At 56.6% G+C, this 45778-nt stretch carries 44 protein-coding genes, 1 tRNA gene and 3 pseudogenes; 32 read left to right on the forward strand and 16 right to left on the reverse strand.

Annotation, left to right across the window (positions count from 1 at the left end; translation table 11 throughout):
• Positions 1 to 357: 357 nt before the first annotated feature.
• Entirely contained in the window at positions 358 to 1548 is a 1191-nt protein-coding gene (locus HA41_RS12105; RefSeq protein ID WP_094120999.1) for a NupC/NupG family nucleoside CNT transporter, read from the reverse strand.
• Positions 1549 to 1918: 370 nt separating this feature from the next.
• Here HA41_RS12105 and HA41_RS12110 point away from each other — a divergent pair, with 370 nt between their 5' ends.
• Entirely contained in the window at positions 1919 to 3160 is a 1242-nt protein-coding gene (locus tag HA41_RS12110; RefSeq protein WP_089561698.1) for an Nramp family divalent metal transporter, read from the forward strand.
• Between the two features lie 46 nt (positions 3161 to 3206).
• Here the strand turns inward: HA41_RS12110 and HA41_RS12115 are convergent, their stop codons facing one another.
• Together HA41_RS12115 and mgrA are read right to left on the reverse strand one after the other, a co-directional pair.
• Positions 3207 to 3587, reverse strand: a complete 381-nt coding sequence (locus tag HA41_RS12115) for a DUF2502 domain-containing protein (RefSeq protein WP_094121000.1) — start codon at positions 3585 to 3587, stop codon at positions 3207 to 3209.
• 169 nt (positions 3588 to 3756) lie between these two features.
• Entirely contained in the window at positions 3757 to 4746 is a 990-nt protein-coding gene (mgrA, locus tag HA41_RS12120) for an L-glyceraldehyde 3-phosphate reductase (protein WP_094121001.1), read from the reverse strand.
• 219 nt (positions 4747 to 4965) lie between these two features.
• Here mgrA and ipdC point away from each other — a divergent pair, with 219 nt between their 5' ends.
• Positions 4966 to 6618 carry an indolepyruvate decarboxylase gene (gene ipdC, locus HA41_RS12125; RefSeq protein WP_094121002.1) on the forward strand — a complete coding sequence of 551 codons (1653 nt, stop codon included), beginning with the start codon at positions 4966 to 4968 and terminating at the stop codon, positions 6616 to 6618.
• 160 nt (positions 6619 to 6778) lie between these two features.
• A complete protein-coding gene (glk, locus tag HA41_RS12130) occupies positions 6779 to 7744 on the forward strand; it encodes a glucokinase (protein WP_094121003.1) in 966 nt (321 codons plus the stop codon).
• Positions 7745 to 7821: 77 nt separating this feature from the next.
• On the opposite strand, the gene HA41_RS12135 is transcribed toward glk, so the two are convergent.
• Together HA41_RS12135 and HA41_RS12140 are read right to left on the reverse strand one after the other, a co-directional pair.
• The gene (locus tag HA41_RS12135; RefSeq protein WP_094121004.1) at positions 7822 to 8550 is read right to left on the reverse strand and encodes a LytR/AlgR family response regulator transcription factor; all 729 of its coding nucleotides are present in this window, start codon (positions 8548 to 8550) and stop codon (positions 7822 to 7824) included.
• Positions 8547 to 10217, reverse strand: a complete 1671-nt coding sequence (locus HA41_RS12140; protein ID WP_094121005.1) for a sensor histidine kinase — start codon at positions 10215 to 10217, stop codon at positions 8547 to 8549. Before HA41_RS12140 ends, HA41_RS12135 begins: the two co-directional genes overlap by 4 nt.
• A 278-nt stretch (positions 10218 to 10495) precedes the next feature.
• On the opposite strand from HA41_RS12140, the gene HA41_RS12150 reads away from it, so the two are divergent.
• Entirely contained in the window at positions 10496 to 11020 is a 525-nt protein-coding gene (locus HA41_RS12150) for a GNAT family N-acetyltransferase (RefSeq protein WP_094121007.1), read from the forward strand.
• A 117-nt stretch (positions 11021 to 11137) separates the two neighbouring features.
• Entirely contained in the window at positions 11138 to 12373 is a 1236-nt protein-coding gene (gene alaC / locus HA41_RS12155) for an alanine transaminase (protein WP_094121008.1), read from the forward strand.
• A 51-nt stretch (positions 12374 to 12424) separates the two neighbouring features.
• Here alaC and ypdK read toward each other — a convergent pair whose 3' ends face one another.
• From ypdK to HA41_RS12165, 3 genes are all read right to left on the reverse strand, one after another.
• Positions 12425 to 12499, reverse strand: a complete 75-nt coding sequence (gene ypdK, locus HA41_RS20735) for a membrane protein YpdK (RefSeq protein WP_099257831.1) — start codon at positions 12497 to 12499, stop codon at positions 12425 to 12427.
• 202 nt (positions 12500 to 12701) lie between these two features.
• Entirely contained in the window at positions 12702 to 13730 is a 1029-nt protein-coding gene (locus HA41_RS12160) for an HlyD family secretion protein (RefSeq protein WP_094121009.1), read from the reverse strand.
• 2 nt (positions 13731 to 13732) lie between these two features.
• Positions 13733 to 15331, reverse strand: a complete 1599-nt coding sequence (locus tag HA41_RS12165; RefSeq protein WP_094121010.1) for an MFS transporter — start codon at positions 15329 to 15331, stop codon at positions 13733 to 13735.
• 152 nt (positions 15332 to 15483) lie between these two features.
• Between HA41_RS12165 and HA41_RS12170 the strand changes: the two genes are divergently transcribed.
• The 5 genes from HA41_RS12170 to HA41_RS12190 all read left to right on the forward strand — a co-directional run bounded on the left by HA41_RS12170 (position 15484) and on the right by HA41_RS12190 (position 19455).
• On the forward strand, positions 15484 to 16269 hold the full coding sequence (locus tag HA41_RS12170) for an IclR family transcriptional regulator (protein ID WP_094121011.1): 786 nt from the start codon (positions 15484 to 15486) through the stop codon (positions 16267 to 16269).
• Between the two features lie 7 nt (positions 16270 to 16276).
• A complete protein-coding gene (locus tag HA41_RS12175; protein WP_094121012.1) occupies positions 16277 to 16729 on the forward strand; it encodes a universal stress protein in 453 nt (150 codons plus the stop codon).
• Between the two features lie 9 nt (positions 16730 to 16738).
• Positions 16739 to 17542, forward strand: a complete 804-nt coding sequence (locus HA41_RS12180) for a hypothetical protein (protein ID WP_094121013.1) — start codon at positions 16739 to 16741, stop codon at positions 17540 to 17542.
• Positions 17543 to 17796: 254 nt separating this feature from the next.
• Positions 17797 to 18078, forward strand: coding sequence for a lipoprotein (locus HA41_RS12185; RefSeq protein ID WP_094121014.1), 282 nt, complete (start codon positions 17797 to 17799; stop codon positions 18076 to 18078).
• 525 nt (positions 18079 to 18603) lie between these two features.
• A complete protein-coding gene (locus HA41_RS12190; RefSeq protein WP_094121015.1) occupies positions 18604 to 19455 on the forward strand; it encodes an SMP-30/gluconolactonase/LRE family protein in 852 nt (283 codons plus the stop codon).
• 34 nt (positions 19456 to 19489) lie between these two features.
• Here the strand turns inward: HA41_RS12190 and HA41_RS12195 are convergent, their stop codons facing one another.
• The gene (locus HA41_RS12195) at positions 19490 to 20710 is read right to left on the reverse strand and encodes an L-lactate MFS transporter (RefSeq protein WP_094121016.1); all 1221 of its coding nucleotides are present in this window, start codon (positions 20708 to 20710) and stop codon (positions 19490 to 19492) included.
• 264 nt (positions 20711 to 20974) lie between these two features.
• Here HA41_RS12195 and HA41_RS12200 point away from each other — a divergent pair, with 264 nt between their 5' ends.
• The gene (locus tag HA41_RS12200) at positions 20975 to 21211 is read left to right on the forward strand and encodes a hypothetical protein (protein WP_031375888.1); all 237 of its coding nucleotides are present in this window, start codon (positions 20975 to 20977) and stop codon (positions 21209 to 21211) included.
• A gap of 36 nt (positions 21212 to 21247) precedes the next feature.
• On the opposite strand, the gene HA41_RS12205 is transcribed toward HA41_RS12200, so the two are convergent.
• The gene (locus HA41_RS12205; protein WP_094121017.1) at positions 21248 to 22147 is read right to left on the reverse strand and encodes a DMT family transporter; all 900 of its coding nucleotides are present in this window, start codon (positions 22145 to 22147) and stop codon (positions 21248 to 21250) included.
• A 179-nt stretch (positions 22148 to 22326) separates the two neighbouring features.
• On the opposite strand from HA41_RS12205, the pseudogene HA41_RS12210 reads away from it, so the two are divergent.
• Positions 22327 to 23210, forward strand: a pseudogene (locus tag HA41_RS12210) (AraC family transcriptional regulator).
• Between the two features lie 186 nt (positions 23211 to 23396).
• Here HA41_RS12210 and HA41_RS21005 read toward each other — a convergent pair.
• The 3 genes from HA41_RS21005 to HA41_RS12220 all read right to left on the reverse strand — a co-directional run bounded on the left by HA41_RS21005 (position 23397) and on the right by HA41_RS12220 (position 24884).
• Positions 23397 to 23558 (reverse strand): hypothetical protein, encoded by a 162-nt coding sequence (locus HA41_RS21005; protein ID WP_158086622.1) that lies wholly within the window; start codon positions 23556 to 23558, stop codon positions 23397 to 23399.
• A gap of 246 nt (positions 23559 to 23804) precedes the next feature.
• Positions 23805 to 23879, reverse strand: a tRNA-Arg gene (locus HA41_RS12215).
• A gap of 75 nt (positions 23880 to 23954) precedes the next feature.
• A complete protein-coding gene (locus HA41_RS12220) occupies positions 23955 to 24884 on the reverse strand; it encodes a formate/nitrite transporter family protein (RefSeq protein ID WP_094121018.1) in 930 nt (309 codons plus the stop codon).
• A gap of 242 nt (positions 24885 to 25126) precedes the next feature.
• Here HA41_RS12220 and ccmA point away from each other — a divergent pair, with 242 nt between their 5' ends.
• From ccmA to mlaA, 10 genes are all read left to right on the forward strand, one after another.
• The gene (gene ccmA / locus HA41_RS12225; protein ID WP_094121019.1) at positions 25127 to 25744 is read left to right on the forward strand and encodes a cytochrome c biogenesis heme-transporting ATPase CcmA; all 618 of its coding nucleotides are present in this window, start codon (positions 25127 to 25129) and stop codon (positions 25742 to 25744) included.
• A complete protein-coding gene (gene ccmB, locus HA41_RS12230) occupies positions 25744 to 26403 on the forward strand; it encodes a heme exporter protein CcmB (RefSeq protein WP_094121020.1) in 660 nt (219 codons plus the stop codon). Before ccmA ends, ccmB begins: the two co-directional genes overlap by 1 nt.
• 57 nt (positions 26404 to 26460) lie before the next feature.
• Positions 26461 to 27201, forward strand: coding sequence for a heme ABC transporter permease (locus HA41_RS12235; protein ID WP_094121021.1), 741 nt, complete (start codon positions 26461 to 26463; stop codon positions 27199 to 27201).
• On the forward strand, positions 27198 to 27431 hold the full coding sequence (ccmD, locus tag HA41_RS12240) for a heme exporter protein CcmD (RefSeq protein WP_094121022.1): 234 nt from the start codon (positions 27198 to 27200) through the stop codon (positions 27429 to 27431). Before HA41_RS12235 ends, ccmD begins: the two co-directional genes overlap by 4 nt.
• Positions 27428 to 27913 (forward strand): cytochrome c maturation protein CcmE, encoded by a 486-nt coding sequence (gene ccmE / locus HA41_RS12245; RefSeq protein WP_094121023.1) that lies wholly within the window; start codon positions 27428 to 27430, stop codon positions 27911 to 27913. Before ccmD ends, ccmE begins: the two co-directional genes overlap by 4 nt.
• Entirely contained in the window at positions 27910 to 29868 is a 1959-nt protein-coding gene (locus HA41_RS12250) for a heme lyase CcmF/NrfE family subunit (protein WP_094121024.1), read from the forward strand. The genes ccmE and HA41_RS12250 overlap by 4 nt, the downstream gene beginning before the upstream one ends.
• The gene (locus HA41_RS12255; protein ID WP_094121025.1) at positions 29865 to 30422 is read left to right on the forward strand and encodes a DsbE family thiol:disulfide interchange protein; all 558 of its coding nucleotides are present in this window, start codon (positions 29865 to 29867) and stop codon (positions 30420 to 30422) included. The genes HA41_RS12250 and HA41_RS12255 overlap by 4 nt, the downstream gene beginning before the upstream one ends.
• Entirely contained in the window at positions 30419 to 30874 is a 456-nt protein-coding gene (locus HA41_RS12260; RefSeq protein WP_094121026.1) for a cytochrome c-type biogenesis protein, read from the forward strand. Before HA41_RS12255 ends, HA41_RS12260 begins: the two co-directional genes overlap by 4 nt.
• Entirely contained in the window at positions 30874 to 32085 is a 1212-nt protein-coding gene (gene ccmI / locus HA41_RS12265; protein WP_094121027.1) for a c-type cytochrome biogenesis protein CcmI, read from the forward strand. Before HA41_RS12260 ends, ccmI begins: the two co-directional genes overlap by 1 nt.
• A gap of 145 nt (positions 32086 to 32230) precedes the next feature.
• Positions 32231 to 32995, forward strand: a complete 765-nt coding sequence (gene mlaA / locus HA41_RS12270; RefSeq protein ID WP_094121028.1) for a phospholipid-binding lipoprotein MlaA — start codon at positions 32231 to 32233, stop codon at positions 32993 to 32995.
• Positions 32996 to 33068: 73 nt separating this feature from the next.
• Here mlaA and fadL read toward each other — a convergent pair whose 3' ends face one another.
• Positions 33069 to 34352 (reverse strand): long-chain fatty acid transporter FadL, encoded by a 1284-nt coding sequence (fadL, locus tag HA41_RS12275; protein ID WP_094121029.1) that lies wholly within the window; start codon positions 34350 to 34352, stop codon positions 33069 to 33071.
• Positions 34353 to 34710: 358 nt separating this feature from the next.
• On the opposite strand from fadL, the gene HA41_RS12280 reads away from it, so the two are divergent.
• The 4 genes and pseudogenes from HA41_RS12280 (at position 34711) to sixA (ending at position 39281) form a co-directional block, all read left to right on the forward strand.
• The gene (locus tag HA41_RS12280; RefSeq protein WP_094121030.1) at positions 34711 to 35007 is read left to right on the forward strand and encodes a YfcZ/YiiS family protein; all 297 of its coding nucleotides are present in this window, start codon (positions 34711 to 34713) and stop codon (positions 35005 to 35007) included.
• 162 nt (positions 35008 to 35169) lie between these two features.
• Positions 35170 to 36480 carry an acetyl-CoA C-acyltransferase FadI gene (fadI, locus tag HA41_RS12285; RefSeq protein ID WP_094121031.1) on the forward strand — a complete coding sequence of 437 codons (1311 nt, stop codon included), beginning with the start codon at positions 35170 to 35172 and terminating at the stop codon, positions 36478 to 36480.
• Positions 36480 to 38575: pseudogene (gene fadJ / locus HA41_RS12290) on the forward strand (fatty acid oxidation complex subunit alpha FadJ). The gene fadI and the pseudogene fadJ overlap by 1 nt, the downstream one beginning before the upstream one ends.
• A gap of 238 nt (positions 38576 to 38813) precedes the next feature.
• On the forward strand, positions 38814 to 39281 hold the full coding sequence (gene sixA / locus HA41_RS12295; RefSeq protein WP_094121032.1) for a phosphohistidine phosphatase SixA: 468 nt from the start codon (positions 38814 to 38816) through the stop codon (positions 39279 to 39281).
• A gap of 31 nt (positions 39282 to 39312) precedes the next feature.
• Here the strand turns inward: sixA and smrB are convergent, their stop codons facing one another.
• The gene (smrB, locus tag HA41_RS12300) at positions 39313 to 39861 is read right to left on the reverse strand and encodes an endonuclease SmrB (protein WP_094121033.1); all 549 of its coding nucleotides are present in this window, start codon (positions 39859 to 39861) and stop codon (positions 39313 to 39315) included.
• A 160-nt stretch (positions 39862 to 40021) separates the two neighbouring features.
• Between smrB and prmB the strand changes: the two genes are divergently transcribed.
• Genes prmB through HA41_RS12330 form a run of 6 tightly spaced genes read left to right on the forward strand, consistent with a single transcriptional unit; the run spans position 40022 to position 44605 of the window.
• Positions 40022 to 40954, forward strand: a complete 933-nt coding sequence (prmB, locus tag HA41_RS12305; RefSeq protein ID WP_094121034.1) for a 50S ribosomal protein L3 N(5)-glutamine methyltransferase — start codon at positions 40022 to 40024, stop codon at positions 40952 to 40954.
• Between the two features lie 45 nt (positions 40955 to 40999).
• Positions 41000 to 42085 carry a chorismate synthase gene (gene aroC, locus HA41_RS12310; protein ID WP_094121035.1) on the forward strand — a complete coding sequence of 362 codons (1086 nt, stop codon included), beginning with the start codon at positions 41000 to 41002 and terminating at the stop codon, positions 42083 to 42085.
• A gap of 4 nt (positions 42086 to 42089) precedes the next feature.
• Positions 42090 to 42914 (forward strand): penicillin-insensitive murein endopeptidase, encoded by an 825-nt coding sequence (gene mepA / locus HA41_RS12315; RefSeq protein WP_094121036.1) that lies wholly within the window; start codon positions 42090 to 42092, stop codon positions 42912 to 42914.
• Between the two features lie 8 nt (positions 42915 to 42922).
• Positions 42923 to 43726: a sulfite exporter TauE/SafE family protein gene (locus HA41_RS12320; RefSeq protein WP_094121037.1), complete on the forward strand. Its 804-nt coding sequence runs from the start codon at positions 42923 to 42925 to the stop codon at positions 43724 to 43726.
• Between the two features lie 16 nt (positions 43727 to 43742).
• Complete coding sequence (locus tag HA41_RS12325; RefSeq protein ID WP_094121038.1) at positions 43743 to 44288, forward strand: elongation factor P hydroxylase; 546 nt, start codon at positions 43743 to 43745, stop codon at positions 44286 to 44288.
• Positions 44289 to 44320: 32 nt separating this feature from the next.
• On the forward strand, positions 44321 to 44605 hold the full coding sequence (locus tag HA41_RS12330; RefSeq protein ID WP_010257960.1) for a YfcL family protein: 285 nt from the start codon (positions 44321 to 44323) through the stop codon (positions 44603 to 44605).
• Between the two features lie 34 nt (positions 44606 to 44639).
• Here HA41_RS12330 and mnmC1 read toward each other — a convergent pair.
• Positions 44640 to 45778 (reverse strand): annotated as a pseudogene (mnmC1, locus tag HA41_RS12335) (FAD-dependent 5-carboxymethylaminomethyl-2-thiouridine(34) oxidoreductase MnmC1); the annotation flags it as partial.

A 45778-nucleotide genomic window follows, 5' to 3' on the forward strand; every position in this document is an offset into this window, starting at 1 on the left:
AGGTCAGCGGTTCGATCCCGCTTATCTCCACCATTTTCTTCTGACACGTCGCTGTCAACATCCTTTCTGAAGTTGATTTTTCGCTTAACGGCGCTAACAGGCTATCTCTGCCGTTCATCATCCGATCAGCCTGTACCTGACCCTCTACTCTCATCATTCCGTGCCTGTTACGCTCAAGAGCCGTGCGCTGCTGCGACTTCTTTATACTGTGTACCCGCACGCTACTGTGTCGATTCAGGCGTGGCTGGCGGACACCAGCACGTGACTAAGCTGTGACGACAGAAGCAGACCGTGGGGAGAGTGAGAAGCAGACAGGAGGGGCAGAAGAGAAGGGCGAGACCGGCTCGCCCTTTTATATCAGAATGCCAGCACCAGACCGGCGATCGCGGCAGAAAGCACGCTGACCAGCGTTGAGCCGTACAGCAGTTTCAGACCAAAGCGGGAAACCACATTGCCTTGCTCTTCGTTCAGGCCTTTGATCGCGCCCGCTACGATGCCGATAGAGGAGAAGTTAGCAAACGACACCAGGAACACCGACAGGATGCCTTCGGCGTGCGGTGACAGCTGACCGGCGATTTTCTGCAGATCCATCATCGCCACGAACTCATTTGATACCAGCTTGGTGGCCATAATACTGCCAACCTGCAATGCTTCACCTGCCGGCACGCCCATCACCCAGGCAAACGGATAGAAGACATAGCCCAACACGCCCTGGAAGGTGATACCGAAGATTACGTCAAACAGCGCATTCAGACCCGAAATCAGCGCGATAAAACCGATCAGCATCGCGGCCACAATGATGGCAACGCGGAAACCGGCCAGAATGTATTCGCCCAGCATTTCAAAGAAGCTCTGGCCTTTATGCAGATCCTGCAGTTGCAGATCTTCTTCACTGTCGACGCGGTAAGGGTTAATCAGTGACAGCACGATAAAGGTACTGAACATGTTCAGCACCAGCGCCGCGACCACATATTTGGGCTGCAGCATGGTCATGTAAGCGCCGACTATCGACATAGAGACCGTCGACATCGCGGTTGCCGCCATGGTGTACATCCGGCGCTGTGACATCTGACCCAGGATATCTTTATAGGCGATGAAGTTTTCTGACTGTCCCAGTATCAGAGAACTCACGGCGTTAAAGGATTCCAGCTTGCCCATGCCGTTGACTTTCGACAGCACGGTACCGATGCCACGGATCACCCACGGCAGGATGCGGAAGTGCTGCAGGATACCGATCAGCGCAGAGATAAAGACGATCGGGCACAGCACGTTGAGGAAGAAGAAGGCGAGGCCTTTATCATTCATATTACCGAAGACAAAGTTGGTTCCTTCCGCCGCATATTTCAGCAGATGGTCGAACACACCGGCGAAGCCTTTGACGAACCCCAGTCCCGCTTCTGAGTTCAGGAAGAACCAGGCGAGCACAATTTCAATCACCAGAAGCTGTATAATGTAGCGAATGCGAATACTTTTACGATCGTGGCTGACCAGTAACGCCAGCACACCGACCACCACCAGTGCTAAAAAAAACTGCAAAACATGGGACATGGTTGCTCCAAATTTGAGGAGGGTTGTATTTTGCTGCGTATTCTATGTAACGCGTTACTTAAAAACGAGATCTGTACCACAATATAAGTATTCGCTATCACCTTATCTTCCAGAAAACTCTTAGCGATCACGTCTCGTTTACAAAATTTTCACAGTAGATAACCACAAAATTATTGTCTATATTTTGCACCGGGCGTATTGTGACATCGTTGCTCACATTTTTAGCACCCACTTCCTTTACTGTAAGATATAGCAATGGCTATACTTTATAGCAGCATCTATTTCATCAATAACAAAAACCGAATTTCACTTGCTCTTGCTTCCTCCTAAGCTTGCCGGGGTAGGCAAATGTTCAGACAGGGTACCGGATATGTTTGAAAGTCGTACCGCCGAGCGCGCCGCTCGCGGAGTAAGAAAAGTCAAACTCGCACTGTTGGGACCCGCGTTTATTGCCGCTATCGGCTATATCGATCCGGGCAACTTTGCGACCAATATTCAGGCTGGCGCGGCGTACGGCTATAAATTGCTGTGGGTGGTGGTATGGGCCAACATCATGGCGATGCTGATCCAGCTAATGTCGGCCAAACTGGGCATCGCCACCGGTAAAAACCTTGCTGAACATATTCGTGACCGTTTTCCCCGGCCGGCGGTGTGGTTCTACTGGGTGCAGGCAGAAATTATCGCCATGGCGACCGATCTGGCGGAATTTATCGGCGCGGCTCTGGGATTCAAGCTGCTGCTGGGCATCTCATTAATGCAGGGCGCGGTGCTGACCGGTATCGCCACCTTCCTGATTCTGATGTTGCAGAGTCGCGGGCAGAAGCCGCTGGAATTAGTGATTGGCGGGCTGCTGCTGTTTGTCGCCGCCGCCTATATCGTTGAGCTGTTCTTCTCACAGCCTAAAGTAAGTGAACTGGTGATCGGTATGGCGCTGCCGTCGTTACCGACCTCCGATGCGGTGTTCCTCGCGGCTGGCGTGCTGGGCGCAACTATCATGCCGCACGTCATCTATCTGCACTCTGCGCTGACGCAGGGGAAAAGCAGTGACAGCAAAGGGCAGCGTTACTCGTCGACCAAACTGGATGTGGCGATTGCCATGACTATTGCCGGATTCGTTAACCTGGCGATGATGGCCACGGCGGCGGCAGCTTTCCACTTTAGCGGTCACAGTAAGATCGCCGAGCTCGACCAGGCTTATCTGACGCTACAACCGTTACTGGGTGAGGCCGCGGCAATCGTGTTTGGCCTGAGTCTGGTGGCCGCCGGTTTATCCTCAACGGTGGTGGGGACGCTGGCGGGACAGGTGGTGATGCAGGGCTTTATTCGTTTCCATATTCCGCTCTGGGTACGCCGTACGGTTACCATGCTGCCCTCCTTTATTGTCATCTGGGCGGGCTGGGACCCCACGCGCATTCTGGTGATGAGTCAGGTGCTGCTCAGCTTTGGTATTGCGCTGGCATTAATTCCGCTGCTGGCGTTCACCGGCAACCGGGAACTGATGGGCGATGAGATGGTTAACTCGCGTCTGATGCAGCTGACCGGCTGGGTGATTGTCGCGCTGGTGATTACGCTGAATATCTATCTGCTGGTGGGACAGGCACTGGGGCTGTAGCGGCGTCAGGCAAACAAAAACGCCCGGTTATGCCGGGCGTTTTACATTAATGGTGATCGTGTCCATGATGGTCGCGGCCATGGTGATCGTGACGGTCATGACGGTCGTGATGGTCGCGGCGATACTGATGTTCCCAGCGGCGATCCCGGTCACGCTGATGCCAGCGACGTTCACGCTCCCACTCCTGATGACGACGCCATTCCTCATGACGCCACCAGCGGCGGTCATTCCATGAGTAACGGTCGTTCCACCAGCGCGGTTCACGCCAGCGGCCGCCATCCCAGTAGTAACCCCGGCGATCGCGATCGCCGAGGTGCAAGGTCACGCCGGGGGCCAGAGTAATAGAGGCACTGGAAGCCTGTGCCGTGTGCATTGCCAGCGGTGACAGCATTGTTAGCAAGGCGGCAAACAAAAGGGCTCTTTTCATTTTTATCTCCTCATCAACAGTCTGATGCTGTTGCGGCGCAGCGATGATGCCTGCGTATTGCTGTTGTTACCGCTTCATTGTGTCGGAAGATTGTGAGGAAATTGGGGAGAAAAGGGGGATTGAGACAATTCTGGCGCAGAAAAGCCCGGCCTGCGCCGGGCAAGTAACATTAAAGCAGGGCGGACTCAATCGCGGCTAACTCCGCCTCATTAAACTGACGATTGGCGAGCATGGTTACCGCATCATCGATCTGGGCGGTTTTACTTGCCCCAATCAACACCGAAGTTACCCGCTCATCGCGCAACACCCAGGCCAGCGCCATCTGTGCCAGCTTCTGACCACGCTGCAGGGCAATCTCGTTCAGCTTGCGGACTTTTTCCATCTTCTCATCGGTCAGCTGATTCTCGCTGAGGAATTTACTGCCGCTTGCCACCCGCGAATCCTCGGGAATGCCCTGCAGGTAGCGATCGGTCAGCACACCGCCCGCCAGTGGTGAAAACGCGATGCAGCCGACGCCCGCTTCACCCAGCGTCTGGATCAGACCCTGCTCCGGCGTGCGTTCGAACATCGAATAGCGCGGCTGGTGGATCAGGCATGGCGTACCGAGATCGCGCAGAATGGCAATCGCCTCTGCGGCGCGATCGGCCGGATAGTTCGAAATGGCGGCGTATAACGCTTTACCCTGCCGCACCACCTGATCCAGCGCGCGCATTGTCTCTTCCAGCGGCGTCTCCGGGTCCGGGCGATGATGATAAAAAATATCGACGTAATCCAGCCCCATGCGTTTCAGACTCTGGTCGAGGCTGGAAATCAGATATTTACGCGATCCCCAGTCACCATAGGGACCGTCCCACATGGTATATCCCGCTTTGGTCGAGATAATCAGTTCGTCGCGATGGGCCCGGAAATCTTCCCGCAGAATACGGCCAAAATTCTCTTCCGCTGAGCCCGGCGGTGGACCGTAGTTATTGGCTAAGTCGAAATGAGTGATGCCGTGGTCAAAGGCATGACGCAGCAAAGTGCGGCTATTGTCTACCCGGGTGCTGTCGCCGAAGTTATGCCACAGCCCAAGTGAGATAGCGGGAAGTTTAATGCCACTGCGGCCGCTACGGCGGTATTCCATCTGCTGATATCGGTCGGGACGGGGGAAAGACGACATTCAACGCTCCTGGGTCAAAAATGGGGATTTGTGCCAAAAGGATAGCAGTGTATACGGTTACACTCAGTGACAACGGGCCGCAGATCGCATAATTACAGCGTAATCCGCCGCCGTAACGGCGGCTTGCCAGGCGTTGTGGCTGGTCTCATCGCCACTTTACTCGCCAATTTTGCAGCTTGTCAGATACTTAACCGGACTCTCCCTTAAAAGGAATGCGCTATGTCCGTTTTTACTGTTGGTGACTACCTGCTGGCTCGTCTGCAGGAGATTGGCGTGCAGCATCTGTTCGGCGTACCGGGTGACTACAATCTGCAATTTCTGGATCGGGTCATCGATCACCCGGTTATCCACTGGGTAGGGTGTGCCAATGAACTCAACGCCGCCTATGCCGCAGACGGTTATGCCCGCTGTCGCGGCGCAGCGGCACTGCTGACGACGTTTGGCGTCGGTGAACTGAGTGCTATCAACGGCATTGCCGGCAGTTACGCCGAACATCTGCCGGTGATCCACATTGTTGGCGCACCAGCCAGCCACGCCCAGCAGCAGGGCGACTGTGTGCATCATTCACTGGGTGATGGTGACTTTCGTCATTTTATCCGGATGGCGGAAGAGGTAAGTGCCGCGACTGCCCTGTTAACGGCGGAAAATGCCACGACAGAGATCGATCGGGTGATTGTCAGCGCGCTTCAGATGCGCCAGCCCGGCTATCTGTCGCTGGCGGTGGATGTGGCCGCCTGCGAGGCTGAGCCGCCGGTGCAGCCATTGAACCTAGCTAACGACTCATCAGACGCGGCGCGGGACGCCTTCCGGCAGGCCGCAGAGCCGTTGCTGGCATCGGCACAGCGGGTTTCGTTACTGGCGGACTTTCTGGCGTTACGCTGGCAGCAGCAGTCAGCGCTGGCCGCACTGCGACAGCAGCGAGCGATTCCCTGCGCCAGTTTACTGATGGGAAAAGGCGTGCTGGATGAGCAGCAGCCAGGCTTTGTCGGCACCTACGCGGGTGAGGGCAGCGCCGGTCAGGTCCGGCAACAGATTGAGCAGGTTGATGTGACGATCTGTGTCGGCGTGCGCTTTACCGACACCATTACCGCTGGCTTTACCCAGCAGTTTGCCGCTGAGAAACTGATCGATCTGCAACCGCACAGTGCCAGCGTCGGCGGGAAAACGTTTTCACCGCTATCAATGGCCGACGCGCTCAGCGAACTTAATGGCCTGTTCGCACGTTATGGTCAGCAGTGGCAGACCGGACCGGAAGCGCCCGCCGCCGCGCCGGTTGAGGAGGCGGCAATCATCAGCCAGCAGGCTTTCTGGCAGGCGATGCAGGATTTTCTGCAGCCGGGTGATGTGATTCTGGCTGAGCAGGGCACCGCGGCGTTTGGTGCCGCCGCGTTGCGCTTGCCAGCGCAGGCACAGTTACTGGTTCAGCCATTATGGGGATCAATCGGCTATACTCTACCGGCAGCGTTTGGCGCGCAGACCGCCGATCCCGATCGTCGGGTGATCCTGATTATCGGCGACGGTTCGGCCCAGCTTACCATTCAGGAATTAGGCTCAATGCTGCGCGACCAGCAGCATCCGATCATTTTTCTGCTGAATAATGAAGGGTATACCGTTGAGCGAGCTATTCATGGCGCAACACAACGTTACAATGATATCGCCCAGTGGAACTGGACGGCGCTGCCGCAAGCCCTTAGCCTGCACGGCCAGGTGCAGAGCTGGCGGATCAGTGAAACGGTCCAGTTACAGGAGGTGATGGCGCGGCTGGCACGACCACGCTTTCTTACGCTGGTTGAAGTGGTGATGCAGAAAGAGGATTTGCCACCGCTGCTGAGAAAAGTTACCGCTTGCCTGAATCAACGTAATGGCGGATAGATTCAGATAGTTGCCGCTGTGCAGGTCAGGCCATCGCGGTTAGGCTGTAGCGCACCTGAGTAAGACGCTCACCAATTGCACCGGTGAGCGTTGTTGTTTTATGGGCAGGATTTTATAGTGTCCTCCAACTCTTTAAGACCCCAAGCGGAGCAACAGAAGAATGACAACCTATGCCTTGGTCGGCGATGTCGGCGGCACCAACGCCCGTCTCGCCCTGTGTGAGGTGGAAAGCGGCAGCATCTCCCAGGCCAAAACATTCTCAACATCAGAGTACGACAGCCTCGAAGCCGTCATCCGCCATTATCTTGATGAACAACAGCAGGATATTAAAGATGGCTGTATTGCCATCGCCTGCCCGATTACCGATGACTGGGTTGAAATGACCAACCACGACTGGGCATTTTCGACGCGCCAGCTGAAAGAGAACATCGGTTTTGAACACCTGGAAATCATTAACGACTTCACTGCGGTATCAATGGCGATCCCGATGCTGACTGCCGATAACGTGATTCAGTTCGGTGGTGGCGAGCCGGTAAAAGATAAGCCTATCGCGATTTATGGCGCCGGTACTGGCCTCGGCGTCAGCCACCTGGTCCATGTCGACAAGCGCTGGGTGAGCCTGCCGGGCGAGGGCGGTCATGTCGATTTCGCCGCCAACAGCGAAGAAGAAGATCAGATCCTGGAAGTGCTGCGTGAAGAACTGGGCCATGTTTCGGCGGAACGCGTGCTCTCGGGTGCCGGTCTGGTTAATCTCTATCGCGCTATCGTTAAAGTCGACAATCGCGTACCGGAAAACCTGAAGCCGAAAGATGTCAGTGAACGTGCGCTGAATGATAGCTGCATCGACTGCCGTCGCGCGCTTTCGCTGTTCTGCGTCATCATGGGACGCTTCGGCGGCAACCTGGCGCTAAACCTCGGCACCTTTGGCGGCGTGTATATCGCCGGCGGTATCGTGCCGCGCTTCCTTGAGTTCTTTAAAGCGTCAGGTTTCCGGGCGGCTTTTGAAGACAAAGGCCGTTTCCGTGACTACGTTGCCAGCATCCCGGTTTACATGATTACCCACGATCAGCCCGGCCTGCTGGGTGCCGGTGCGCACCTGCGTCAGACGCTGGGCCGCGAACTCTGATCCGCCGTTAGTCTGCATTACCGCTTTCCGATCCGGTTGTCCGCCGGGTCGGAAAGCGCGCTCACGCCATTCCCCTGTTACAACCGCATCAGCTGACGAAACAGCTTTACTTTGCTGCGGCTGACCGGCACCTGAAACTCAAGATCGCGCAACTTCAGCAAATAGGTGTTGTTAAACCACGGCTCGATTTCTCGAATTTTACTCAGATTGACACAGTACGAGCGGTGGCAGCGGAAAAACTGCTGCTCTGGCAAGCGTGAACAGAACTCCGTAATATTCATCGACATCACGTAGGCTTCCCGCCGGGTATAAACAAACGTCAGCTTCTCATGCGCCTCTACGTAGTAAATATCGTTGACGTCAGTAACGATGATGCGTTCGTCTTTCAGCAGATTCACCGTCTGCGGCACCGCAGCAACGGCGGGATTGCTCACCGCCTGCTGAGTCTGCCCGGCAGCTTCAAGTTTATTAAGCATGGTGACGATGCGTGACTCATGATAAGGCTTGAGAATGTAGTCGAACGCTTCCAGCTCAAATGCCTCGACCGCATGTTCTTTCCACGCAGTAATGAACACAATCAACGGCTTGTGGGCAAACTGACTGATATTCTTCGCCAGCAGCATTCCATCCAGCGACGGAATATTGATGTCGAGAAAAATCACGTCGACCCGATGCTGCTGCAGATATTTCAGCACGTCGAGACCGTCATCAAAGCAGGCTTCAATCTGAATATTGCTGTGCTGCTGGATCATCCAGCTCAGCTCCTGCTGGGCTAAAAATTCGTCTTCAACAATGATCGCTTTCATATCAGGTTCTCCGCCAGTCGCTGGCCATTTTTACTCAGCATAAAGGCGATCTCGGTACCGGGCTGATGCCGCACGATTGACAATCCCTGACCCGATAACAGTTTGACCCGATGATGGACATTCAGCAGGCCGATTTTATTGCCGGGCATCTCATGACGGGCCACACGTGCCATCACCTCATCGCTGATACCCTGGCCGGTATCGCGTACCGCGATCCGCACCCGATCGCCCAGATCCCGAACGCTCAGCGTCACCACGCCTTTGCCTTTACAGGGCTGAATGCCGTGGACGATGGCGTTCTCCACCAGTGGCTGAATCAGCAGGCTCGGCAGCAGGAAATGCAGATCTTCATCAACGTCATAAATCATCGTCAGTTTGTCACCAAAGCGTGCCTGTTCAATGGCGATATAATCCTTCACCTGCCACAGCTCCTTACGGATATCGATCAGCTCATCGTCATTCAGTTCGAGGTTATAGCGCAGGTAGCGTGACAGATTGATCACCAGCTGGCGGGCGGTATCGGGATTGAGGCGGATGGAAGAGGAGATGGCGTTCAGGGCATTAAACAGAAAATGAGGATTTATTTTACTTTGCAGCGCGCGCAGTTCCGCTTTATTGGCCATCTCACGCAGCTGCTCAGCGCGTGAAACTTCAAGCTGGGTTGAGATAATCTGTGAAAGCCCAATCGCCATCTCTTTCAGCGAACCGGTTATGCGGTGGGCCCGACGGTAATAAATTTTCAGCGTGCCGGTCACTTTCCCTTTTTCCCACAGCGGAATGACGATCATTGAGTGAATATCTTTGGTGCGGTGCGCTTCGTCATTGTTTCTGATAATGATTTTACCGCTTGAAATCGCCTGAGCGGTGGTCGGGCTGATGTCGTCATCACCCTGCTGATAGTTCTGCTCACCGTAGCCAACATAGGCCAGAATCTGCTTTTTGTTGGTCATCGCCACCGCGTCAGCTTTGATCTCGCTGCGGATAATGTCACAGATATTGCGCAGCGACTCGCTGTTCACCTGGCGGAACAACGGCAGGGTTTTATTGGCGATCTCCAGCGCCAGCTTGGCCTGGCGGGCAGCGATGGCCTCTTTTTCGCCTTCAACGCTCTGCACCAGCAGCACAATCAGGCCAATGCTGGAAGCACCGAGAATCATGGGCAGCGCAATTTCCGACACGATGGCCAGCCCGAGTGAGGTCGGGCGCGCCCAGAGGATAATCAGCAGCATAGTCAGGCTCTCGCACAGCATCCCGCCGAGGATACCGACCCGCCAGCGCTGCTCTTTCACGACCCGCCGGTTAATGCCGCCCGCCACAAAACCGGCGATGATGCTGGTGATCAGACAGGGCACGGAGGTCACGCCGTGGATATCAATTAAAAAGCGGTGCAGACCGGCAATCACACCGGTCGCGATGCCGACCCACGGCCCAAACAGAATGCCGCCCGCCATCACGGCGATCACCCGCACATTCAGCAGCGAGCCATCGACGTCAACCCCGGACCAGGTGCTGAATAACGCAAACAGCGAAAAGATGGCAGTGACAACCGCCTTTTCATAGCCGGTGTGTTCATCTTTTTGCAGCAGCTGGCGAAACAGACGGGTGCGCGTCAGGAAGAAAAGGCAGATCAGCATCAGTGCAGCGCGGTCAAATACGGCCAGTAACATCGTAAAATGGGAGGACACAGGCGACTCATCGGAAAAGGAAAGTGGGCCTATGATAAAAAATGTGATCGTGATGCGCCAGCATCCCGGCTCACCGCCATGCCTGATGATGTCTCAGATCAACTCTGGCAAGCCAATCGCAAAAAGCGGAAAGCCTGAGTGCTACAAAGGGGAACCCTTTTTCCGTCTGTCCGGACTGGTCGTGGCCAGGGCGTTTTGTTATGTTGCGCGATGAAGCGAGCCAGAGACTGTCGACAGATCGCGCCCATCGGGAGCAGAAAATGCAATTAGTCACCGCCAGATTAACCCTGAGTAAACTCCAGCCAGAGGACTGGCAACTGTTTCGCGCCGTCCATCAGGACCGTGACACCATGACCTGGGTCAGCGAAATTCCTGACGAAGCGGACATCCGGCAGCGCTTTAACCAGCGGCTGGCCCCCTGGCAGGCCAGTAGTTTTCACATGCTCTGTCTGGTGGCCCGCCGCAATGACAGCGGGGAGCCGATTGGCCTGTTTGGCTGCAGCCCGGAGTGGGAGCCGTATCGTCAGGCGGAGGTGGGGTACATGCTGCTTCATCGCCACTGCGGCCAGGGTTTTGGCAGCGAGGCGCTGGCGGCGCTGTGCCAGTTTTTATTTGAGGCCGATTTCCATAAGCTCAAAGCGATGGTGATTGAAGGCAATCAGGCGTCACGGCGTATTCTGGAAAAAAATGGCTTTCAGCTCGAAGGGACGCTACGGGATAATTATCTGCTGAACGGCTGCTGGGTAAACGATTGGCTGCTGGGACGGCTGAATCCGCAACAATAAAAATATTTTCCGCCGCCCTCGACAAAGTTGTTATTGCCACGTTATGTTCTTGAGAGGTCACCGCAGTGGCCAGCGTCGCTCGGACGGTCCGGGCGCTAACGTACTCCAGAGGACATCATGGCTGATAACAGCACACCCCGTCGTTTCTCACGTATCGAACGTCTTCCCCCTTACGTTTTCAACATCACCGCTGAACTGAAGATGGCTGCGCGTCGGCGTGGCGAAGATATCATCGACTTTTCAATGGGCAATCCGGATGGGGCGACGCCACCGCACATCGTTGAGAAGTTGTGCCAGGTCGCACAGCGTGACGATACCCACGGTTATTCGACTTCGCGCGGCATTCCTCGCCTGCGCCGGGCGATTTCACGCTGGTACGCCGAGCGTTACCAGGTGGAGATCGATCCGGAATCAGAGGCCATTGTCACCATCGGCTCGAAAGAGGGGCTGGCGCACCTGATGCTGGCGACGCTGGATCACGGTGATACCGTGCTGGTGCCGAATCCCAGCTACCCGATCCACATTTACGGCGCCGTGATTGCCGGCGCGCAAGTCCGTTCGGTACCGCTGGTGGCGGGTGTCGACTTCTTCAATGAGCTGGAACGCGCCATCCGCGAAAGTTATCCCAAGCCGAAAATGATGATCCTCGGCTTCCCCTCTAACCCGACCGCGCAGTGCGTCGAGCTGGACTTCTTTGAGCGCGTCATTGCGCTGGCGAAACAGTACAACGTGCTGGTCATCCACGATCTGGCCTATGCCGACATCGTTTACGATGGCTGGAAAGCGCCGTCGATTATGCAGGTGCCCGGTGCGCGTGATGTCGCCGTTGAATTTTTTACCCTGTCAAAAAGCTACAACATGGCGGGCTGGCGCATTGGCTTTATGGTGGGTAATAAAGAACTGGTCGCTGCGCTGGCCCGTATCAAGAGTTACCACGACTACGGCACGTTTACCCCACTGCAGGTGGCGGCGATTGCCGCACTGGAAGGCGATCAGCAGTGCGTACGCGATATCGCTGAGCAGTATAAACGCCGCCGTAATGTGCTGGTCAAAGGGCTGCATGAAGCGGGCTGGATGGTCGACAATCCCAAAGCGTCAATGTACGTCTGGGCGAAAATCCCTGACCATTACGCCCATCTGGGCTCGCTGGAGTTTGCCAAACATATGCTGCAGGAAGCCAAAGTGTGCGTCTCGCCGGGCATCGGTTTTGGTGACTACGGAGATACGCATGTACGGTTTGCGCTGATTGAAAACAGCGATCGGATTCGTCAGGCGGTGCGGGGGATTAAAGCGATGTTCCGTGCCGATGGCGTGTTGCCGGGCAGCGTAAAAAGTCTGGAAGAAGAGATTTGACAGCCAACTGGGGCGACAAATCTGTCGCCCCCTGGCGGCACTGTCACGCCATTACTTCAGCAGCAGAACAAAGGTTCCGAACCAAAGTAACGCGAAAAAAGATATTCCCATCAAGGCATATTTCACAAAGCAACTCCTCTGAGCGGTTACGATGATGGCGATCCCAGGCCAGTGCAACGCGAACAGATGTGGAAAAAAGATCGCCGCCGGGAATAACGGTCTGCTTTTTTCCGGGTCGAACTGAATAATTCAGAACAGGATCGGGCGCTAATTTACGCGTAATCCCGCCTAAATGAAATAGGTCCGTTCTGAGATATTCCTCACAAATTTACTGCACTTCGATTTCCGGGATCGCCGACATGCCTACACGCAATTGCGCCAGATGAGGTTGATTACTTTCCAGCACAATTTTCACCGGCAGACGCTGAACGACTTTAGTGTAGTTGCCTGTCGCGTTATCGGGGGCGATCGCCGAAAAAGTTGCGCCGGTAGCGGGGGCGATGCTATCCACGTGACCGGTAAAGGTCTCACCGGGTAAGGCGTCGATATGGATACGCACCCGCTGTCCTGGTCGCACGTCGCTTAGCTGCGTCTCAAGAAAGTTGGCGGTGATATAGGTCTGCTGCAGCGGCACCACGGCCAGCAGACGCGTCCCGGCTGAAACGTAGGCGCCGGTGCGCACCGAACGCTGACCCACCATACCCGCCACCGGTGCCACGATCCGGGTGTAGGAGAGATTCAGCACGGCCTGATCGACACTGGCCTTCGCCGCTGCCACATCAGCTTCCGCCGAGCGCACTGCCGCCTGCAATACGCCGACCTGTTTAACGGCAGAGGCCAGCGCGGCCTGACTCTGGCGAACGGCAGCCAGCGCCGAGCGCTGGGTAGAGCTGGCTTTCTGCTGATCGTCAGCGGCAACGGTGCCGCTTTTATACAGGCGATTGTAGCGATCGGCACTCTGGCCAGCGTATTGCGCTGAAGCCTGGCTGGCGGCCACGCTGGCTTTTTGTTGCTCAATCACTGACTGCTGCTGCTCCAGTTGCGCCTGACTACTCAGCAGTTTCGCCTCGCTAACCTGCAGGTCGGCTCTGGCGCTCTCCAGCGCCACGCGATAGTCACGATCGTCGAGCGTGGCCAGCAGCTCACCCGCTTTAACCTGCTGATTATCCTGCACCCGCACCGCGTTGATATAGCCTGACACCTTCGGTGCCACCAGCGTGTAATCGGCGTTGACGTACGCATCGTCGGTACGGTGATCGTGACGGGTCATCAACGTCCAGATGGCCCACGCGATTGCCAGTAACACCAGCAGTAGCAGACTCAGCAGCACCGTTTTTCTCATTATTAAACTACGCATATTCAGTTATTCCGGGATGGGGGTTGGATCAGCGTCTGGGGCGGCCAGACGCGTTCAGGCAGGATGGCCGTCAGTAAAAGCAGGCATGCAGCAAAGCCGGTCAGCATCAGCCAGCTGTCACTCAGGCTCAGTACCGTCGCCTGATGTTTCACCAGCGTGGCGAAACCGCTGATATTTTCACTGGCGCTGATGCTGCCATCCGGCAACAACGGCTGACTGCTGCTGGCCTCGCTGCTGCCGGACGCGGTCATCAGCCACGGACGACTGGCCGCCTGATTAATTAAAATGCTGGAGTGAAACTGCTCGCGGTGGCTGAGAAACACCTCAACCAGCGTCGAGGCGGCAATGCTGGAGAAGCCACGCACGGTGTTAAACATCGCCGAGGCGAACGGGCCTTCTGGCGGCGCGACCACGCTGGTGGCGCTCATCAGAATCGGTAAGATCACCATCGGCTGTCCAAACGCCTGCAAAATCTGCAGCAGCCAGAAGTTTTGCCGCGCCCAGTCGCTGGTAAGCTGCATCCCCAGTAAACAGGATGTCACCAGCAGGCCAGCACCGGCCGCCAGCATCCAGCGGCAGTCGATCCAGCGGATGTTCAGCAACGCCGCGATCAGCGGCGCGATCAGCAGCTGCGGCAGGCCAACCGTCAGCGCCAGCGGCGCAAACTGCAGGGTTCGGAAGCCCTCAACCTGAGCAAAGTAGGCGGAAGGCAGCGCCGAGCCTGACAGTGAAAGCGTCAGGACGCAGGCCAGCGCCAGTAATCCGTGCGTCAGATTATGGCGTTTCAGCATCTGCAACTTAAACAGCGGCAGCGGATGAAACCACTCGTTGATCAGGAACACCAGCAGCAGCGGCAGAGCGGCCAGTAGCATCCCGGCAATCAGCGGCGAATTAAGCCAGTCGAGGCGTTCGCCCTGGGTCAGCACCAGAATCAGCAGCGCGATAGCGCTGCAGCCGGTGACCATGCCAAACAGATCGATCTGCTGAAAGCGTTCGGCGCGCAGCGGGTCCTGCGGCAGCCCCCACCCTGTCAGCAGCATGGCGATCAGCATACCGGGCACAATCTGCCAGAACACCATCATCCAGCTGACGTGATCGGTCCACAGTGACGCCAGTGAGGCGGCCATGTTCGGACCAAAGGTGGCGGTCAGGGCATAGCCGGCAAGGCCAAACAGCTTAAACGGCGGCGGTAAAAAGCGCAGGGCGACGGTCATCAGCATGGGCGGCAGGGCACCGCCAAACAGACCCTGCAGCACCCGCAGACCGATAAACAGTGTCGGATCTGGCATCAGCGGCAGCAGTATCCCGGTCAGCATAAAGCCCGCTGAAACGCCAAGCGTAAAGCGCCGTAGTGATAGCGTGACGGCAAACCACGGCGCGATCATCATCGCCGCCACTTCCGCCGCCTGATAACCAGAGATAATCCAGCTACCCTGATCGTAGCTAATGCCCATCGCGGCGCGGATGTCAGCCAGCGCAAGATCGCTGACGCGATCGTTCAGCCCGGAAGTCAGTGCGGCAATCAATACGCCGACTAATCCCAGCGCCAGACGCAGCGTAAAGGGGTGAGGTGCCGGCACGGTGGCTGGCTTAGCATTCATAGCAGGTCGTCTCGTTATTTTTTTGATGCAGTGTATTGCGATGTGATACAGGCTGCAATATTACATCCCGGTATGGTGTATTGCAATGTGGTACAGGCTGTAAAAAGTGCGGCGATCGCGCTACAGTAAGACAGCTTAAAAAGGACGACGCTATGGCACATCAACCCTCCAGCCGTGAGGATGAAAAAACGGGCGGTATTCAGGTCATCGCCCGTGCGGCAAAAATTCTGAATGCGCTGGGCGAGCAGCCAGGCGGCATGAGCCTGGGCGAGATTGCCCAGGCGGTCGATCTGCCACGCTCTACCGTGCAGCGGATTGTTGCCGCGCTCGACAGTGCAGAACTGGTCCGCAGCAGCGGTGCGGGCGGACTGCGGCTGGGACCGGCATTGCTGAAGCTGATCTCCAGCGTGCATACCGATGTGGTGGATTTGGTCCGGCCGCTGCTGGAAAAGCTCTCTGCCGACACCAATGAAACCGTCTCGCTGGCGCGCGCCAGCGGCACCCAGCTGGCTATCGTTCACTGTGTGGTCGCCTCTCGCGAACTGCGGGTGGTCCCGCATATGGGCCTCAATCTGCCGCTTTACAGCACCTCCGGTGGACGGGCGTTGCTGGCACTGGAGTGTGACAAAGATGTCCGGGTGATTGTTGGCGAAGCCTGGCGGGAGCTAACCGAGATGACAGTGAAAACCCTGCCGCAGCTGCTGCAATTGATCAATGAAGTTCGGGAAACCGGCATCGCGGTGGATCGCGGGGAAACGCTGGAAGGCATCTCAACCATGGCGTTTGCTCTCGATACCCTGTTTGGCCGCTTCTCGGTCTCTTTACTGGTGCCCTCGGCACGCTTTCACCGAAACGAAGAACGTTATCGTGATGAAATGCTGAAGTGCAAAGAGGCGCTGGTGCGTGAAATCGGCAAAATCGCCGCTGCAGAAGGATAAGCATTTGATGAAAACCTTATTAATGGCCATTGATCATTCGCCGGTTACGGAAAAAGTGGTTGCCCTGACGATTGAAGAAGCACTGGCACACCGCGCGGAAGTGGTGGTGCTGTGCTGCGTTGATCCCGCTTACTCCTCCTGTAATCAACCGATGGAAATTGATGCCGGTGAAGATCCGGCCGATTTTGTTGCGGCGCAGGATGAGCAGAATACCGCCGAACTGGTGGTGCGCCACGCGCTGGCACCGCTACTGCGGGCCGGCATCAATGCGCGCGGTATGATCCTGGCCGGTGAAGCGGCGGATACGATCATTGCGCAATCGCTTCAGCTCAAGGCCAGCATGATTATCATGGGCCGCCGTCATCTCTCTTCTTTTAACCGACTGTTAAAAGGATCGGTCAGCGCTTCGGTGATTGAGCGTGCTCACTGTCCGGTGCTGGTTGATGTACGTAAGGATTAATGCCGTAGCATGACCTCTCTGTCTGTTATTACGCTGGCAGCCTTTGCGCTGCTGGCGCTGATTATTATTGTGCTGATTAAAACCACCCGATTGCGCTTGTGGCAGGGGCTGATGATTTTTCTGCTGCCGCTGATCGTGGCTAATCTGCTGTGGTTTAGCTGGGTCGTGCCGCAGCAGGAGCAGGCCCGACAGCGTGAGCAGGCGATCGGTTATCTGGTACAGACGCCCGGTTATCGGGTGTTGCAGACTCAGGAACCGGCGCTGTGGCAGCTGCTGACTCAGGAACTGACGCGTCGGGTCCGCGCCGGTGAACCGGTTGAACAGGCCACCGGTGAATTGCGTGGCTGGCTTATTAACGTGGTGAATCAGCGGCTGATGCGGGGAACGGATGCGGCGGTGGTGAACTACATTCGCGTGTCGGTGGAGGAGATGCAGGCGCTCAATGCCCGGGACCCCGGTCTGTGCTTCCGTTTTCTCTATCCGCAGGTCAGTGGCGGCGTCAATTTAGTGAAAACGCTCACGCCTTCGCTTAACCAGAAAGAGGCAGAGGCGATGGAGCAGTTGTTACTCAACAGCACGCATCCGCAGCAGCCAATGGACAGCACACTGGCGCAGCGCGATCTGAAACAGGTGGTTGCAGAGCTTTACCCGCGCTGGGGCGATAAGCTGCAACAGCTAAACATGCCAGCAGACACCGCCGTGGATCGTTCGTCGATGTGCGCCATGTCAATCGATCTCTACAGCGCTATTCTCGCATTACCTGACAAGCGCGCGGCTAACCTGTTACGTAGAATGATTGCTGTTTCCGGTTAGCGACGGACATAAAAAAGCCCGCTTAGCGCGGGCCGAAAGGTCAGGATCATTTTATTGTTCTGGCTATTACCTGGTGTGGTGCAGTCTTCGTTTTGTCTGAAAGCATCTTGTCATACCCTTTCCGATAGTGATAGCCGTTTAATCGTATTGTATTAATCGGTGAAAACTTGTTAAGTTTTGGATTTTCGCGCATTAATCCTATGGATGCGCGGCGTGCTGCGTCATACACTGCGCAGCAATGTGAGGATAAATAAATGAAAAAACAGTTTATTGGCGCGCTGGCGCTACTTTTGTTGAGCGGTTGTACTGCCAGCAAACCCGGGGCATTTGAACGTATCGATGAAGACCCCAGCTCAAATACCGTCCAGTACCGATTTGATCCGGTAAAAGTCAATCGTGATGCGCTGGATACTGATCTGGCTAATTACTGCAGTAAGAAAGGATTCGACAAAGTAGAGGCGTTGCCGGTTGAGGACAGTCATATTCCAGGACTGAAGAAAGCCTGGTTCCAGTGTAATTATGCGATTAAAAGTTAAATAAAAGGGGCGGGATAATTATCCCGCCCTTACTCTTTCTATTTTTTATATTATGCTGTGTGACGTCTTTGCCCGTTAGCGGTGATGATGTCCGCCATGATACCCCCCGTGATAGCCTCCATGATAGCCACCACCCCCTCCGCGGTGCCAGCCATTGTCGTGCCGTGGTCCGATAATACAACCGCTTAATAATGTTATCAGCGCAACCACCGAAGCGACTTTAATTAATTTTGTCATAGGAAAGCTCTCCTCTTTTCCACTAACGACGACATTACGCCTGAAAAGTGGAGTGAAGATGCAGGCTTTGTAGAGTTATTTAAGAAGATATTGCCGGATATTTCATTTTGCTGAATTTTATGGCGAGGAGAACAAAGGAAATAAGAAAGGGCTGAATAGCGATTATTCTCAGCGAGAATAGTCTTAAAAGCAAGCGAAAATAATTCTCATTTAAAATGAATTATAGCTACATTATTAGCAGGACTTTTCACCAGGAGAGAAACATGGCGTATGAGGTAAAAAAATGTACTGACGTTGCAGGCTGAGCTGGGCGAATGTCCGCTCTGGTCAACCGCGGAGCAGGTGCTGTGGTGCGTCGATATTCTGGCACCGGCGATTCACCGTTTTGATCCGGCCAGCGGCGAACTGCAAACCTTTCCTCAGCCGGAAGAGGTGGGATGTATTGGCTTACGCGAGCAGGGCGGGCTGATTGCTGCCTTGCGGAGCGGCGTCTGGTTGCTGGACGCGCAGGGCAAACCGGAAAAAAAGGTGGCGGACAATCCGGGTGAAGCCGTACGCAGCCGTTTTAATGATGGCCGTGTCGATCCCTGGGGAAACTTCTGGTGTGGCAGCCTGTGGGAGCCGCAGGACAAAAATGGCGGTCTGTTATGTCGGGTCACGCCTGAGCTGAAGCTGGACGTTAAAGCGCGGGATATCAAAATCTCCAACGGCGTGGCGTTCTCTCCCGATCGTCGCTGGATGTACCACAGCGACACGCCCAACGAAGTGCTCTATCGCTATCCGTTAGACAGCCAGGGCGAACCGGGTGAACGCAGCGTTTTCCGTCGTTTTGACCCTGCCGGTGGATTACCGGATGGCGCGGCGGTGGACAGTGAAGGATATTACTGGTCAGCGCAGTTTGATGGCGGGCGCGTCGTGCGGATCGATCCGCAGAGCAGCGAGATTGTCGATGAGATCCTGCTGCCGGTGAAATGGCCTACCATGGTGGCCTTTGGCGGGGCCGATTTGAAAACGCTGTTTATCACCAGCTCGCGCGAAGATCGCAGCGATGAAGAGCTGGCGCGCTACCCTGAGTCCGGAGATATTCTTGCGGTTAAGGTCGACGTGGCGGGTATAGCAGAGCCGCGTTTCCGCGGCTGAGCAGTCAGGGCCGCATTATCGCGGCCCGTAAAGATTAATGGCGTTGCAACACCGGCTTACCGGCCACCGGCTGATGCGGCAAACGGATGGTCAGTGACAGCAACAGGGAGATCACCAGCAGGGTCATAATCAGACTGAAAGTGACGGTAAAGCCGCCAAACAAGGAAGCGACCAGTGAACCCATCACGCTACCAATACCAAAGCCGAGATAGAGCAGACCGTAATTTTTAGTCAGGTTGTTAAGGCCGAAAAAGTCACTGACCAGCGAGGGGAACACGGTGATGGTACCGCCGAAGCTGAAGGCGATGCAGGCTAACGACAGGAAGAAAGTGGTTTCATTCATATGGGTAAACAGCAGCACACTCATTCCCGCCAGTGAAACCACCTGCGCCAGCGAAATCACCCGAATACGCATCATCTTATCCGAGAGCACACCCAGCACCAGGCGGCCGCTGAGGTTAGCAATGGCGATGACCGTCACCGCGTTAGCAGCAGTCTGCGTGGAGAGATGCACCAGTCCTTCGCCGATATCCTTGGCGACACCAATCACATATAAACCGCTCATGCAGGCCGTCAGGAACATCAGCGCCAGCATCCAGTATTGTGGCAGACGTACTGATTGCGCCAGCGTATAATCGCGCGACTGTTGCTGGCTGGTGCTGGCCCCGCTTTGCAGTGGCGCATCACGCATCAGCAGTGCCCCCGCTACGATCATCGACATCGCCAGCAGACCCCAGATGATAAAAGTCTGTTCCAGACCAAACCGACTAAGCAGTGCGCCGCAGATAAATTTAAAGCCAAGGCTACCAAGACCGTAAGCCCCAATCGCACAGGCAGAAATCATCCCTTTACGTTCCGGGAACCACTTCACACAGTTTGAGAGCGTCATCAGGTATCCGGCACCATCTGCCAGACCCACCAACAGGCCGGCGCTGAGATAGAGCATCATCAGGTTATCGGCATGGGCGGTCAGCCAGAAGCCTGAGGCCATCAGCACGCCTGCGCCGATAGTTACGCGGCGAACGCCAAAACGTTCCTGTAGTTTTCCCGCCAGCGACGAGGCGATGGCCAGACCTAAACTCAACAGGCCAAACGAGAAGGCGACCTGGCTGATTGACGCATCCAGTTTCTGCGAAAGCTGACCATTGAATAAACTCCATGTGTAAACCGATCCCAGCGCGAACTGGGTAATGACCGTTCCGATCAGTGTGAGCCAGCGGGTACGCTGATGAGTCGCCTGTTGAGCCTGGTTCATGATTTTCTCTCCCGTCCGGGAATGCTGAAATTAGGCTCAGAATAGAGCAGCCTTACGCGCGCACAGGGAATAACGGCATGAACGGAAGCGGGCACGGCATGAAATGCCACTAACCGGGTATGAACGGCAGCGGGAGTAAGTAACCAAAGCGGCAGCTTAATGATTAAGCGTAATTAGCCGTAAGATAATGTTTCAGGCAGGCCATTTTGTCAGCAGCTTTGCAGATTTTTTGCCAGGCTAAGGGTTCACTTATCAGGAGGAAATATGAAAGACCGGACATATGAATCCATTACCAGTGAGGATGAGGTGTGCTGCATCATCGGTCAGGCAGTGATTGAATTGAGTGCGGAACAACAGCCTGTGACCAAATCGACGTTAGCGCTTAAATTATTGTCGATGGCCGATCGTGATAGCGACGATGAGCGTGTTCTGCTCTACTGGATTGCCCGTAAGGCAATTAATCAACCACAAAAACTTATTCAACAGCAGCAATGGGCATGATGCTCATCCGGACGCGGGCCGCAACCCGCCTCCACGTCAGGCGATAGCGCGGCGACGGCTTGCCGGCCAGCGGGCAAACATCACCAGATTGCCCAGCAAAATCATGACAAGGCCAGGGATGGCGCTGACATGCCACTCGTAGCCTTCATAGCGGGTAGATAACGCCAGCGCAACCAGCGGAAACAGTACCGTTGTGTAGGCGGCGCGGCTCGATCCGATGCGACCCACCAGCGTAAAATAAGCCCAAAAGCCCAGTACCGAACCAGCGATGGCCAGATAGCACAGCGCAGCCAGCCATTGTCCATTCCAGGTCGGCTGAAGCGAAACGCCCTGCAGCAGCGAAACCCCCGCCATCAGCAGCGCGCCATATAACATACCGTAGCTGTTAGTAGTCAGGACATCGCGTTGCCGCCGTTGATGGCGCTGGCTAATCATATTACCGAACGAAAAGCCCAGCGTGCCGAGCGCGCTTAGCCCGATTCCCCACAATAATTCACTGGACGCCTCCGTATAACGCAGGTCGTGCCAGAACAGCGCCACAATACCCGCCATACCCAGCACTATCGCCGGAATCAGACGTGGAGAAGGACGCTGGCCGAAAAAAATCCAGCTGTTGATAGCGTTATACATCACCGCCATCGAAAAAATCACCGACTCCAGGCCGCTGCTGATGTAACCGGAAGCGTAGTAGAAGCAGACAAAGTTAAAGCCAAACACGCAGCCACCCTGCAGCAGGCAAAACAGATGATCCTGCAGAGTTAAGTGATGCAGCCGTTTCAGCGCTTTAAGCAGCAACAGCATCACCAGTGAGGCCAGTAAAAAGCGCCAGAAGACGGCCACGGTCACGGCGGTAATACCTGCCGATTGTTGCGCATAGATGGCAATCCAGGTGGTGCCCCAGATCAGAACAACAGAGAGATACAAAAACAGGTTCATGGTCGCGTTCCTTACCCTAAAGTTGCCAGTGTGCAGCCAGTACGCTGTCGCGTCTTGCATCGGGCTGCGGGAGATTTGCAAAATCTTGCGCATTTTTGAGTACCCGTTGCGATGTAGCCTGTTCTCTCTGCCGTCGGAGCCGTAAACTGGCTCTCTGTTTCACTGACGCTGACCTTATGATGCGCACTTACCAGACGTTTGAAACCCTGCAACGCCACAAAGCGCAACTACGCGATAGGGTGCAGCTGCACAGCGGTCTGCAACTGGCGGCCTGGTTCAACAGTGGCGATCGCGTGACAACGCTCAGCGATCACCACACGCTGAGTCTCTATATCGAAGGTGGCTACGATACCTGGCATAAAACTGCCCACGCTGGCGTAATGGCGGGGCGCCGGATCGTTTCTGTCTGATGCCCGCGGGCATTGAATCGACGTGGGATCTGCGTGCCGATTTGGCCTTTGTGCATCTTTATTGCAGCGAAGCGCAACTGCGGCATCTGGCTGAACAGGTCTGGGATCGCAGTCCGGCACAGTTAAATCTGCATGAAAAGATCTTCTCAGCCGACCCGCGGATTACCCAGCTCTATCGCCACTTTTTGCTGAGCTGCGACTGGCAACAGCCTGCCAGCCAGCTGACGCTCAGCAGCGCATCCACCTTATTGCTGACCCATCTGTTGCAGCAATATAGCGAAGTACAGTGGCAGCTCCCTCAGGTGCGCGGCGGTCTGGCACCCGTGGTATTGCGACGGGTGCTCGATTTTATCGATGCGCATCTTGATCAGCCGTTAACGCTGGCCGATCTGGCGTGCGAAGCGGCACTGAGTGAGTTTCATTTTGCCCGCATGTTTCGTCACACCGTGGGCGAAGCGCCGCACCAGTTCGTCATGCGTCGCCGTATGCTGCGAGCGCAGTTATTACTGGCGCAGCCGTCCCTGACGCTGACCGAGATTGCTCTGCACTGCGGTTTTCACTCTTCCAGCCACTTCAGCCACCGTTTCCGTCAGGTACACGGCGTGACGCCATCAGCTTTTCGTCAGGCGAAGCGCCCATCGCGGATTGAATAGCGGCATTTACCGCAGAAGAAACGGTTAACTGCAAGCTGCGATAACCTTGTATCGTTCTCAGCGTCAGGGGTGCGGCGTCTGAAGGTTGTCAGACAATAAAAAACCTCGCCGGAGCGAGGTCGTTTTACCGGGCAGGCCGTCACTGAATAGTAAACTGCCAGGAGCCCATCGGTTTGCGAACCAGCATCATGGTTTTTCCACACCATCAATCACCACATAATACTGTTCATTGAGTTTGAGGCCTCTGGGAAACGATTCATTCCCTTCATAGCGCACCGTAATTTTATTGCCGAATACCTCTGCATCAGCCTGCTGACCAAACTGGGGCAGAGTAATTTTCTTTTTCACGCCTGGGGTCCTCGTTTTGATCGGTTGAGTGAACGGCAGACTGCTACGGTTTGATACTGTTGCTGCCGGTGGAAGTCATTACGATACGCCAACTATTATGGCATCTCTAATGTGTGCCCGGGCTCGTCAGTCTGTGAAAGTAAGAGGAGATATCGCTGTGGCTGGAAAATTTACCGGGCTGTGCGCAACAGAAGGGCGTTTATGGGCTTTTTTATTGGCGTTCAGTGAGGGAATAAAAGGGCGTGCTGGTGTCCCCTGCAGGAATCGAACCTGCAACTAGCCCTTAGGAGGGGCTCGTTATATCCATTTAACTAAGAGGACGACGGCGCGCAGTATAGCGCAGATAGGCGCAGAATTTCACTACGACGCCGTGCGTTTGCTCATTCCGACAGCAACTTAACCTTTATGCTCTTCACGCTCGCGGCGTTTTTCCTGCTTTTTCTGGTCGGCTTTGGCTTTGGCAACCGCCGCCTCGCTCATGTCATTGCGGATCTGCGCATGGCTGATCAGGGCAAAAATCAGGGTACCGCCGGTAATGTTACCTAGCAGCGTCGGCAGGGCGAAGGGCCAGAGGAACTGGTGCCACGGAATGCTGCCATTAAAGACCAGGTAAAGCACCTCGACCGAACCCACGACGATGTGCGCCAGATCGCCCAGCGCCACCAGCCAGGTCATCATCACAATCACCACCAGTTTAGCCCCGCCAGCAGAGGGGAACATCCAGACCATGGTGGCGATAATCCAGCCGGAGATTACCGCATTGGCAAACATCTCGCCCGGCGTGTTTTCCATCACTTTCATGCTGATGTCAGTAAACGCCTGACGGGTCGCATCATCAAAGATTGGCATCTCAGTAAAGGCCAGCGCCGCCAGCGCGGTGCCGATCAGATTGCCCAGCAGCACAAAGCCCCATAAACGCAGCAGCAGACCGACATTGATCCAGGTCGGCTTGTGCATCACCGGTAATACCGCGGTGACGGTGTTCTCGGTAAACAGCTGCTGGCGCGCCATAATGACAATCACAAATCCAAAGGTGTAGCCGAGATTTTCCAGTAAAAAGGCGCCTGGCACGCCCTCAAGATTGACCTGGAATATCCCTTTCGCCATCAGTGACGCGCCCATCGATAAGCCGGCTGCAATGGCTGACCAGAGCAGAGCCATACCGTCGCGTTCCAGCTCTTTCTCCCCATCCTGACGAATCTCTTCATGTATTGCTGCTGCACGCGAAGGTAGCGCCTCCTCATCGACTTCTATTTCGGTCCCCTCGTCCTTTTCATCGCTTTCAACGTCATTGTGTCCCTGTTGGTCATCTGATGAAGGCTTCATATTTTCTCCTGGTGATAGTGCTGTGGCGTAATAAGCGTAGCTGCTTTTTATTTGCCGATAATGTAACGGCGGATATGAATAAGAGTAACAACCTTTTTCGTGGCTGCATTTTTAAGCGACCTGTGTGCCACACCGCACTTATCGCCTCCTGACGGCCGCGCTGAACGGTGCTGCAGACTTCGGCGCACAGCAACATTGTGGTATTATCCTGGCCTTCTTTTAGCTGGTGCGATCCCCCCTTCATGTTGGAAATCATTACGCTCACTTGTGTACGCGATGAAAGAACGCTGTTTCATCAGCTGTCGTTCAGCGTTGATGCTGGCGACATTGTGCAGATTGAAGGGCCAAATGGTGCCGGTAAGACATCGCTGTTGCGTTTAGTGGCGGGATTAAGCCGGCCAGAGCAGGGCGAAATACACTGGCACCATCGCCCAATCGCGCAGCAGCGTGAGCAATGGCACACGTCACTGCTTTACCTGGGGCACCATCCCGGCGTGAAGGCGGTGCTCTCCCCGCTGGAAAACCTGCGTTTTTATCACCGCGACTGCGAAGATGCGCAGATTTTTGCCGCGCTGGAAAGTGTGGATCTGCTCGGTTACGAAGAGGTGCCGGTGGCACAACTCTCTGCCGGTCAGCAGCGTCGGGTCGCGCTGGCACGTTTATGGCTCAGTCGCGCCACCTTATGGGTTCTGGATGAGCCGCTGACCGCCATCGACAAAGCGGGTATCGAAAAATTAATGATGAAATTTGCTCAGCATGCCGATAATGGCGGAGCGGTGATACTGACGACCCATCAGGATCTGCCCGACCCTGCAGGGCGCGTGCGTAAAATTCGCCTCAGTGCGGCGGAGTCAATCTGATGCTGTTTCGTCTTATTCAGCGTGAATTGCGCATCGCCTTTCGCGGCGGGGCAGATGTGGTTAACCCACTGTGGTTTTTCCTGATCGTCATCACCCTGTTTCCGCTGGGTATCGGACCCGATCCGCAACAGCTGGCGCGCATTGCGCCCGGAGTTGCCTGGGTTGCCGCGCTGCTGGCCTCGCTGCTGGCGCTTGAGCGACTATTTCGCGATGACTTTATCGACGGCTCACTTGAGCAACTGCTGCTGCTGCCGACGCCGCTGCCGGTCACGGTGATCGGCAAAGTGATTGCGCACTGGCTGGTAACCGGATTACCGCTGATTGTCCTGTCGCCGCTGGCGGCACTGCTGTTATCGCTCGATTTTAACGGCTGGTGGGCGATGGCGTTAACGCTGCTGATCGGCACGCCGACCCTGAGCTTTCTCGGCGCTATCGGCGTTGGGTTAACGGTAGGCTTACGGCGCGGCGGCGTGCTGCTGAGCCTGCTGGTGCTGCCGCTGGCCATCCCGGTGCTGATTTTCGCCAGTGCGGCCATCGATGCTGCTGGCCAGGGTTTACCCATTGATGGCTATCTGGCCATTCTCGGGGCGATGCTGCTGGTCAGCGCGACGCTCTCTCCGTTTGCGACCGCGGCGGCGCTTCGGATCACGCTGCAATGAGTTCGCCACCGCGGCGCAGCGCCCAATAATCATTAACCGTAAATGTGAGCACTTGCTATGTGGAAAGCGTTACATCAGCTGGCTAAACCCGACCGGCTTTATCAACTCTCTGGCCGTCTGGTGCCCTGGTTCGCCGTGACGGGCCTGGCGGCACTGCTGCTGGGTTGGATCTGGGGATTTGGTTACGCACCGGCGGATTATCAGCAGGGCGACAGTTTCCGCATTATCTATATTCACGTTCCGGCCGCCATGTGGTCGATGGGCATCTACGCCTCAATGGCCATCGCGGCGTTCTGCGGGTTGGTGTGGCAGTTGAAAATGGCCGACCTGGTCTCTGCCGCAATGGCACCGGTGGGCGCGGTGTTTACCTTTATCGCGCTGGTGACTGGCTCGGCATGGGGGAAACCGATGTGGGGCACCTGGTGGATCTGGGACGCGCGCCTCACCTCTGAGCTGGTGCTGCTGTTCCTCTATATGGGCGTTATTGCGCTCTACCACGCTTTCGACGATCGTCGCACTGCCGGACGTGCCGCCGGTATCCTGATTCTGGTGGGCGTGGTGAATCTGCCGATCATTCACTATTCGGTTCAGTGGTGGAACACCCTGCATCAGGGCTCCTCCGGCATACTGCAGCAGGCAATTGCGCCGGTGATGCGTACGCCGCTGCGCTGGGCGATTCTCGGTTATCTGCTGTTGTTCATCACGCTGACCCTGATGCGGTTACGAAATCTGATTTTATTAACCGAACGCCATCGCCCCTGGGCCATCAGCGTGGCGAACAAGGGAGAGAAAGCATGACGCCGGCATTTTCCTCATGGCACGCCTTCTTCGCCATGGGCGGTTACGCCTTCTATGTCTGGCTGGCGGTCGCCTGCACGCTGATCCCGCTGATCGGTCTGATCATACATACCCTGCTGACACGACGTCGTCTGCTGGCGGAGATTCGCCAGCGCGAGGCGCGGGAACGCCGCATCCGGACAGCGAAAAGCCAACAAGCCGCTGCTGACGCGGCAGGAGAAACTCTGTGAATATCCGTCGACGTAATCGCCTGTATGGCGTGCTGGCGATTCTGGTCGGCCTCAGCCTGGCCACCGCGCTGGTGATGTATGCGCTGCGCTCGAACATCGACCTGTTTTATACCCCGAGTGAGATTCTCTACGGCAAAGGCGAGGCGCATGAGATACCGGAGCCGGGTCAACGGCTGCGGGTTGGCGGCATGGTGATGCCGGGCAGCGTCAAACGCGATCCCAAAACGCTGGCCGTCTCGTTCAAACTTTATGATGCCAATGGCGTGGTCAGCGTCAGCTTTGAAGGGATTTTGCCGGACCTGTTCAGGGAAGGGCAGGGCGTGGTGGCGCAAGGGGTACTGGAGACAGGCAACCGGATTACCGCCAAAGAGGTGCTGGCGAAGCACGATGAAAAATATACGCCGCCGGAGATTGAAGACGCGATGAAGAAAAATCACAACGGCCCGCAGTCGCTGTATCAGCCAGGAAAACAGTCATCATGATGCCGGAAATCGGAACCTTTCTGCTCTGTCTGGCACTGGGTATTTCGCTGCTGCTCAGCACCTATCCGCTGTGGGGCGCCGTGCGCCAGGATGCCCGCCTGATGGCAATGGCGCGCCCGCTGGCCGCTGGCCTGTTTGTGCTGATTGCCGCGGCATTTTTGCTGCTGGTCTGGGCGTTCATCGCCAATGATTTTACCGTCAGCTACGTCGCCACCAACTCCAACAGCCTGCTGCCGGTCTATTACCGCATTGCTGCCACCTGGGGCGCTCATGAAGGTTCACTGCTGCTGTGGGTGCTGCTGCTCAGTACCTGGACCGTGGCGGTGGCGATCTTCAGTCGCGGGATGCCACAGGATGCGCTGGCCCGCGTGCTGGCAGTGATGGGAATGATCAACCTCGGTTTCCTGCTGTTCATCCTGCTGACCTCCAATCCCTTCAGCCGTACCTTGCCCGACTTCCCGATTGATGGTCACGACCTGAATCCGATGCTGCAGGATATCGGCCTGATCTTCCATCCACCGCTGCTCTATATGGGCTATGTCGGTTTCTCGGTGGCGTTCGCGTTTGCTATTGCCTCCTTAATGGCCGGACGGCTCGATACCGCCTGGGCGCGCTGGTCGCGTCCCTGGACCACTGCGGCCTGGGTGTTTCTCACCATCGGTATCGTGCTCGGTTCGGCCTGGGCCTATTACGAACTGGGCTGGGGCGGCTGGTGGTTTTGGGACCCGGTAGAAAATGCCTCATTTATGCCGTGGCTGGCGGGCACGGCGTTAATGCACTCGCTGGCGGTCACCGAAAAGCGCGGCACCTTTAAAGCCTGGACGGTGTTGCTGGCCATTACTGCGTTCTCGCTTAGCCTGCTCGGCACCTTCCTGGTGCGTTCCGGTGTGCTGGTTTCGGTTCACTCTTTTGCATCCGATCCGGCGCGCGGCATGTTTATCCTCGCTTTCCTGGTGATTGTGATTGGCAGCTCGCTGCTGCTGTATGCCATTAAAGGCGGACAGGTGCGTAGCCGGGTACAAAATGAAACCTGGTCACGCGAATCCTTTCTGCTCGGCAACAATGTGCTGCTGATTGCCGCCATGCTGGTGGTACTGCTCGGCACGCTGTTGCCGCTGGTGCATAAGCAGCTTGGACTGGGCAGCATCTCAGTGGGTGAGCCGTTCTTTAACACCATGTTCAGCTGGCTGATGGCGCCGTTTGCCTTGCTGCTGGGGATCGGGCCGCTGGTGCGCTGGCGTCGTGACCAGCCACAAAAGCTGGCGAAACGGCTGGCGCTGGCGCTGCTCGTGACGCTGGCGGGCTCAATCGTGATCCCCTGGTGGTTGCAGGATCGTATTGCCGCCATGACCGTGGTCGGACTGCTGATGTCGCTGTGGATTATTGTGCTGACGCTGCTGGAACTGCATGAGCGCGCCACTCATCGGCATACTTTTTTTACCGGACTGCGCCATCTCTCGCGCAGCCACTGGGGCATGGTGCTGGGCCATCTTGGCGTCGGCGTCACAGTGATTGGTATTGCGTTCAGCACCCAGTACAGCGTCGAGCGCGATGTGCGCATGAAGGCGGGTGACAGTGTGGACATTCACCACTATCACTTTGTTTTTCGCGGCGTGCAGAACCTGCAGGGGCCGAACTACAGCGGTGGCGCGGGCCTGATCGAAGTGACGCGCAACGGTAAACCGGAAGCGATGCTGCAGGCTGAAAAACGTTTCTACACCGCCGCACGCACCATGATGACCGAAGCGGCGATTGACGGCGGCTTCAGTCGCGATCTCTACGCGGCGTTAGGCGAAGAGCTGGATGATGGTGGCTGGGCTGTGCGGATCTATTACAAACCCTTTGTGCGCTGGATCTGGTTCGGCGGCCTGTTAATGGCGCTGGGTGGCCTGTTCTGCCTGTGCGATCCCCGTTATCGCGCCCGCAAAAATGCGACACCTCAGGAGCTGGCATGAATAAGAAAATCCTGTTTATTCCGCTGGTGCTGTTTCTGCTGCTGGCGGCGGCGCTGCTGTGGCAGCTGTCACGCAATGCCGATGGCGACGATCCGACCCGGCTGGAGTCGGCACTGATCGGCAAGCCGGTGCCGCTGTTCAGACTGGAAGCGCTGGATCAGCCGGGTAAAGTTTACGATCAGCAGGTGCTGACCGACGGCAAGCCGTTACTGCTGAACGTCTGGGCCACCTGGTGCCCGACCTGTCGCGCTGAACATCACTACCTGAATAGCCTGGCTGAACAGGGCATTCGGGTGGTGGGTCTGAACTACAAAGACGATCGCAACAAAGCGGTCAGCTGGCTGAATACGCTGGGTAATCCTTATGCCCTCAGCCTGTATGACGGTAACGGGATGCTCGGGCTGGATCTGGGGGTTTACGGTGCGCCGGAAACCTTCCTGATCGATGGCAAAGGCATCATTCGCTATCGCCATGCCGGCGATCTGAATGAACGTGTCTGGCAGCAGGAAGTGAAGCCGTTGTGGCTCAAATACAGTAAGGAGGCCGGAGCATGAGGTATCTGTTACTGCTGGCCTGCGGGCTGCTGTTCAGCTTCAGTTTGTGGGCCTCTATCGATACCCTGCAGTTCGATTCGGTGGCGCAGGAGGAGCAATACCGCGATCTGACCGCTTCGCTGCGCTGCCCGAAATGCCAGAACAACAGCATCGCCGACTCGAACGCGATGATTGCGGCGGATATGCGTCTTAAGGTCTATCAGCTGATGAAGCAGGGCCAGGATCGCCAGCAAATTATCGATTATATGGTGGCGCGCTACGGCAACTTCGTCACTTACCAGCCGCCCGTAACGCCATCAACGCTGATTTTGTGGGTCGGACCGGCGCTGTTCGTGCTGCTGGGCGGCGGGGTTATCGTGCTGCGCAGTCGCCAGCGCAAAACCCGCAGTGAGCTGGACGAAGATGAACAACAGCGTCTTGATGCGCTACTCAAGTCAGACAGGAAGCCGTAATGAGTGCATTTTGGATCACCCTTTTACTGTTATTACTGGCGGCCTGTGCCCTGTTTCTTGTAGCGGGCTGGCGGCAACGTCAGGCCAGCGCTGGCGATCGCGACCGCCTCAATCAGCGCTTCTATCATCAGCGGCTGAGTGAGCTGGCGCAGGACGAAGAGCAGGGCGTAGTGGCGGAGCGACCGGTGATGGAGCGGGAACTGCAACAGACGCTGCTGGCCGATATCCCGCCCGCGACTGCGCTGCAGCCGCACAGCAGCAGCCGCTGGATATTAGTGCCGGGGCTGATTCTGCTGCTGGTGGTGTCGCTGGGGACGTATCTGAAAGTCGGCGGTCTGACGCAGCTGATCGGCTGGAAGCAGGTAGAGCAAGCGTATCCTGACTTGCGGGCGCGGTTAATGGACCCGGCAGCTAAACCGCTGAGTATGGAAGAGCTGGCGCGGTTGCAGCTTGGGCTGCGCAGCGCACTGCAGGCGGAACCGGATAACCTCAACGACTGGACCATGCTGGGCCGGCTCGGCATGGTGCTGAATAACGCCAGCGTTGCCAGCCAGGCGTTTGAACGGGCCTTGCAGTTAGCGCCCAATGATACCGCACTGAAGCAGGATTATGCCGAAGTGCTGACCCGCTCCAGCGATCCGCAGGATAACCGCCAGGCGGCGCTGCTGCTGCACGAATTGCTTAAGGCCGATGGTCACAACCTGCGTACTCTGGGGCTGCTGGCGTTCAATGCCTATGAGCAGCAGCAATACGATCAGGCCATTGACGCCTGGCAAACGCTGCTGGCGCTGTTGCCGGCCAGTGATGAGCGGCGCGCCATGATTGCCCGCAGCATTGAACAGGCTAAAACGGCCGCCGGGCAGCAGAACAGCCAGCTGGCGCTGACTATCAGCCTGACGCCGCAGGCAGAAAAAATGTTACCGCAAGGCGGAGTGTTGTATATTTCTGTGTCTGATGGTGTCTCGCCGGTGCCGGTGGCCGTAAAGCGAATGCCGCTCAGCCACTTCCCATTATCGCTGACGCTGGATGACAGTAATGCCATGATGCCGGATCGCCTGCTGTCGGCACAGCATCAGATTCAGGTCCGGGCGCGAATTTCTCGCGACGGTAGCGCCAACCCCCGGTCGGGTGACTGGTCCGGTCTGAGCGCGGTCACGCCCTGGGATGGTCATCAGCAGATGGCAGTAGAAATTAATCAACAGCAGCCCTGAGCGCGTGGCCGATCACGTTCAGGCGGGCCCTGTGGCTACCCTGGCTGACGTGAAGTTAGCTATGCTGATGGGGTAAGCAGGTTCGTTACCGGGCTGCCGCCTGTAAAACGGGCAGACCTTTTTTCATCCGCACAGGGAGATTGGAATGAATTATCGCCTGACCAGCCTGGCTGTCGCCAGCGTCCTTCTGGTAGGTTGTGCCAGTTCGAAGCCGGCGAATAACGAACCCGCTCAGCGCAGCGATCCGTTCGAAGGCTTCAACCGCACGATGTTTAACTTTAACTACAACGTGCTGGACCCCTATGTGCTGCGCCCGGTGGCGGTGGCCTGGCGCGATTATGTGCCGGTACCGGCCCGTACCGGACTAAGTAATTTCCTCGGCAACCTCGAAGAGCCCGCCAGCATGGTCAACGCCATTCTGATGGGCAACGGACGTGATGCGGGTGTTCACTTCACCCGCTTCTTCCTGAACAGCGTGCTGGGTCTGGGCGGATTCATTGACGTGGCCGGTAAAGCCAATCCGGAGCTGGCGCGTGAAGAGCCGCACCGTTTCGGCACCACGCTGGGACACTATGGCGTCGGTTATGGTCCCTATGTAGAACTGCCGGCTTACGGCAGCTTTACCGTTCGCCAGGATGGCGGCGATTATGTCGATACCCTCTATCCGATTCTGGGCTGGCTGACCTGGCCGATGTCGATTGGTAAATGGACGCTGGAAGGCATTGAGACGCGGGCGCAATTGCTTGACTCGGATGCGATTCTGAAACAGCAAAGCGATCCTTACGCCTTTATCCGCAACGCCTACTTCCAGCGTCACGATTTCCTGGCGCGCGGCGGTAAGCTCAAGCCGGAAGAGAACCCGAACGCAGCAGCGATTCAGGACGATCTGCAGGATATTGACGCGCAGTAACCCCGCCAGCATCGGCTTCTGCCAGTAAAAAGGGCGACTCACCGGAGTCGCCCTTTTAGTTTGCTTTTGCGCATCAGAACTTATAGTTAAAGTTCGCGCCATACAGCCAGGCCTTACCTTCAGAATTAAAGGTATAAGGGCCTTCTTTGACCGTTACGTTCTGACCATGCATATAAGAGATACCGACATCGACTGAGGCGTGATCGTCGAAAGCATAGGAGGTACCGGCGCTGAGCCACAGGCGATCCTGATCCGGGATCGAGATTGAGCGCTTATCGGCCGGAACCGGGCTGTCATCAAAGGCGATACCGGTACGGAACGTCCAGTTCTTGTCATAGAAGTAGGTCGTCCCTAATGCAATACGCCAGGCATCGCGGTAACTCTCATCTTTATAGAACAGGGTCTGACCGTTAGAACCGGTCGCTTTCAGCTCCTGGAACTGACTCCAGCTGGTATAGGCCATGCTGTAGTGTACCGCCCACTGCGGAGCCACTTTGTGCCAGCCTGACACTTCCCACATTTCCGGCAGGTTAAGGGTCAGTGCGCCAGGAATGGTCGAGCCGTTAGTGCCGTAAGGGATGCCCGACTGCTGCGGATTATTGACCGCGTTCAGTGCGGAAGGAAGATTACTTTTGTAATCGCCATCGAAATCAACTTTCACTTCTGAGCGGTAGGTAAAGCCGAAACGGTTATTTTCATCCACTTCATACAGGATACCGGCGTTCCAGCCGTAGCCCCACTCATCGCCTTTCAGATGGGCGACCTGGGTATCAGCCGGAATGCGTAATGCCGCGCCTGATTCACCGGCATAACGCTCGATTTTGGCTTTGGCATAGACGGCATCAAATCCCACCCCGACACTAAAATGTTCATTCAGCCGGTAGGCGGTGCTGAGATTAAAGTTCCCGGTCATCAGGTCAGTTTTACCGCCATAGCCACCGGCGGTGTAACCATTATTAAACTCTGTCGCTAAGCCATAATTGGACGTGGCAGAGGCACCGATCCACCATTGATCGTTAATCGGCTGAACATAATGAATATTCGGCACCCACTGGTTCGGGGCGATATTATTGGCATCAAGGCTACGACCGCTCTGACTGCGACCACTGATATTGACATCCGGGTCGATATAGACCGCGCCAATAGAGAATGCCGGACGATCCATTAATGCCATCGTTGCCGGGTTACGGCTGGCGGATGCGGCGGTATCGCCCATTGCACCTTCGCCTGAATATGCGCGACCTAAACCAATCGAAGAAAATTCATTTAACTGAAACCCAGCTGCGTAAACGTGTGAAGAGACAAGTGCCACTGCAGCCGCCACGGCTGACTTTGCAAACAGGTTTTTATGGTTCATGACCACAACCTCATGTGAATTATTATTTAACGTTATTACGTCGCGTAACAAGGGACGGCGGATTGTAGGGACTGATGTAAATCGCACATATCAGACCAGTGCGGAGAGTATAGGTCCGACCTGTGTACATGTTGCAATATTGTTTTTAAAATATTTCAGGATTGATCGCTTAAAATTCGATCTGCGTAACAAAACTGAGCCAGCGCCTCACAGCATAACCAGTCCAGTTTGTTTTGGATCAAATTTTATTGTGATATTCGTCACTTAGCGACCGCTTCGTGGCGCATCTTTAGCCGAAGAGGTAAAATCTGGCGCAGTAGATTGCTTATCCCACCAGACCTATCGTCAGGAGAAAATAATGACTGATGCCATTAAAAAATGCAGTGCGACGGAAACCGCAGCCTGCTGTTGTGTTGATGTAGGCACGGTAATGGATAATACCGATTGCACCGCCAGCTGGTCAGAGTGGTTTGCACAGCGCGCGGATGCTGAAGCAAAACTGGCCAGCCTGACCGAGCGTGCTCGCCAGGTTGAATCTGATCCCTGCCTGATTGAGGCGCGCTTCAGTGAGGCGGACCCGGGCGTCCAGCTTGATATCGATTTTACCTTCAGCTGCCAGGCAGAAACCATGATCTTCCAGCTCGGTTTACGCTAACCCGCCTGACGCCGCGTTCAGCGCGGCGTTTTTCATTTTCGTGTTTCCCTTCGCAATTTTTTCCTTTCGATATTGGCGACTCACCCGCTTGTGGTTAACACTGGGATCAGGTCAGACCTCTTTGGGCAATGACGCCACGGTCCCGATTCACAGGTGAGAACAATGAGCAAAGCGCAGCCGCTGCTGACGCGCGATGGCGAACGCATCGCGATTACCCATGGGTTACGTACCCCTTTTTTGCGCCAGGCGACCGGCTTCCACGGCATTCCGGCGGTGGAACTGGGCCGGATGGTGGTCAGCGAATTAATGGCGCGCAGTGAACTGCCGGTTGAAGTGATTGATCAACTGGTGTTTGGCCAGGTGGTGCAGATGCCGGAAGCGCCAAACATTGCCCGCGAAATCGTACTGAGTAGCGGCCTGAGCGTACATACCGACGCCTACAGCGTCAGTCGCGCCTGCGCCACCAGTTTTCAGGCCGTGGCTAACGTTTGTGAAAGCCTGATGGCGGGAACCATCTCTGCCGGCATCGCCGGGGGAGCGGATTCGTCCTCAGTGCTGCCGATTGGCGTCAGCAAAAGTCTGGCGCGGGCGCTGGTTGATCTCAATAAAGCCCGCAGCCTGCAGCAAAAGCTGCAGATTCTGCGTCGCCTGCGTCCGCGCGATCTGCTGCCGGTACCGCCTGCGGTGGCCGAGTATTCAACCGGACTACGAATGGGCGATACTGCTGAGCAGATGGCTAAAAGCCACGGTATCAGCCGCGAAGCACAGGATGCGCTGGCGCTGCGATCTCATCAGCATGCCGCTAAAGCCTGGCAATCGGGCGTGCTGCAACAGGAAGTGATGGCAGCGCTGGTGCCACCGTGGAAAAAACCGATCGATCAGGATAACAACGTACGTATGGATGCGAAGGCGGAAGACTACGCCCGGCTGCGTCCGGCATTCGATCGCCAGCACGGCAGCGTCACCGCGGCCAACAGTACACCGCTGACCGATGGCGCAGCCGCGGTCATCCTGATGCGCGAAGGGCGTGCGCGTGAGCTGGGCTTGCAGCCGCTGGGCTATCTGCGCAGCTATGCCTTTACCGCCATCGGCGTACAGCAGGATATGTTGCTGGGTCCGGCGTACGCCTCGCCGCTGGCACTGGATCGTGCCGGCGTTACTCTGGCCGATCTGACCCTGATTGATATGCATGAAGCCTTCGCCGCACAGACCCTGAGTAATCTGCAGCTGTTCCGTGATGAGCGCTTCGCCCGCGAGGTGCTGAATCGGCCACATGCGCTGGGCGAGGTGAATGAAGAGCGCTTTAACGTACTGGGCGGATCGATCGCCTACGGTCATCCTTTTGCCGCTACCGGTGCGCGGATGATCACCCAGACGCTGAACGAACTGCGGCGGCGCGGCGGCGGGTTAGGGCTGGTCACTGCCTGTGCGGCGGGTGGTCTGGGTGCGGCAATGGTTCTGGAGGCCGAATAATGGAACAGAGTGCTTTTCATTTACAGATGCGGCTGGATCACGTTGGCGTCATCACTATCGACGTGCCGGGCGAGAAGATGAACACCCTTAAAGCGGAATTTGCCGGACAGATCACTGCCATCATTGCCGAGGCGCGGCGCGATCCGCAACTGGCGGGACTGGTGCTGATTTCGGGCAAAGCGGACAACTTTATTGCGGGTGCAGATATCAGCATGATCGATCGCTGCCAGAGTGCCGCAGAGGCTGAAGCACTGGCGAAGCAGGGCCAGGAAGTGATGGTGGCGCTTGCCGCCTTGCCTTTCCCGGTGGTCGCGGCGATTCACGGTGCCTGCCTCGGCGGCGGACTTGAGCTGGCGCTGGCCTGCGATGCGCGCATCTGTACTCTGGATGATAAACCCGCCTCGGCCTGCCGGAAGTTCAGCTCGGCTTATTGCCGGGCTCAGGGGGTACGCAGCGATTGCCCCGGTTGATCGGCGTGCAGCAGGCGTTGCCGTTGATCCTGACCGGCAAAAGCCTGCGGGCGAAGCAGGCGCGTAAACTTGGCATTGTTGATGATGCGGTACCGCAGGCGATTTTGCTGGAAACCGCGATTGCCAGGGTGAAAAAGGGCAAAACCAGCGGCCGCTTGCTGCCGCTGCGCGATCGGCTGCTGCATGGACCGGTGGCGCGTCAGGCGCTGTTTGCGCTGGCAACCCGTCAGACCGCCGCGAAAACCCAGGGTAATTACCCGGCGGCAAAACGTATCATTGAGGTGGTGCGAATCGGTCTGGAGCAGGGCAGCCGGGCCGGGCATGAGGCTGAAGCGCGTGCCTTTGGTGAACTGGCAATGACGTCAGAATCGGTTGCGTTACGCGGTCTGTTCTTCGCGACCACCGCGATGAAAAAAGAGCCGGGCGGTGACGCCACGCCGCGTCCGGTGCGCAGCATCGGCATTCTCGGTGGCGGTCTGATGGGCGGCGGTATCGCCAGCGTCAGCGCGATCAACGCCGGATTGCCGGTACGCATAAAAGATATCAGCCTGGAGGGTGTCAACCATGCGCTGAAAACCAGCTGGGACCTGCTGAGCAAAAAGGTGAAACGCCGTCAGATCACGCCGGCTCAGCGTCAGCAGCAGATGGCCCGCATTACCGGCGGCATTGATTACCAGGGCTTTGCCCGCCGTGATGTGGTGATTGAAGCGGTATTTGAAGATCTGACACTCAAGCAGCAGATGGTGCGTGAAATTGAATCGCACTGTCAGCCGCAGACCATTTTTGCCTCTAATACCTCTTCATTGCCGATTGAAGAGATCGCCGCCGGCGCGCAGCGGCCGGAAAATGTCATCGGACTGCACTATTTCAGTCCGGTGGACAAGATGCCGCTGGTGGAGGTGATTCCCCATCTGAATACCTCTGGCGAAACGCTGGTCACTATCGTGGCGCTGGCGCGCAGCCAGGGCAAAACGCCGATTGTGGTGGCAGATCAGCCCGGTTTTTATGTTAACCGGATTCTGGCGCCCTATATAAATGAGGCGATGCGTTGCCTGCTGGAAGGCGAACCGATTGAACATATCGATCGTGCGCTGGTGAAATTTGGTTTTCCGGTTGGCCCGCTGCAGTTGCTGGATGAGGTGGGTATTGATGTCGGCAGCAAAATTTCCCCGATTCTGCAGCAGGCCTTCGGCGAGCGTTTTGCCGCGCCCGCGGCGTTTGAAGCGGTACTGAAGGATGGGCGCAAGGGACGTAAAAACCGCAAGGGCTTCTATCGTTACGATCAGCCACGCTGGCAGCGCAAAAAACCGGATGCGTCGCTATACGCCCTGCTGAACATTACTCCGCAGGCGCGACAGAGCGAGGCGCAGATAGCCGAACGCTGCGTGATGATGATGCTGAACGAAGCGGCGCGCTGCCTGGATGAACAGGTGATTCGCTGCGCGCGGGATGGTGATATCGGCGCGGTATTTGGCATCGGCTTTCCACCCTTTCTCGGCGGCCCCTTCCATTATATGGAACAACTGGGCGCGGTGGAGCAGGTCAACAGATTAACCCGGTTAATGCAGCAGCATGGGGATCGTTTTGCCCCGTGTGAGGCGTTAATTAAGGCCGCCGCAGAATAGACGAAATTTTACATTTCTGACGGAAACGGAATACCCACTCCGATTCAGCGGGTTAGAAAAGCGTCGCCAGAATGTGCGCCGCAGCAGGAATCTGAGAAGTGCTTATTTAATAAACAACCGGTTGACTATACTGAAGCCATTAGGGTACAACACAGCGTTCACTCGCAGAGTGAAGAGTCAGGCGCGATGCGTCGGGCGATGTCGACAAACAACAGCGGTGCTTTATGCAAGTTTTATCATGCGTCACGGCGATGCAGCTCTGGAAGCAGCAAGTGATTCGGTCAGGCCTTTAACCTTATGCGGCTGTGATGAATCACGCCAGATGGCTAACTGGCTTAACAGTCAGACGCCAGACATAGAATGTGTGCTGGTCAGTCCCTATCTGCGTGCGCAACAAACGCTCGCAACGGTACGTGAAGCATTCCCTCTGCCGGAAGGCCAGGAAGTGTTACCTGAATTAACGCCGGGCGGTGATCCGGGGCTGGTGGGGTGCTATCTGCAAACCCTGGCAAACGAAGGCGTGAAATCAGCGCTGGTGATTTCACATTTACCCCTGGTCGGGTATTTAGTGTCAGAACTCTGCCCGCAGGAAGCGCCGCCGATGTTCGCCACGTCGGCCATCGCCTGCGTGGAGTTTGATCCGGCTCAGAGTGAAGGCAAACTGCTGTGGCAGGTCAGTCCGCGCAAACTGGCAAAAGCGATTTAACGTCTGTGGGCCGAAACGTCGGCCCTTCCTCTCAGGGCAATTCAGGCGGTTGCCACTCCTCAATCTCAATCAGCACCAGTAGTGCGGCGTCTCCGCCAAACATTTTGGGTGCCTGATGAAAAGCCATCACCCACGGATGCTGCGCCAGCCACAGTGGCGTTTGCTGCTTCAGAATATGTTTCCCGTGGCCGGTCATCACGCTGGCACAAAACAGATGCTCACGTCGACAGGCCGCGATCAGCGCACCCAGTTCCTGCTTGGCCTGCTGCTGGGTTAAGCCGTGCAGGTCGAGGAATATCTCTGGCGTATAGTCGCCGCGCCGCAGTTTCTTCAGTTCAAAATGGCTGACATCCGCGCGCACATAACGCGTTGCGCCTTCGGTTGAGAGCAACGGCTGAAACTCATCCGAAAAATAATGACTGTTATCCGCCTGCTCCGAGAGCAGACGCTTTACCGGCACTTCACGGGTTTTCACCCGAGGTTTGTGCACAAAGGTATCCTGTTTTAACTGGCGCGTTCCGGTCATTAGCTGACGAAACAGCGCTTTATCATCCTGGCTCAAGGGCGTTTTTTTACTCATGGCGGGCCGGTCATATCAGAAAAGGCTGTCAGACAGCAGATGGCGATACCTTACCGTTAAGCGTCATTAAATGTCAGCTTTTTCACCTTGCTGCGCTGAATTCTCCCCGGCTTCATGGCACACTATCGGCCGATTTAGCAAATGGCCTGCGGAGGGCTACGTGGACAAAATTTTCGTCGATGAGGCAGTGAATGAACTGCACACCATTCAGGACATGCTGCGCTGGGCGGTCAGCCGCTTTTCCGCTGCCGGAATCTGGTACGGGCACGGCACAGATAATCCCTGGGACGAAGCCGTTCAACTGGTCCTGCCATCCCTCTGGCTGCCGCTGGATATTCCGGAAGAGATGCGCAATGCGCGCCTGACCGCCAGCGAGCGTCATCTGATCGTCGAGCGGGTCATTCGCCGCGTCAATGAGCGCATTCCGGTCGCCTATCTGACCCACAAAGCCTGGTTCTGCGGCCACGAATTTTATGTCGATGAGCGGGTACTGGTGCCACGTTCACCGATTGGCGAACTGATCGAGAACCGTTTCGCCGGTCTGATCAGCGAGAAACCACACCACATTCTGGATATGTGTACCGGCAGCGGCTGTATCGCCATCGCCTGCGCCTATGCCTTCCCGGAGGCGGAAGTTGACGCGGTCGATATCTCCACCGATGCGCTGGCCGTGGCTGAGCAAAATATTGAAGAGCATGGGCTGATGCAGCAGGTGACGCCAATTCGCGCCGATCTGTTCCGTGAGCTGCCGCCGCTGAAATATGATCTGATCGTTACCAATCCGCCTTATGTCGATGCGGAAGATATGGACGATCTGCCAGGCGAATATCACCACGAGCCGGAACTGGGGCTGGCGGCCGGCAGCGATGGCCTGAAGCTGGTGCGCCGCATTCTGGCCTGCGCGCCGCAGTATCTCAGTGAGCAGGGCGTGCTGATCTGCGAAGTTGGTAACAGCATGGTACACATGATGGAACAGTATCCCGATGTGCCGTTTACCTGGCTGGAGTTCGACAACGGCGGCGACGGCGTATTTATGCTGACGCGTCAGCAGATTGTCGACGCACAACATCATTTCTCTTTTTACAAAGACTAAACGTGGGGCGAAGCCTCGCCCGCCAAACCGTAACAAGGAACCACAATGGCCGGAAACAGCATCGGACAATTTTTTCGAGTAACCACCTTTGGCGAGTCTCACGGTCTTGCGCTGGGCTGCATCGTTGATGGCGTGCCGCCGGGCATTCCGCTGACGGAAGCGGATATTCAGCACGATCTCGATCGTCGTCGTCCGGGCACCTCGCGCTATACCACGCAGCGCCGCGAGCCGGATCAGGTGAAAATTTTGTCCGGTGTGTTTGACGGTGTCACCACCGGAACCTCCATTGGCCTGCTGATTGAGAATACCGATCAGCGTTCCCAGGATTACGGCGCGATTAAAGATCTGTTCCGTCCAGGCCATGCCGATTACACCTATGAGCAAAAATATGGTCAGCGTGACTACCGGGGTGGTGGCCGTTCATCGGCGCGTGAAACCGCGATGCGCGTGGCAGCCGGTGCGATTGCCAAAAAGTACCTGCAGATGAAGCATGGCGTGGTGGTGCGCGGCTATCTGGCGCAGATCGGGGATATCGCCTGCGAGCTGAAAGACTGGAGCATCGTGGAAGAGAACCCGTTCTTCTGCCCGGATGCTGACAAGCTGGACGCGCTGGACGAACTGATGCGCGGACTGAAAAAAGAGGGCGACTCGATTGGCGCTAAAGTCACGGTGATGGCAGATAACGTGCCGCCAGGCCTGGGCGAGCCGGTGTTTGACCGGCTGGATGCGGATCTGGCCCATGCGCTGATGAGCATCAATGCGGTGAAAGGGGTCGAAATTGGCGACGGCTTTGCGGTGGTCAATCAGCGCGGCAGCCAGCATCGTGATGAAATTCGCCGCACCGGTTTCCAGAGTAACCACGCGGGCGGCATTCTCGGCGGTATCAGCAGCGGCCAGACCATCAGCGCCAATATTGCGATGAAACCGACCTCCAGCATCACGGTACCGGGCAAAACCATCACCCGCGACGGCGAAGAGGTGGAGATGATCACCAAAGGGCGTCACGATCCCTGTGTCGGGATCCGCGCCGTGCCGATCGCCGAAGCGATGATGGCGATCGTCCTGATGGATCACCTGTTGCGTCAGCGCGCGCAGAACGGTGACGTTAACAGCACCGTACCGCGCTGGTGATTCGATGAAAAGGCTTCTGCTCACGCTCAGCGCACTGCTGTTCAGCGCTTCCAGCCTGGCGGCGACGCCGTGGCAACAAATCCAGCAGCCGATCAGCGGCGCGCCGCAGTCGATCGGCGGCTTTGCCAACGGCTGTCTTGTAGGGGCTCAGGCGCTGCCACTGAACTCGCCACACTATCAGGTGATGCGTCAGGATCAGCGGCGCTACTTTGGCCATCCCGACCTGATCCAGTTCATTCAGCGGCTCAGCACCCAGGTGCATAACCTGCAGCTGGGCAATCTGCTGATTGGCGACATGGGCATGGCCGCGGGCGGACGCTTCAGCAGCGGTCACGCCAGTCACCAGACCGGCCTTGATGTGGATATCTGGCTGCAGCTGCCGAAAACCCGCTGGAGCGCGCAGCAGCTATTGAAGCCGCAGCCGCTCGATCTGGTCGGACCCGGCGATAAAAACGTTATTGCCCGTCACTGGCAGCCGGAGATCGATAGCCTGATTAAGCTGGCGGCGAAAGACGATGAAGTCACGCGTATCTTCGTCAATCCGGCGATTAAAAAACAGCTCTGTGCCGATGCCGGTGCGGATCGCGACTGGCTGCGTAAAGTGCGTCCGTGGTTTGCCCACCGCGCCCATATGCATGTGCGTTTACGCTGTCCGACTGGCAGTATCGGCTGTGAAGATCAGCCCGCGCCACCACAAGGTGATGGCTGTGGCGCAGAGTTACAGAGCTGGTTTCTGCCGAAAAAACCCGGCACCGGTACGCCAGTGAAACGTGAGCCACCGCCGTTACCGCCTGCCTGTCAGGCCCTGCTGGATAAACATTTACTGTAAGGGATCACATGGATTGGTTCGTGATCAGCCCGTTGCTGGTTGGGCTGCTGTTCTTTATCGCGATGCTGGCCGGTTTTATTGACTCCATCGCGGGTGGTGGTGGCTTGCTGACCGTGCCGTCGCTGCTGGCAGCCGGGCTGTCACCGGCGCAGGCGCTGGCGACCAACAAGCTGCAGTCGGTAGGCGGTTCGTTTTCCGCCAGCCTCTACTTTATCCGGCGCGGTGCGGTGAAGCTGAATGAGCAGTGGCTGAATATCGGCATGACGTTTCTCGGTTCGGTGCTGGGCGCGGTGCTGATTCAGCGTCTGCAGGCTGACTTTCTGCGCCAGATGTTGCCGCTGTTTCTGATTGCGATCGGTTTGTGGTTTCTGCTGATGCCGCGTATTGGCGAAGAGGATCGCGCCCGTCGACTCCACGGCATCGCCTACGCGCTGGTGGGCGGCGGCTGTATCGGCTTCTACGATGGTTTTTTCGGACCGGGCGCCGGCTCTTTTTATGCGCTGGCGTTTGTCACCCTGTGCGGCTACAACCTCGCTAAAGCGACCGCGCACGCCAAGATTCTTAACTTCACCTCCAACTTCGGTAGCCTGCTGTTCTTTATGTTCGGCGGCAAAGTGGTGTGGGGAACCGGGCTGATCATGATGCTGGGCGCGTTTTGCGGGGCGCGGCTGGGCGCACGCCTGGTGCTGACCCGCGGGCAGCGGTTGATTCGTCCGATGGTGGTGATCGTCTCCGCCGTCATGAGCATTAAATTGCTGTGGGATAGCCACGGCAGCGCCGTTCTGGCGTGGTTAGCCACGCTGCACCTTTAACACAGACATGATAACAATGAGCACAACACACGATTACACTCAGCTGATTACGCTGTTTGATCGCTGCTTTAGCGATGAATTTCAGACCCGTCTAATTAAAGGCGACGACGAACCGATTTATCTTCCAGCGGATGCAGAGTCGCCGTGGAACCGGGTGGTATTTGCCCACGGTTTTTATGCCAGCGCGCTGCATGAAATTTCTCACTGGTGTATCGCCGGTGAAGCACGCCGCAAACAGGTCGATTTTGGCTACTGGTACTGCCCGGATGGCCGCGATGCGCTGACCCAGAGCCAGTTTGAAACGGTGGAAGTGAAGCCACAGGCGCTTGAATGGATGTTTTGTGTCGCCGCAGGCTTTCCCTTCAACGTCAGTTGTGACAATCTCAACGGAGATTGTGAGCCGGATCGCATTGCGTTCCAGCGTAAAGTGCATGCTCAGGTCATGAGCTATCTGACGTCGGGTATTCCCGCTCGTCCCGCGCGTTTTATTGCCGCCCTGGCGGAATTTTATGGCAGGCCTTCATTAAGCGCATCACAGTTTCCCTGGCCGGACGATCTGTGATGCAGCAAGGCATTATCAAAAGAGGAATTGAGATGATCGCAGAATTTGAAGCGCGTATTCTGGCCCTGATTGACGATATGGTTGAGCATGCCAGTGACGATGAGCTGTTTGCCAGCGGTTATCTGCGTGGACACCTCACGCTGGCGGTGGCTGAAGTCGAACAACTGGGCGAGCATACGCCGGAAGCGTTACAGATTCAGGTTACCCGCAGTTTGCAAAATGCGATTGCCGCCGGTGAACTGTCGCCGCGCGATCAGGCATTAGTGGTCGGTATGTGGGACAACCTGTTTGTCCAGGCACGTCAGCTCTCCGCATAACGGTGCCGGGCGGTTCGCCGCCCGCAACGCCCTGTCAGACCGGTTTCCCCTTTAGTAATTTCCTCACCCAGTAACGATTCGGATTGAGTGCTGCCAGCGTACTGGCATCCAGAGGCTGCGGCTCGCCCGCCAGCTGAGCTGCCAGCACCTCAGCCGCCAGCGGTGCGCTGCATAAGCCGCGTGAACCGAGCGCGCCAAACAGATAGAGCCCGTTAAAGCCAGGCGCATCCGCAATCGTGCTGCCTGCCAACTGCTGTGCCGGTAAATCGGCGTAGCCTGCCAGCGTGGCGGCATAATCCGGCACGCTGCCGACCATCGGCAGATGGTCGCGGGTGGCGCAGCGCACGCCGTTACGTGCTTCGCCTGCGCTGATGTCTACCGTGTCGGTCCAGCGGTTATCGGGCAGGCACTGTTGCAGACGACTGCGGTTCTGCTGCTGATCGTCCTCCCGATAAGCGGTATCAGTATCGCCACGATGATAGCTGGCACCGATGCAGTGGGTGCCGAACTGCGGGCTGACCGGCGTCAGATAACCTTCATAGCAGAGTACGGCCTGCAGTGCAGCCAGTTCAGGCGTCGAGGGAACGTGACTCACCTGGCCCGCCACCGGATAGATCGGCAGCGGCGCGCTCTGGGTAAATTCACTGATGGCATGACCATTCGCCAGCACCACCGTCGGATGGCGCACCGCCGGGCGGTCGCTGAACGACAGCGTCCACTGTTCACCGTCTTGCGCCAGCCCGGTCACCCGATGCAGCCAGTGAATCCGCAATCCCTGGGTTTCGCCGTGCGCCAGCATTGCCGCGGTCAGTTCGGCCGGTGACAGCCAGCCGCCCTGCGGATAGAAAATCCCGCCACAGCCGAGCGTCACGCCCGCCAGCGCTTCCGCCTGTGCAGTATCAACCCCATAAGCAATATCGTCAGGTAATCCCATCGCCAGCATCTGTTCAGTTTTTTTGCGACTTTTTTTCGTCCCAGCCGAGTTGCAACACGCCGCTCCAGCGATGCTCATACGGCAGCGACAGCCGATCATAGAGGCGACGGGCAAAGCTGAACGCCGCCGGAAAGAAGGTGGCGATGGCCGGGTCGTGCTGATTAAGCAACGGATAGAGCGCGCCCTGACGGTTGCCGGATGCGCCCAGCGCCGGCGCGTCATCAGCGCAATAGAGCGTC

Origin of the sequence: Pantoea conspicua (assembly GCF_002095315.1) — a bacterium.
In the GTDB taxonomy this organism is placed as follows: Bacteria; Pseudomonadota; Gammaproteobacteria; order Enterobacterales; family Enterobacteriaceae; genus Pantoea; species Pantoea conspicua.

Coding starts and splice junctions, on each gene's coding strand:
- HA41_RS12105 (WP_094120999.1), bottom strand. CDS start 1,548: ATGTCCCATGTTTTGCAGTTTTTTTTAGCACTGGTGGTGGTCGGTGTG.
- HA41_RS12110 (WP_089561698.1), top strand. CDS start 1,919: ATGTTTGAAAGTCGTACCGCCGAGCGCGCCGCTCGCGGAGTAAGAAAA.
- HA41_RS12115 (WP_094121000.1), bottom strand. CDS start 3,587: ATGAAAAGAGCCCTTTTGTTTGCCGCCTTGCTAACAATGCTGTCACCG.
- mgrA (WP_094121001.1), bottom strand. CDS start 4,746: ATGTCGTCTTTCCCCCGTCCCGACCGATATCAGCAGATGGAATACCGC.
- ipdC (WP_094121002.1), top strand. CDS start 4,966: ATGTCCGTTTTTACTGTTGGTGACTACCTGCTGGCTCGTCTGCAGGAG.
- glk (WP_094121003.1), top strand. CDS start 6,779: ATGACAACCTATGCCTTGGTCGGCGATGTCGGCGGCACCAACGCCCGT.
- HA41_RS12135 (WP_094121004.1), bottom strand. CDS start 8,550: ATGAAAGCGATCATTGTTGAAGACGAATTTTTAGCCCAGCAGGAGCTG.
- HA41_RS12140 (WP_094121005.1), bottom strand. CDS start 10,217: ATGTTACTGGCCGTATTTGACCGCGCTGCACTGATGCTGATCTGCCTT.
- HA41_RS12150 (WP_094121007.1), top strand. CDS start 10,496: ATGCAATTAGTCACCGCCAGATTAACCCTGAGTAAACTCCAGCCAGAG.
- alaC (WP_094121008.1), top strand. CDS start 11,138: ATGGCTGATAACAGCACACCCCGTCGTTTCTCACGTATCGAACGTCTT.
- HA41_RS12160 (WP_094121009.1), bottom strand. CDS start 13,730: ATGCGTAGTTTAATAATGAGAAAAACGGTGCTGCTGAGTCTGCTACTG.
- HA41_RS12165 (WP_094121010.1), bottom strand. CDS start 15,331: ATGAATGCTAAGCCAGCCACCGTGCCGGCACCTCACCCCTTTACGCTG.
- HA41_RS12170 (WP_094121011.1), top strand. CDS start 15,484: ATGGCACATCAACCCTCCAGCCGTGAGGATGAAAAAACGGGCGGTATT.
- HA41_RS12175 (WP_094121012.1), top strand. CDS start 16,277: ATGAAAACCTTATTAATGGCCATTGATCATTCGCCGGTTACGGAAAAA.
- HA41_RS12180 (WP_094121013.1), top strand. CDS start 16,739: ATGACCTCTCTGTCTGTTATTACGCTGGCAGCCTTTGCGCTGCTGGCG.
- HA41_RS12185 (WP_094121014.1), top strand. CDS start 17,797: ATGAAAAAACAGTTTATTGGCGCGCTGGCGCTACTTTTGTTGAGCGGT.
- HA41_RS12195 (WP_094121016.1), bottom strand. CDS start 20,710: ATGAACCAGGCTCAACAGGCGACTCATCAGCGTACCCGCTGGCTCACA.
- HA41_RS12200 (WP_031375888.1), top strand. CDS start 20,975: ATGAAAGACCGGACATATGAATCCATTACCAGTGAGGATGAGGTGTGC.
- HA41_RS12205 (WP_094121017.1), bottom strand. CDS start 22,147: ATGAACCTGTTTTTGTATCTCTCTGTTGTTCTGATCTGGGGCACCACC.
- HA41_RS12220 (WP_094121018.1), bottom strand. CDS start 24,884: ATGAAGCCTTCATCAGATGACCAACAGGGACACAATGACGTTGAAAGC.
- ccmA (WP_094121019.1), top strand. CDS start 25,127: ATGTTGGAAATCATTACGCTCACTTGTGTACGCGATGAAAGAACGCTG.
- ccmB (WP_094121020.1), top strand. CDS start 25,744: ATGCTGTTTCGTCTTATTCAGCGTGAATTGCGCATCGCCTTTCGCGGC.
- HA41_RS12235 (WP_094121021.1), top strand. CDS start 26,461: ATGTGGAAAGCGTTACATCAGCTGGCTAAACCCGACCGGCTTTATCAA.
- ccmD (WP_094121022.1), top strand. CDS start 27,198: ATGACGCCGGCATTTTCCTCATGGCACGCCTTCTTCGCCATGGGCGGT.
- HA41_RS12250 (WP_094121024.1), top strand. CDS start 27,910: ATGATGCCGGAAATCGGAACCTTTCTGCTCTGTCTGGCACTGGGTATT.
- HA41_RS12255 (WP_094121025.1), top strand. CDS start 29,865: ATGAATAAGAAAATCCTGTTTATTCCGCTGGTGCTGTTTCTGCTGCTG.
- HA41_RS12260 (WP_094121026.1), top strand. CDS start 30,419: ATGAGGTATCTGTTACTGCTGGCCTGCGGGCTGCTGTTCAGCTTCAGT.
- ccmI (WP_094121027.1), top strand. CDS start 30,874: ATGAGTGCATTTTGGATCACCCTTTTACTGTTATTACTGGCGGCCTGT.
- mlaA (WP_094121028.1), top strand. CDS start 32,231: ATGAATTATCGCCTGACCAGCCTGGCTGTCGCCAGCGTCCTTCTGGTA.
- fadL (WP_094121029.1), bottom strand. CDS start 34,352: ATGAACCATAAAAACCTGTTTGCAAAGTCAGCCGTGGCGGCTGCAGTG.
- HA41_RS12280 (WP_094121030.1), top strand. CDS start 34,711: ATGACTGATGCCATTAAAAAATGCAGTGCGACGGAAACCGCAGCCTGC.
- fadI (WP_094121031.1), top strand. CDS start 35,170: ATGAGCAAAGCGCAGCCGCTGCTGACGCGCGATGGCGAACGCATCGCG.
- sixA (WP_094121032.1), top strand. CDS start 38,814: ATGCGTCACGGCGATGCAGCTCTGGAAGCAGCAAGTGATTCGGTCAGG.
- smrB (WP_094121033.1), bottom strand. CDS start 39,861: ATGAGTAAAAAAACGCCCTTGAGCCAGGATGATAAAGCGCTGTTTCGT.
- aroC (WP_094121035.1), top strand. CDS start 41,000: ATGGCCGGAAACAGCATCGGACAATTTTTTCGAGTAACCACCTTTGGC.
- mepA (WP_094121036.1), top strand. CDS start 42,090: ATGAAAAGGCTTCTGCTCACGCTCAGCGCACTGCTGTTCAGCGCTTCC.
- HA41_RS12320 (WP_094121037.1), top strand. CDS start 42,923: ATGGATTGGTTCGTGATCAGCCCGTTGCTGGTTGGGCTGCTGTTCTTT.
- HA41_RS12325 (WP_094121038.1), top strand. CDS start 43,743: ATGAGCACAACACACGATTACACTCAGCTGATTACGCTGTTTGATCGC.
- HA41_RS12330 (WP_010257960.1), top strand. CDS start 44,321: ATGATCGCAGAATTTGAAGCGCGTATTCTGGCCCTGATTGACGATATG.